Origin of the sequence: Shewanella sp. SW1, from assembly GCF_025653545.1 — a bacterium.
GTDB classification, from domain to species: domain Bacteria; phylum Pseudomonadota; class Gammaproteobacteria; order Enterobacterales; family Shewanellaceae; genus Shewanella; species Shewanella oncorhynchi.
In genome coordinates this window covers 1-57,671 of the sequence record NZ_JAKKSG010000016.1, presented here as the reverse complement: position 1 = coordinate 57,671, position 57,671 = coordinate 1, and the positions used below count along the sequence as shown (strand labels likewise).

Here is a 57,671-nt window from a genome sequence, read left to right as displayed (position 1 = left end):
TTTGGCCCTTCAACAATTGGTTGAATGAGTCGGCATCAAAACCATTGATAATAAAGGTTTCGATCCCGTGGGAAATCGCCTTCTTGGCGGCTTGTATCTTAGTCCGCATTCCCCCTGTACCGACGGCACTGCTGGCGCCGCCCGCCATGGCGTAGATCTCGGCATTAATCTCGGTCACCTGCTTGATAAGCTGTGCATCGGGATATTCATGGGGGTTTTGCGTGTAAAGCCCATTCACATCCGAACAGATAATCAGCGTATCGGCATCGGCCGCAGCGGCGACCATGGCCGAGAGATTATCGTTATCGCCAACTTTGAGCTTGTCGGCGGTAACGGCATCGTTCTCGTTGATGATAGGCAATAGCCCATGTTCGAGTAGGCTGAAAATCGTGTCTTTAATACTGATGTAACGATCTCGATTGCGTAAATCACCGTGGGTTAACAGTAGCTGTGCGGTTGGGAAATCAAATAACTTGTTCCATGTGGCCATCATATCGGCCTGACCTGCTGCTGCCATGGCTTTCTTCACTGTGACGCTCGGTTTATCAACCTCGCCAAAGTGATGCCATCCTGCGGCGACTGAGCCCGAAGAGACCAAGACAACTTGGATCCCTTGGGCACGACAATAAGTAATAAATTGGGCAATGCCGAGTAAGTAGTGGCTGCTGCAACCTTGTTTGTGGGGTGCAATCAGGGCACTACCTACCTTAACGACAATGCGTTTCCAGGGTAAGTCAGTCATACCTGCGCGCCTCATCTGTCTTCGGCTAAAACACGGCCAGCCTTATGGAATAATTTAGTGGTTTTGGCACAGGGATCAGTATCGAGTAACGAGACTATCCAAATCACCACACTGCTCATGGCAAAGCCGGGGATCATCTCATACACCACTGTGGTTAAAGCTTTACCGTCAGCAAGTACTGGTGCATAAATCCAAAACAGCACTGTAGCTGCGCCTGACACTATGCCGGCAATCGCGGCTTTGTGGGTTAGGTTAGCTTTATACAAGCTAAACAAGACTAACGGACCGAAGGCGGCACCGAATCCTGCCCATGCATTACTCACCAGTGACAGCACACTGCTAGAGCGGTCAAGCGCCAGTAGACTTGCGACAATTGCCACGCCTGCTACGCCAAAACGTCCCATTTTCACCATGTCTTTTTCGCTAGATTCTTTCTTCGACATCACGCGATAGATATCTTCCGTTAGCGAGCTTGATGACACTAATAGTTGCGATGAAATGGTGCTCATGATCGCGGCCAGAATTGCGGCTAATAAGAAGCCACTAATGATCGGATGGAACAACAACTCAGAAAACACGATAAAGATGGTTTCAGGATCGGTCAGCTTCATGCCAAATTTATTGGCGTAAGCGATACCGACAAGACCTGTTGCCAGTGCACCCACAATGGTCACTGTCATCCAGCCCATACCTATGTGTCTGGCGGTTTTAATGTCAGCGACTGAACGAATTGCCATAAAGCGCACAATAATATGCGGTTGGCCAAAGTAACCGAGTCCCCAAGATAAGCTTGAGATAAGCCCTAACATAGTGACGTTTTGCATGGCATCGGTGAAGTGTGGAATCGATTGATACGCAAAGTTCAGCATAGTGTCAGCGCTGGTAAACTCTTGATATGCCACCACAGGCACTAAGATTAAAGCGACAAACATGATACAGCCTTGGACAAAGTCAGTGAGGCTCACTGCTAAGAATCCGCCCAACAAGGTATAAGAAACCACTACGCCGAGGGTGACGACTAAACCTATGTCGTAGTTCAGGCCGAATGCTGACTCAAATAACTTACCGCCAGCCACTAAACCCGCTGAGGTATACAAGGTAAAGAAGATCACAATGATCACGGCCGAGATAATTCGGATACTGCTGTTGGCATTGCCGAAGCGTTTAGCAAAAAACTCCGGGATAGTGAGGGCGTTATCCGCGACTTCGGTATAGACCCTTAATTTGGGTGCAACGACCAAGTAATTAATTAGAGCACCAATTAATAGTCCAAGTGCGATGTAAATGGTTTCGAAACCAACCAAAAACATTGCGCCGGGAAGACCCATTAGCATCCAGCCACTCATGTCAGATGCACCCGCTGAGAGTGCGGTGACCTGTGGGCTCACCTTGCGGCCGCCCAAAATATAGCCGGATACATCGCTGGTGGATTTTTTATAGGCGAATAAGCCAATAGCAAGCATGGCGATAAAGTAAATCGCTAAGGAAACGTAAGCCAGGTAATTCATGGGTTATTTGTCTCCTAACGCTTTGTTATTTTGAATAATACTCGGTTTCAAAATGACAAAGAGATAGGTGCTTAATATTGCGCATAAACACATAAACTGCATGGTTTCCTTGGCGTGTAATCGGGTAAAGCTTGCTACTTGCGAGATAAGATTTTCCTCTGGTGGGTTCTCCGTAGACATAATTGCTCCTTGGTTGATAATTGAATTTATATCACCAATATAGTTAGTGATCTAATTATATTAAGGCATTTTATCGGCCAAATATCAAGCTTCTATTGGATTTAAATGGTTGTGGCGGCGGTACGAGAGTAGCTTTTGGGGCGGAAAATAGTTTGAGAACTGACTATTTTGCTGAGGTGTTTTTCTGCTCGGCGATACTGTGGGCAGTGCGTTCGAAGGTTAATGTGATGCGTTCAAACATCCCAGTAATCAGAGTGAATTGTTCGTGGGGTAACGGGCATTGCGCCATCGCTTGTAATAAGGCTTCGCTGCTGGTGTTAAACTCTTTTGCGACTTGGCCGTGGGCGCAGGCGATAAATGCCTGACCTAAATTGTGTTGCCAGAGGTTGAGTGCATTTTCTAAGCCTAAGTCTGAGTGCGTATCTGAAATCCCCTGCAACATGCGCCGCATTCGAATCGACACATGGCCTAGATTCAGTGCAGTGAACACCAGATCGGTAAATACCCTCGAACTCTTGCCCGAGCCTTTTTCGTAACTGGCTATCCGCAGCAGTCGATCGCCCATGCGGGCGTTAAACCAAGGCTCAGGATCGTCATGCTGCGCGATATGCACCAGATCTTTTTGGATAGATTGCAGCAGACGATATTGCATCAGCCGCTGGCTAGGTTCGGTGATCAATTTAAATAGCCAATACAGCACAGTAACGCCAACAAAAATTGCTAAGGCATTGCTGACGGTGTTTTCTATCGCAAATGAAATGGTATTACTGGGCTGTACTAATACCGCAAACGGCACGCAAATCCCGAGACCATAGGGCAAGGTCGGTCGATTCGCTAAGGCGAGTAGCCCAATAAAAAAGGGGCCTGCGAGCACTAAAATGAGTATTTCGAAATCGCCGCTACTCTCTGCCAGCAAAGGTAAAGCGTAAAACACTGTGAGGGGCACTGCGATAGTGATGCCGACAAGAATACGGCGCAAAATCGTGGTTAGCATTGGCAGTGGCTGGCGCGCCATCATGATGGAAAAGACCACTGGCATCAGGATCATCATGAGTACCGCACTCGACCCTGTGCCGATCCACAGCGAAGCCCCAATGACAAATACCGCCATGCTGCGTAGACCGGTCGTAAACCCTATCAGTGGATCTAGGTGAAATTCCATTGGCGGCGCGTTGAGTTGTACCGCAGAATTGCTTGTCAGTACGTTATAACTCTTGAGCACCATGATCAGATCGGCGCTTAACTCCATCGCAACTTTGAGTAAGCGAGTCTCTAATGGGGTTCGGTCGCGGTATTGCATCAGGTTTTGTTGGAGTTGATACCTTAAAGTACGCGCCATTTTGTAGCATTCTTGGTCATCAGTGGATTGCGCCATCAGGGTAAAACTGCTGCGCATATTGGCTAAGGTTTTCGCGAGCGGTTCGCTGACCAGATGGGAATGATTACGTTGTAGTCGGCCAAATATTTGGATTGCCGCCAACAGCGAAAGGGTTTTATTGCAGAGAAAGTTCGCCGCATGGCTCTGCCCGCGTCCTTCGGGGCCTTCATAAATCACTGCGCTGGAGTCGTCACTCAGCGCCGATACTGATTCCATAATAGTGTCGATATGTTCATGGCGACTCGCATGTTCCCCCTGTAAATCGAGTTCTAATGCAAGATAGTTAAGTGTTTGATTAATTGTGTTTTTAGCATGCAGTTGCAGACCATGTTTTACCTTAGTCGGCCACAGTAGCGAACTGACCAAGACGGCACAAATTGCGCCGACGATAATTTCGCTGATCCTCGACTGTGCCACATCGAATATTTTTGCACTATCGGCCGTGCTTGGGCTCGCCATCACAATGAGCACTATCAAGCAGGCTGTCATGCCCGCCATGGCAAAGGCATAGACAAAGTTTTGCTGGCGAACCATGGCCGACAACCCAGAATTTAGCCCTATCCAGCAGGCGAGTAATCCTAAGGCGAGTTCGGGATAGGGCGTAAACCCGTTGAGTATGGCAATCCCCGCGAGCGCGCCGACTAAGGTGCCGCCGATTTGGCATAAGCCCTTTTCGATCACGAGCCCGCTTTCGGGGCGGATTTGCAGAAATACCGCCGACACCAGCGCCCAATATGGCCGTTCTAAATTTAAGAACATGGCCACATATAAGGCGAGCGCCATCGAGATCACGCCTTTAATCGCGAAGATGATGGTTCGTCGGTCAGGAAAAAATAAACTCTTAAGTAACAGCGTCATAATGACTATTTGTCAGTCTGTAGCTGGATGGAAACTGTCATGCCGACGCTCAGCTCTATGTCCTTAGGAATGCTGTCTAGCTGGATATCGACCGGAATACGTTGTGACAATCTCACCCAATTAAAGGTTTGGCCGATTTGCGGCAATAACTGCCCATTAGTGGTGACATTGGTATTGGCAATCGCCTTACCTATGCTGACCACTTTGCCGTGCAAGAAATGGCCGCCACTCATTAGGCTGACATCGGCGTTTTGACCTATGTGAACCAAGGGGATTTTGGTTTCTTCAAAATAGCCTGTGATATAGAGAGAGTCTTGTTTGACCAGCGAAAATACTGAGTTGCCTTTGCTGACATAGTTGCCATTACGCAGGCTTAAATTGATCAGGGTGCCATTTTCGGGAGCGTGAATTTGCGTCCGCGCTAAGTCAATTTTGGCGGTATTTAATTGTGCCTGTGCGAGTTCATAACTGGTTCTTGCCAGTTCGGTATTGATAAAGGCTTCGTCGAAGGTTTCTTTGCTGACTAAGTTGGCGTTGGTCAAACCGATACGGCGTTTGTATTTATGTTTTGCCAGTTCCCATGCCAATTTTTGGCTTTCTGCTTTGGCATTCAATTCGGCAATGGTGGCTTTGTAGCGGGTATCGTCCACTGTGAACAATACATCACCTTTATTAACGACTTGATTGTCTTTTACATTCAGTTGGTTTACCCAACCTGATACATCTGGCGCTATGGTAATGATTTCGGCGCGAACTCGGCCGTCGCGGGTCCAAGGAGAATAAAGGTAGTGCGACCATATCCAATGTCCGGCGATACCTGCAACCGCGACCACAATGAGGGTGAGGCTGATACGAAAGATTTTTCCCATGAACAATCAACTCCCAAGCAAGTAAATGACCAAAGCCAGATAGCAGATAAACAGCCCAACTTCGAACCAAGCTGCGCGCCACAGCTTGTGATAGAGCCCAGTTTGATAGAGTACCAAGCGAGTGATGCAGGAAAGCAGAAAAGCTAAGGGGATAAAGATAATTAATGGACTAAATAACAAACCATCGAACGCGAGTTCTTTAAGCATTACGCTATTCATCCCGATGACAGTAGCGCAGCGATAACCGCGCTAGGTGTTTAAAATGCAAAGTACTCAGTCGAGATTATAGGAAAGTCGCGTGAGAGTTAATGGTTTTATGTTATCTGTGATCAATTAGGGCCAGCATTAGCTGGCCCTAAATATGATGAAATCAAAGCGAAAATCGCTTCTACCTCATAGTAACAAACTCTTCCGCGCCCGTTGGGTGGATAGCCACCACAGCATCGAAATCGGCCTTAGTCGCGCCCATTTTCATGGCGACGCCGAAACCTTGAAGGATTTCGTCCATACCAAAACCAATACCATGAATACCGACGACTTTTTCGTCCTTGCCAGCGCAGACTAACTTCATCTTACAGGCTTGGCGATGGGCCGTAACGGCTGTGTACATGGAGGTAAACGTCGAGGTATACACTTTGACGTTATCGTCGCCGTATTGAGTACGGGCTTCTGGTTCGGTCAAGCCCATAGTGCCGATAGGTGGATGGCTGAATACAACGGTTGGGATCAGGTTGTAATCCATTTTGGCATCTGTCATACCGTTAAATAAACGCTCGGACAACAAACGGCCCGCTTTAACCGCAACAGGAGTGAGCTCTACGCCCCCCGCCATAATGTCGCCGACACAGTAAATCCCTTTGTGAGTCGTATTTTGCTGCTCATCAGTGATGACATAGCCTTTGCTATCTAATTGCACTTCGGTATTTTCTAGGCCGATATTGCCTGTTGCAGGTGAGCGGCCAATTGCCCAAATCAAGCAATCGACTGTAATGCTTTCACCGTTTTCTAAGTTTAATGTCAGGCTGTCATCGGCATTTTTAACCACGGCTTTTGGCACGCTATGGGTGTGCAATGTTGGGCCTTCGGTTGCCATCGCATCGACGAGAGCATCGACTAATATAGGGTCAAAGTTACGCAGCGGCGCATGTTTACGCACTAATAAGTGAGTTTCACTGCCCAGAGCGTGTAACACGCCAGCGACTTCAACAGCGATATAACCCGCGCCAACAACGGCAACGCGCTTAGGTTGCTCGCGTAGGGCGAAGAAACCATCGGAGTCGATACCGTATTGCGCGCCAGGAATGTTCGGAATCGTCGGTGCGCCGCCAGTGGCGATAAGGATATGATCGGCGGTGTAATGTTCGCCGTCCACTTCGATGGTGTTGCCATCCACAAAACGGCCGTAGCCATTTAACAGCGTCACTTTGTTGTTGGCAAAACCACGGCCATAGGCATCGTGAATACGACCAATGTAGGCTTCGCGGTTTTCGACCAAAGTGTTCCAATCGAATTTATTAACAGTGACGTCGAAACCATAATCTTTGGCGTAAAGGTTCATCGCTTCGGCAACATGGGCGCCATACCACATGACTTTTTTGGGCACACAACCTACGTTTACACAGGTGCCACCCACGTGTTTGGCTTCGATGAGTAGAACCTTAGCACCACGCATTGCCGCTCGGTTTGCTGAGGCGATACCGCCGCTGCCTGCGCCTAGGCAGATATAGTCAAAATGTTGAGCCATGAGTTTCTCCGTCTTACTTCAAGGATGAGATGCTTTACAGCAGAATGTCATTGTAGGGGGCTTTGCGGTAACAGACCAGCCTATTGCATCATTAACGTATAAGGCATTGCTTTTAATGAAAATACTCCTAAAGTTGCTTTCAGTTGTTATCGCGTGGCTGTTTCGCGGCGATATTGGCATTTAGAGTGATCGTTATGAGCTGGGCCTTCTGCACCACATTTCAAACATTGCCACTCCTTTTGGCGGGCGCTGAGTTCATCGGCTTGATGCTTAGCTGCGTTATCTTGTTTGTCGCCGAGTAGGGACTCTAGCTGATCCATACGTTTATCGAGCCAACGGCAGTTAGGATCATTGGCGACATGTGCACGACTGGCGAGCTGTTGCTTGCGACTGAGTTTTTTACTCTTAGCGGCTTTGTTCGATTGAGTGGCTTTAGTTGATTTAGTGGTTTTGGATGGCTCTGCGGGTGTGACAGTGGGGGGCGAATACTCGAATGCACTTTGCACTTGGTTAGGCACATTAATCGGCTTGCCCTCATTGTCGAGCAAAGTGCCTAGGGGCAAAGGCGCCGTTTGTGCCGGTTGAGCTAAGGATTCTAGACTCGGTTCAGGCTCAGATACCTGCTGCGCATTAGTCGAGCTTGTCACTGGGATAAAAAGCAGGAGCAAGGTAATGACAGCGGTTCGGATAAGATAGAAATGATGCGTTAACATTCCCTGTTCCTCGGCAAAATCGATGTGAATAGTGAGTCGCTCCGTCGACATTTTGAGTTTAGTTAGTGAGCTTTGTTTTTGCCAAATGTCGCGGGATAAATTGACAGAGGAAGGTTGCAATACGGCGCTAGAAACACAGAGCTAAAACGACGTTAAAACGTTATCGCAAAGTGAATGCCGGCATAGGTTTGATCCTGTGAACTCATATCGCCATTGGCTGAGGCTTCTTGCTCAATATCACTCTGGGCAATGCTGTGGCTAATGTGTCCGCTAATACTCATGCTTGGGGTCAGTTGATAATTCGCTTCGAGGCCAAACTGCAGGTTATTACTGCCATCGTGTTCTTCTGTGCGGTATTTAAAATCAAACCCTTGAGTGATATAGGGCGTGAGGCTGAACTGGTCTGTGATATTCCAATAACTGTGCAAACTCACTTCAACAAAGTAGCCTGCCGCCTCTGTGGAATAGACATAACTCACCGATGGTACCAACCAAGCTGTGGCGTTGTAGGCGAGTTCTGCAAATAGCTCGTTATCTTGGCAGCGGCTATTGCTATAGCCTTCAATGCGCTGATATCCCAGATTAGCCTCTAGGTTTTCGGCTAAGTTGAACCCATATTCAAGGCTGATATTCCACTCTGTATAGGCTTGGCTATCACCGCGTCCGACTAAGGCATAAGTGGTTAAGTTGCCGTGTTGAACGGCCGCATTGAGCCAATAAATACCCCCATTTTGCAAGTTATTGCGACCCTGTGAGACATATTTGCTGTCCCAACCTAAATCCAGCGTCACCGCCAAAGGTTCTGTCATCTGGCGGGGTAATATGGTGTTTGAAATACTATCGACTTGTTCTAGGCCCTCATTAGCAACTGCGTTGTGACTAAGGCAGTTGATCCCTAATGTGCAGAGGACGCTGGCGATAAGTTTCACTGAGTGTGTTGCCATATTTTTGCTGATTTTGGTCGAGGTACGTTAGTTATGCAGATAATACCTTGCCCACATACAAACATTAATGCGAATTGATTCGATTTGCGATCGAGATTGCAACAATGTGTAGGTAAATAAAACGTAAATCCTAAATGCGAACTAGTTCACTTTTTTTCAGGGGAAATAGGGTTAAGTAAGGCGTTCGAAGGGGACAATCGGTTTTCTCGCCTTGATAAATAGGCCATTAGCCCTTATTTATAACAGATACAGATTGTTGAGGAGTCAATATGAGCAACCCTTTGCTTAGCGGCGCAAAATTACCGCTTTTTTCACAGATTAAACCGGAACATATTCAAGTCGCCGTTGAGCATGCCATTGCTCAGTGCCGCACTAAGATTGATGAAGTGCTGCAGAACCAAGGTCCTTTTACGTGGGACAACTTGGTCGCGCCATTAGAACAGGTTGACGATGAGCTAAGCCAAATTTGGTCGCCCGTTTCTCATATGAATTCAGTGACTAGCACAGATGAGTGGCGTGCCGCCCATGATGCTTGTTTACCTCTTTTATCGGAATACGGTACTTACGTTGGCCAACACCAAGGTTTGTATCAAGCCTATAAAGCGCTGCGAGCATCCAATGAATTTGCACAATTGAGCCAAGCCCAGCAGATGGTGATAGAGCACAGCCTGCGCGACTTTGAACTATCGGGTATTGGTTTAGATGACGCGCAAAAAGTGCGTTATGGCGAGATTGTAAAACGTCTTTCTGAACTCACCAGTGGTTTTTCGAATCAATTACTGGATGCGACGCAAGCTTGGACTAAGTTGATCACTGATGAAGCTGAGCTTGCTGGTTTGCCCGAGTCTGCCAAAGCCGCCGCTAAAGCGATGGCGCAGTCGCGTGAGCTAGAAGGTTGGTTATTTACCTTAGATTTCCCCTCTTATCTACCCGTCATGACCTACAGCGAAAACCGCAGTCTTCGGGAAGAATGCTACCGTGCGTTTGTCACTCGCGCTTCAGATCAAGGTCCCAATGCCGGAGAGTTTGATAACAGCCCGCTGATGGACGAAATTCTTGCTTTGCGCCACGAACTCGCATTGTTACTCGGTTTTGACAGTTTTGCTGACAAATCTCTGGCGACGAAAATGGCTGAAACGCCGGCGCAGGTGATGGCATTTTTAAATGAGTTAGCGCTGCGCTCAAAGGATCAAGCTAAGGCAGAACTGGCTGAGCTGAGAGCGTTTGCCGAGGCCGAATATGGCGTGACTGAAATGGCCTCTTGGGACTTAAGTTTCTATGCTGAGAAGTTGCAGCAGCATAAGTATGAGATTTCACAGGAAATCCTGCGTCCGTATTTCCCCGAAGATAAAGTGCTCTCGGGGTTGTTCTACACAGTATCACGTTTGTTCGGCCTTAAAATCCTTGAGCAAAAGGATTTTGACCGATGGCATAAGGACGTACGTTTCTTCGATATTTTCGACGAAACTGACGAACACAGAGGTAGTTTCTACCTCGATTTATATGCCCGCACAGGTAAACGTGGTGGTGCTTGGATGGATGACTGCCGTGTGCGCCGTCAAACCGCCAATGGATTACAAAAGCCAGTGGCTTATTTGACCTGTAACTTTAATGGTCCGGTCGATGGCAAACCTGCGCTGTTTACCCATGATGAAGTGACAACCTTGTTCCACGAATTTGGCCATGGTATCCACCACATGCTGACCAAAATCGATGTTGCAGGCGTGTCGGGTATCAATGGCGTGCCTTGGGATGCGGTCGAGTTACCAAGTCAATTTATGGAAAATTGGTGCTGGCAGGAAGAAGCCTTAGCCGAAATTTCTGGCCATTTCGAAACCGGCGAACCATTACCTAAAGCCTTGTTAGATAAAATGTTGGCGGCGAAAAACTTCCAGTCTGGCATGATGATGCTGCGCCAACTCGAGTTCTCATTGTTCGATTTTAGAATGCACCACGAATACGACCCAGCTAAAGGCGCGCGCATTCAAGAAACCTTAGACGAAGTGCGTCGTCAGGTGGCCGTATTAACGCCGCCGGATTTTAACCGTTTCCAACATGGATTTGCCCATATTTTTGCGGGCGGTTATGCCGCAGGTTATTACAGCTATAAATGGGCTGAAGTGCTCTCGGCGGATGCGTTTTCCCGCTTCGAAGAGGAAGGTATTTTCAACCCTGAAACGGGTCGTCGTTTCCTGCACAATATCCTCGAAATGGGTGGTTCAGCCGAGCCGATGGACTTGTTCAAACAGTTTATGGGACGCGAGCCGAATATCGATGCCCTGTTAAGACATTCAGGCATTGCTGCATAAGCAATTGTGCGTTTTGATAAATCAGCCCCTTTTAATGGACTGATTATCTGAGGGTATTTAGCTTAATCGAACGATAAAAAGACGCCTTAGGGCGTCTTTTTTGTGAGCTATATCCCGCTTGCCCTGTGGTATGACCTCTGTTAGCCTGTGGCTCTTATTTCAAGGGCGGCGCGTTATGAATCTGTATTTTCGTTTGTTTTGGTTGTTATTCTGGCGCACGCGCCATTGTCGTAAGATCGATTTTCTAGGGACAAGCCGTATCACTTATCGTGCTTTACCGAGCGATTGCGACATCAATTTCCATCTCACTAATTCTCGCTATCCCGCGTTTATGGATCTGGCGCGGACTTATATGTTGGCTGAGATGGGTCTACTGAAACGTTTCTTAAAGTTGAAGTGGATGCCGATAGTTAACGCCGCCGAATTTACCTATATTCGCGATATTAAGCCGCTGAAAACTTTTGAGATTGAAACCAAAGTCGTCGGTTGGGATGAAAAATATTTCTATATTGAACAACGCTTTGTGAGCGAACGTGGCCTACATTGTATCGTGCATGTGCGCGGTGTGTTTGTGTGCAAAGGTAAGCAAGTGCCGCTAGATGTCCTCGTGAAAGAAGCGGGTTATACCGATCCTGCACCTGAGTTGCCGCCAGAAGTCGTGAAGTGGAAAGCGTTTTTGCAGTTGAAGAAAGAACGTAATATGTGATTGTGTTGAGGCATGACTTACTCGCTAAGGTATGCCTCTTATTCCCGTCGTTTCCTCCATCTCAGCCAGTAACACCTCTTCTTGTACTAACATCCAAGCGCCACGCAGTTGTGCCTGTTGCCAATAGCGCACGATTTCATCTAAATCCAACAGGTTTAGATGTTGGAAGCTATAGCTTAAACAAGGGATTAGTGCACAGTCGGCTAAGGTAAAACTGTCGCCACAGACCCAATGATGTTGTGTGAGTTGCGCGTCTAAGCGTTGAAACTGTGTCAGTAGTTGCTTCTCTAATTGTTTGATTTCGAATTCATTGCTGTTTTCTATATGCTTTAACTTTTCTAATTGAAATAATGGGTTGTTAATATCATTGTCTATGATGCGATCGAACAAACGTACCTGTAAGTTGCGTTGTGGTTCTTGTGGCAGCAGCTGGGTACTGTTTTCAAAATGCCTATCTAAGTACTCGATAATAATGCTGGATTCGGGTATCAGCTGTTCATTTTGGGCTTTAAGCAGAGGGATTCGCGCTTGCGGATAACGTTGGTGAAATTCCTTGCGGGACAAAGGGTCGCGTAGATCTATGATTCTGGGGTAGAAGTTGGCCTGCTTTTCATAAAGTGCGATGAGCACTTTCTGTGAATAGCGTGATAACGGGTGATAAAAAAGCTCCATAGGCACTCACTCCAAACCCAGTCTTTTACGGACTTTACGTTTTAACTTTAGTCGTAATTGAAGCGCTTGCTGTAAGAGTTTTCTTAAAAAATGCTGGAATAAACACAATTTTTCTTGGCAAAGCCAAGTGATCCATCAGGGATAAAAATCGGTATTATGAGTCCATATAGGAAGTGTCGGGATTTAATCATTTTAAAGGTAATAATATGAGCCAGTTAGAGCGTTTTTCATCTATTTATGCCAGAGCCAGTGAGCGCAAAGGCGGACCTGCTGGACTCGAAGCCTTATTGTCTGGTTGCCTGTCTGATGATGAAATTCGCCAATATCGGGATGCTGAATTATTGTCGGCGATGAGCCGTCAGGTGTTTCAAAGTGGTTTTGTATGGCGGGTGGTTGTGAACAAATGGCCCGAGTATGAGAAGTCTTTCTTTGGGTTCGAACCGCATAAAGTATTAATGTTATCGCCTGAGCAAATTCAAGCGCGGGCAAGTGATGCGACCTTGATTCGCCATCTTAAAAAGACTCAAGCCATTTATGATAATGCTCTGATGATCCACGATGTTGCTCGCGAACATGGCAGCTTGGCGCAGCTGATCGCCGCTTGGCCGACGCAGGATATTATCGGGTTGTGGGCATTTTTAAAGAAACGAGGTACTCGATTGGGCGGGAATACGGGTCCCTATTTTCTGCGCGGTATTGGCAAAGATACTTTTTTGTTAACCGATGATGTACAAGGTTATTTTAAAGCACATAAGTTAGTCGATGCGGGCTTTTCATCACAAACGGCGCTTAAGCAAGTGCAAGCCGTATTTAATCAGTGGCAACAGGAGTCGGGTCGTTGTTTGGCTGATATCAGCCGTATTTTGGCTTGCAGCGTGGGCGATAATCGAATTTAGTCCTGTTAAGTTGTGATTGAAGATGAACAAATTAGTTTTAATAGACAAATATTGCTTTGCTAGCAATATTTGTCATTACAGAAGCATTATTTGTGGGAGTCTGAGTTTCATTTAATGGGGTATTAATCTGAATTTCGGGTTTGCTCCGTTTTGGGGTAACCACTAAAATAGCCCGCTAGCTATTATTTGTGACTGTTTAATTGTGTGGCGTTACCTCATAACGCTGGCGCTGCCTTTTAGCCGTGCACAAATAGTAGATGTAATAAACTGCACAGCAATCCGCTATCGGATGTATTCATGTTTTTACGCACAAGCAGTCTGAAGCCAGCTCTTTGCTTACTCTCTTTCGGTATTGTCAGTCTTGATAGGGTCGTTTTTAACGACTTGATGCTGAGAGTGGCCTGAGTAAAAACAAGCGCGCTGCGTTTTCGTCTCTATGTACAAATTATTGCAACAAGTGACGGTTAAGCTAACGTCATTGAGCTGTGGGCCTTGGCCTGCCGCAAGTCTAGAATATGAACAGATTTGCAACATATTCAATATGGAGTAGGCTTATTGGGTGTTTTACGGCATATCTCCCTAACAATGCCACTCAAAGTTAACCGATTTTTTAAATCGAATAACAATTCGATGAATATAGTAATGCTAAATGAGTGAAAATTTTCATTAGTTTACAATTTAGTTTCGTTATCTTCCTTGTTGATTCATATAGGCTATGAGATAAATAACGGATTTGATTTTAGTTACAATTACGGCTCGTGTCAGCGCAATAAGTGTACTGGTATGTGGGCAGTTAATATTTGAAGGAGTTCTCATGCGGCAGACAATTAAACTTGCCTCAGTTATAAGCGTGGCGTTATGGATGGCAGCTTGCAGCCCTCAAGAAGAGAAAGCTCAGGCGGGCGCTGGCCCACGTAGTATGGAAGTGGGAATCCTTAATGTTGTTGCCCAGCCACAAGTGATTCAGGTGGAATTACCTGGACGCAGTAAAGCTTTCCTCGAGGCCGAAGTTCGTCCACAGGTGAGCGGTATTATCACTAAGCGTAGTTTTGTTGAAGGTGGCAATGTGAAACAGGGTGAATCCTTGTATCAAATTGACTCTGCAACTTATAAAGCCGCGTTAGTGAGTGCCAATGCCGATTTAGCCAGAGCCAATGCGGGTTTAGCCTCAGCAAAAGCTAAGGCTGCACGTTATCAGCAACTGGTGAAAACCAACGCCATCAGTAAGCAAGAATTTGATGAAGCTGAAGCGGCATATAAAGAAGCATTAGCGAATGTCACCGTGGCAGAAGCTGCGATTAACACAGCTAAAATCAACCTGCAATACACTGAAGTATTAGCGCCTATCTCTGGTCGTATCGGTAAATCGAGTGTGACTGCGGGTGCGTTAGTGACAGCGAACCAAAGCCAAACGCTGGCGACGATTCAACAACTTGATCCTATCAATGTGGATATCGCGCAATCGAGTGCGCAGTTGTTACGTCTTAAAGCTAAGTTGCAGCAAGGTAAGCTACAAGCTTCAGAAAATGCTGATGTGCAGCTGTTGCTCGAAGATGGCACACAATACAGCCATCCAGGTAAGTTGCAGTTCGCCGAAGTGAGTGTGGACCCAAACACGGGTTCAGTCATTCTGCGCGCCGAGTTCCCGAACCCTGAAGGTATCTTGTTACCTGGTATGTATGTTCGCGCTATGTTGAATGCGGGTACTGATCCACAGGCTATCTTGGTTCCACAAAAAGCCATCACGCGTAACTCTAAGGGTCAAGCAGTGGCTATGGTGGTGAATGACCAAGGTGTCGTTGAATCGAAAACTGTAACGACCGCTGAAGTGATTAACAACCAATGGCGAGTTACTTCTGGTTTAGCTGTGGGCGATAAATTAATTGTGGAAGGATTACAGAAAATTCGTCCAGGCGCTCCAGTAACCACCAAAGTTATTTCTGAAACGCAAGCACAATAGGGCATAGCTATGGCACGTTTTTTTATTGATCGCCCCATCTTTGCGTGGGTGATCGCCTTGATTATCATGCTGGCAGGGGTCCTCTCGCTCCGCTCGCTGCCAGTGTCCCAATATCCTAACATTGCACCACCGACCGTGGTGATCAGTGCTAACTATCCTGGCGCTTCCGCTAAGATTGTTGAAGATTCTGTGACTCAGGTGATTGAGCAACGTATGACGGGTATCGATCATCTCCGTTATATCTCCTCAACCAGTGACAGTTTTGGTAATGCGTCTATTACTTTAACCTTCAACGCCGAAGCCGATCCGGATATTGCACAGGTTCAAGTTCAGAACAAGTTACAGGGCGCTATGACCCTGTTACCGCAAGAAGTGCAGTCGCAAGGGGTTAACGTTAACAAGTCGAGTTCAGGCTTCTTAATGGTATTAGGCTTCGTATCGACCGACGGTTCGTTAGATAAAGGCGATATCGCCGACTACGTTGGTGCGAACATTCAAGATCCTATGAGCCGTGTTCCGGGTGTAGGTGAAATTCAGCTGTTCGGTGCCCAATATGCGATGCGTATATGGCTAGACCCGTTGAAGTTGACTCAATATAACTTAACTAGCTTAGATGTTATTGCGGCGATTCGTTCTCAAAACGCTCAAGTATCCGCTGGACAGTTAGGTGGCGCGCCATCTGTGGCTGGCCAAGAGCTGAACGCGACTGTATCGGCGCAAAGCCGCTTACAAACGGCGGAAGAGTTTCGCAAGATTATCCTTAAATCGGATATTTCAGGCGCAAACGTCTTCCTAAGCGATGTGGCACGGGTTGAATTAGGTTCTGAAAGTTATGCTGTGGTGTCACTGTATAACGGTCAACCTGCGACAGGGTTAGCGATTAAGCTGGCAACGGGTGCTAACGCGCTTGATACTGCTGAAGCTGTTCGTGAAAAAATTGCTGAGATGAAACCTTTCTTCCCGCAAGGGCTAGAAGTTGTTTATCCATACGATACAACGCCTTTCGTTGAAAAATCGATAGAAGGTGTAGTGCATACCCTGCTTGAAGCTATTGTACTAGTGTTCATCATCATGTACCTCTTCTTGCAAAATTTCCGTGCAACTTTGATCCCGACTATTGCGGTACCAGTGGTATTGCTGGGAACCTTTGCGATTCTGTCGTTAGCGGGTTTCTCGATTAACACTTTAACCATGTTTGCTATGGTGCTCGCCATTGGTTTGCTGGTGGACGATGCGATTGTGGTGGTGGAAAACGTCGAGCGGGTAATGGCCGAGGAGGGCTTAAGTCCACTGGAAGCGACGCGTAAGTCGATGGATCAAATTACCGGTGCTTTAGTCGGTATCGGTCTGACCCTCTCTGCAGTGTTTGTCCCTATGGCATTTATGTCAGGTTCAACGGGGGTTATTTATCGTCAGTTCTCTATCACTATCGTATCTGCGATGGCGTTGTCTGTTCTAGTTGCTTTGATTTTAACACCTGCACTTTGTGCGACTATGCTCAAACCGATTAAGAAGGGCCATGCTCATATCGAAACTGGCTTCTTTGGTTGGTTTAACCGTAGTTTCGATAAACTGACTAATCGTTATGAGTCGAGCGTTGCTGGGATCATCAAGCGCGGCTTTAGAGTGATGGCGATTTACGTTGTGCTGGTTATTGCAGTGGGTTGGATCTTTATCCGTATGCCTACGGCGTTCTTACCAGATGAAGACCAAGGTATTTTGTTCACGCAAGCCATTTTGCCGACTAACTCAACTCAAGAAAGTACCTTAAAAGTATTGGAGAAAGTGTCTGATCACTTTATGGCTGAGGAGGGCGTGAGGTCGGTGTTTAGCGTGGCGGGCTTCAGTTTTGCGGGTCAAGGGCAAAACATGGGTATCGCCTTCGTTGGTTTGAAGGATTGGTCTGAACGTGAAGCGCCTGGTATGGATGTGAAGTCTATTGCTGGTCGCGCTATGGGTGTGTTCGGTCAGATGAAAGATGCCTTAGTATTCGCCTTCGTACCGCCTGCGGTAATCGAGTTGGGGACGGCGAACGGTTTCGACATGTACCTGCAGGATAAGAACGGCCAAGGCCACGAGAAGTTAGTGGCGGCACGTAATCAACTGCTTGGTATGGCGGCACAGAATCCAAATCTGGTGGGTGTGCGTCCAAACGGTCAAGAAGATGCGCCAATTTATCAATTACATGTAGATCACGCTAAGTTGAGCGCGTTAGGCATTGAAATCACTAATGTAAACAATGTGCTTGCAACGGCTTGGGGTGGTTCTTATGTGAATGACTTTATTGACCGCGGCCGCGTGAAGAAAGTATATGTGCAAGGTGATGCCCAGTATCGTATGCAACCGGGAGATTTAGATTCTTGGTACGTGCGCAATAACAAGGGTGACATGGTGCCATTCTCTGCGTTTGCCACTGGTGCATGGGAATACGGTTCTCCACGTTTAGAACGCTTTAACGGCTTACCATCGATGAACATTCAGGGTGCCACGGCTCCTGGTTTCAGTACCGGTGCAGCTATGACAATTATGGAAGACTTAGCCAAGCAGCTTCCTCCTGGTTTTGGTGTCGCGTGGAACGGTCTATCGTATGAAGAACGTTTATCGGGTAACCAAGCGCCAGCGCTGTATGCTCTGTCGATCTTAGTGGTCTTCTTAGTATTGGCAGCACTCTATGAAAGCTGGTCGGTACCCTTTGCAGTTGTGCTCGTGGTTCCGCTCGGGATCATCGGTGCTTTGATTGCAATGAATGGTCGCGGCTTGCCAAACGACGTGTTCTTCCAAGTGGGGCTGTTAACCACAGTAGGGTTAGCGACTAAGAACGCCATCTTGATTGTGGAATTCGCCAAAGAGTTCTATGAGAAAGGTTCAGGCTTAGTCGAGGCGACCTTGCATGCGGTGCGTGTGCGTCTTCGCCCCATCTTAATGACGTCTCTAGCCTTTGGTCTGGGTGTTGTGCCGTTAGCTATCAGTACCGGTGTCGGCTCTGGTAGTCAAAACGCCATTGGTACAGGTGTACTCGGCGGTATGATGAGCTCGACTTTCCTAGGGATCTTCTTCGTACCATTATTCTTCGTGATAGTGGAGCGTCTCTTCAGTAAGCGCGAGAAGAAAGGTAAAGAACAGAAGCCAAACTCAGCTGAATAAGCTCGATCGTTTCTAAACTTCTAAACTTCTAAACTAAAGCCCTGCAATTGCAGGGCTTTTTGTTATTTTAATGCTGTTAGTTATAAAGATGGATAGGCACTGTGCGCGAGTTCTGGCATATTGCGCTGAGGCAGTTAAGAGGACGAAACATGGATGATGCTGCGTTGGAATTGCAAAAACTAGATGCACTCATTGCTAAAGGTAAGATGTACGTCATTTTGGTCTTTGGCGTATTTTTCTGGGGTATGCTGACGTCCCTCGTGGTCGCCTTAATACATTATTTTATCTCGGGCGATCCATTCTGGGCGGAACTGCAAAGAGCGCTCTATATTTATCCCATTGGCGGTATTTTATTTGGTTGGTTTGTGTGGGTGCAGATTAATCGTAAGCGAGATAAACTTCGCTCCCAATAGTATCAATAGTTCTGGTTAAGCTGAGTGTAGGAGTGACATGGTGTTTTCGTGGGGTAATCTTGCCACTAAGCAACTTATCGTGGGAATGATATGCCATGGCATAGCGCTGGCATTTTTGGCCTATGGCGTTTATGCATTTTACTTGCAGGAGCTTGTACTACCAGAGTTAACTCGCTGTGTCGGTGCTGCTGTGTTATTTGTGGGCATGGGGCTAGCCCCTCAATTATTTTTTATGTCAGTGAGCCAGATAGTATCGCAAGCTGAGGACACGACATTAAAATCTACCCTACAGACCTATGTGTTTAATCTAGGTATTTTTTTGATGATCTGCAGTCTGTTAATGGAATGGCTATACGACTAAAGCTATTGAATAAAGAAAGGGCGTCGACTTCATCATCGACGCCCTTTTTATTGCGGTTAAGGCGTGTAGTAAGTCGCGGCTCCCGGCCCAACGGGCAGACCAAAGCCAAATACCCACAGGAAGAAGAACGCTGTCCAACCCACGAAAAACACGAGCGAGTACGGCAGCATAGTGGCGATCAGCGTACCTATCCCTAGGTTTTTCTGGTAACGACAGGCAACCGCTAAAATCAAACCAAAGTAGCTCATCATAGGTGTGATTAAGTTAGTCACCGAATCCCCAATACGGTACGCCGCTTGAATCGTTTCGGGCGCATAACCAACCAGCATCAGCATAGGCACAAAAATAGGAGCGGTAATGGCCCACTGGGCCGAGGCACTGCCAAGCATCAAGTTGATAATGCCGCAGAGCATAATAAAGAACAAAAATACGATCGGGCCCGTCAAGCCAATGGATTGCAGAGCATCGGCACCTAACACCGCCAATACTGCACCTAAATTACTCCAGTTGAAGAAGGCGACAAACTGCGCGGCGAAAAAGACGAGGACGATATACATGCCCATAGTGCTCATGCTGTGGGACATGGCATTGATGACATCTTTATCATTTTTGATGCTGCCCACGACTTTGCCGTAAATAAAGCCAGGTATGGCAAAACAGATAAAGATAAAGGCGACTATGCCCTTGAGGAATGGCGAACCTGAGATGAGACCGGTTTCAGTATGGCGCAGCGGTGCGCCTTCTGGTACGACTGAAATCGCTAAAATAACCGCGAGCACTAACATAGATAACCCAGCCCATTTTAAGCCGCGTTTCTCAATAGCACTGATGCTCTCCATTGATTGCAGTACGGTTTCGTCTGCATCATCATCTTGGTATTGACCTAACTTAGGTTCGACGATTTTTTCGGTGACAAAGGCGCCAAGGAAAGTGATCACAAAGGTGGAGACAAACATGAAGTACCAGTTTACTTCTGGGCCGACGTTGTATTGAGGATCTATCATGCGCGCCGCAGCTTCGGTAATGCCCGATAGCAAGGGATCGACAGTACCAAGCAATAAGTTAGCGCTATAACCTCCTGAAACCCCGGCAAAAGCGGCAGCTAAACCTGCAAGTGGATGGCGGCCAAGGGAGTGGAAAATCATCGCCGCCATAGGGATAAGTACCACATAGCCAAGCTCGGCAGCGGTGTTGGACATTATGCCGGCAAATACTATGGTCACAGTGACTAATCGTTTAGAGGCACCCATGACTAAGGCGCGCATAGCCGCAGATAATAAGCCAGAGCGTTCGGCAATCCCGACGCCGAGTAGCGCCACGAGCACAGTGCCGAGCGGTGTAAAGCCAGTAAAGTTGGTCACCAGATGCGAGACTATCATCCGCAAACCTTCGGCGTTCATTAGGCTCACCACATGGATTAAACCGTCTGCACTGCGGCCGTGTGAGCCAATAGGTCTAGGATCGACCACGGTTAACCCAAAGTAGCCCGCAATACCTGAAATAATGACCACGGCAACACAGAACAGTGCGAATAAGGTGATTGGATGGGGCAGCAGATTGCCTAAGCGTTCAACAATATTGAGAAAACGTACAAACCAACCACTAGAGCTGATATCGCCCTGTTGTGGATTGGGTTCAGAAGCTTTTTTTGGAGGAATATCGCCGGAATTAAAACTCATCGTCCTTCCTTTATGTCGACCTTTACGCAGCGCAATATTTGGACCCTATAACAGACTCGAGACATTGCCGACGGCCGATTGTGGATGATGTGGCTGAGGGGATAACTCTAGGTGCAAGACTCGGAGTGAAAGCTAAGGTAAAAGTTAAAAAATTAGCGGCAAAGTATGATTGTTAAGTTTTAATTGAAACTTAAATGTTGCTATTGACTGTGTTGAAGTGAGGAGGGCGAAAATTAGGATAAAAAAATGGACTCTCGAGGAGTCCAGTATTCACGAGCAAAATTGGATGCTCTAATGTTGTGCCATATCACTATAGACGTTGTTTGCTGTATCGGAGCTGAATATCGATAAATTTATAGGTTAAATGCTGTTTTTTATGCAGATGATCACTTTTCATCGCTGAATATGGCCAGTTTCGTTGATGATTGCTCGTTAGATAACATCGCCAGCTCTGACCAGCGAGTAATTTCATTGTCTTAATCAGCCCGTAGGTGAAATTTTCACTCATTTATGGTTAGCTGTATCCTATTAACAAGAATAAGAAACCTAAGGATGGAAGATGGAAAAATTGTTATTGGGATTAACGCTGATTTTTATCGTGACCTATCTTTGGTACGTCAGCCTAGTCAAAAAGCGCAATACCGCGCTCGAAGCCTTGTCGGGTATCGATGTACAGCTGACCAAGCGTGCCGACCTTGTGCCTAATATTCTAAAAATTGCTAAACGATTTATGGAGCATGAAAAGTCATTGCTCACTGAAATCACCGAATTACGCACTCAGCTCAGCAATAATTACAACAAGGCCGATCCGAGTGCCGTTAAAGAGCATTTAGTTCAGGCCGAGCGGTTGAACGACAAAATGAGCACCTTGATGGTGAATGTGGAGAACTATCCCGAGCTCAAATCTGACAACACTATGTTGCAGGCGATGCAGACCTATAACGAGGTCGAAGCGCATATCTCAGCTGCGAGGCGTTTTTACAACTCGGCAGTTTCCGAGCTTAATACTGCGGTAGAAATCTTCCCCGGCTCGATTATCGCTTCTATGGCGAGTATTAAAGTGATGCCATTCTATGAGGTAAGCGAAGCGGCAAAAGCGCCCGTAGATGCGGCCGAATACTTGTAAGCTTAGCAGTGCAGGGTGAGTTATTACCCTGCAATACTATGACATCAATATGAATATCATCACTTTTATTTTAGGTAGCCCGATTCGGACTTATCGGGGGCCTGTTGGTTTGTCTGCGGATTTTGACGAACTACCTCAACTCGAAGCGTATTACGAAGAACATATCGCGCCCATCAGTCGCAAATATGAAACTAAGCGTGTGGCTTGCCTTAAGGCGGCGCGTAAACGTTTGTATTTGAGTTTGATGATAGTGCTTGGGCTGAGCTTGCTCACCGTTATTGGCTACTACAGCGGTGGCGCTTATTTCCCGCCTTTGCCATTGCTTGCTTTAGTCGGATTAAGCTGGTGGAGCTTTGCTCCGACTCGTGAGTTTAAGCATTTGGTTCAAAATGATATTTATCCGCTGATGTTTAAATATTTCGGCGATGATTTTATTTATAGCCGCGAAATGCGCCTCGACATGAATCGACTCGTTGCGGCTAAAGTATTACCGCGATACGACAAAGTCAGCTTCGGTGACTATATACAAGGCTGCTATAAGGGCGTTGAGTTGGCGGTCAATGAGCTTACCCTGACCAAGAATGTGCAAGTCGAAGAGCTGGATGTCAGTACCAGCAGGCGCAGAACTGTGACCCGCACGGAAACCCAGTTTCGTGGCTTAGTGGTTGAGCTGAGTAGCCATAAAGCTTTTATGGGTCATACTGTTGTGCTGAGGGATCGCGGTGGTTTAGCGAATTTCCTGTCCGACAGCCATGCGGGACTGGTACGAGTCAAACTTGAAGATCCGCAATTTGAAAAAGAGTTCGACGTGTTTTCAACGGATCAAATCGAGTCACGTTATTTGCTCAATACGGCATTTATGGAGCGCTTACAGGAGCTTGCCAAACATTTTGATGGCAATATTCAATGTGCATTTTTCCGCAATAAATTGACTTTGTTCCTGCCGAATCGCAGAACGCATTTTCAAATGCAGTCCATTTTTTATGGCGCAACCTTTTCAGTAGAATTTAGTCAGATAAACCGAGAAATGAAGCAACTCTTTGCTATTATTGAAGTACTTAAACTTAATCAGTACACGGGACTTTGATGTTGCTTACTCGCTTAGCGCTTGCTCGTACACTGACTTTTGCAGCCTTTTCATTGCCCTGCAGATTTGAGGCGCTAGGCCTGTGCTTATTATTGATATCGAGTTTGATGATAAATGCAAATGCTGAGGAGGCGCGCGAAAAAGCTAAGCCGCGTATTGTGGCGCGGTACTCACAGAGCGGCATAGTGAGTAGTGAAGGTCTAGAAAAGCTCAAAATTTATCAATACCAACAAGCTAATGGTGTCACCGTATTTACCGACAAAGCCCCCGCAAATAACCAGTATCAAATTTTGTTATATGACTGTTTTGCCTGTCGTCCCGATTCGACCATAGACTGGAATGGTATTCGGTTATTTACCGCTAATTATGATGCCTTGATCTCCCATGCAGCCCATAAGCATCAACTTGATCCCGCCTTAATCCGCGCTGTGATCCACGCGGAATCAGCCTTTAATGCGCGTGCACTTTCGCGAACTGGCGCCATGGGATTAATGCAATTGATGCCAGAAACAGCAAAAGAAATGGGTGTGGCAAATGCATTTTTACCCGAAGAGAATATCTTAGGTGGCAGTAAGTATTTGGCACAAATGCTAAAACAGTTCAATGGTGATATCGCATTGGCCTGCGCGGCTTACAATGCGGGGCCGACGACCGTGGTTCAGTACAATGGCATTCCGCCCTATCCTGAAACCCAAGCCTATGTTGAGCGTGTGAAAATTTTATTGAAGCGTTACCGCGAGCAGAAGGACGTTTAGTTGCCGCATTGATAAGCTAAAATGAAGTGGCGAAAATCCGGAGATCATCGCCGCCATTTGAATCGAAGGTTACTCGCCGACTTCCCATTTTACGGTAATGTCACCGTCCACTTGTCCAAGTGTTTTACCCAAGTAATCCATTAATTCAGTTGCGATTTCGTCTAACTGCCAAGGTGGATTGATGATCCATAATCCTGCCGCTGTCATGCCAAATTCATCTGAATCGGGCTTAATGGCTTGTTCAATTCTCAGCTGACGTTTAATGCCACTGCTGGCTAGGCGCGATAACATACCTTCGGTCTGAGCACGATTTACGACTGGATACCACAGGATAAACACACCCGTAGCAAAACGCTTGTGCGCTTTTATCAGGGTTTCGGCCACATCTTGGTAGTCGGTTTTCATCTCGTAGCTAGGATCGACTAGCACCAGAGCACGACGCTCTAATGGTGGTACTGCGGCGATAAGGCCTTTTAAGCCATCACCTTTGATCACTTTAACTTGTCTGTCTTCGCAGAAATAATCATCCAATAACACATAATCAGTGCTGTGCAGCTCGTGCAAGACCATGCGATCTTTAGGCCCTAGCTCCATGTCGATAATGGCGGGTGAACCTGGGTAGAAGTTGAGTTCGTCTGGATTTTCTTCATTAAAATGGCGCACGGCGGCGACATAGTCCTGCAGCGACTGCGGCAGATCAGTTTTATCCCAAAGCTTAGCTACACCTTCGAGGTATTCACCTGTTTTCTGTGCAAATTCATCGCTTAAAGCATAACCACCCGCACCTGCGTGGGTATCGATATACACGAGTGGTTTGTCTTTTTTGTGCATCAGCTGCAAGGTTTGTAGCAAGATGGCGTGTTTCAACACATCGGCATAATTGCCAGCGTGATAACCATGGCGGTAACTTAACATGGGGGATCCTAGTAATTTGCAAACATAGCAAAGAGAGGCAAATGCCAGTCGGCAATTATACCTGCGATGCTTCTAGGCGTAAATTTAATGCCTCAGTTGGCGCTCTTTTTATTGGCAAACCAATGTGTGGGGGTTTGCATTTGAAAGGTTTTCAGCCAGAGATTCGCTGGTGCGGGTTTACCGAATAAATAACCTTGAAATTGTTCGCATCCTAGCGCAGTGAGTTGCAATAACTGGGCTTCGGTTTCGATACCTTCGGCAATGACGTTGAGTTTTAAGCTCTTGGCTAACAGGATGGCGGCGTTAACAATTTGGGTATGGCGTTCACTAATGCCCATTTGACTGACAAAGTAACGGTCGATTTTAATTGTGTCGGCACTGATATCAATGAGCTGGCTTAATGAGGCATGGCCAGTACCAAAATCGTCAATGGCGATAGACACTCCCATACGAGCCAAGGTGTTTAAGCGTCGGCCTGTTTCTTTATGGGTTGAAAATACAGAGGTTTCAGTAATTTCAATTTCCAACAATGGGATGAGTTCAGGATGATTCATATAGGTTTGGATTAACACTTTAAAGAAGCGATCCGACAGAATATCTTGCCCAGATAAATTAAAGGCAATCCTGACCAGAGGTACATTTTTAGGCCAAGAACGGATCAGTTGTAGTAATTGCCTGAAGACTTTTATCGCAAAAATCGCCTGCAATTGAGATGACTCTATAATGGGGATAAAAGTGTTCGGCATGATCATAGTGCCGTCTTCGTCAAACATTCTGGCTAGCGCTTCAAAGCTAGTAATGTGGCCATTGGCCATCACTTTAGGTTGCAGCCACATTTCAAGGCGGTTGTGTTTCAGCGCGTCACGGATTCTGGCTTTTTGCGATGAAGCTTCGAGCAGATTGTTAATCAAACCAATGTAATACACCATCACTGGGCTAGCTTGGGTGGTTTGTTTTATGGCAATTAAACATTGCTCCGCGGCTTGCTGCGGTGAGGCTTTATTACCTGAGCTGCAACCGACTCTGCACTCGAGATGATATTCAGTCTGTTGTTCTTGCTTAAGTTGTAGGTTTGTTGGAATACGCTCGCGCAATTGTAGCGCTAGGTTTTCAGGGGAGATAAGCGGCAGGCTAGTAAACTCGAGTGCAAACGATGCTCCTCTAAATCGGTATATTTTTGTGATATGACCAAAGCGATTTTTGAGTTCAATAGCAAAGGCTTTTAGGATGGCATCTCCGACGCTGATACCGAAAGCAGCATTAATTTGGCTAAGATTATCAATTTTGATTAAGGCTACGGTCATTTCCTGATGGATCAAGCTTGGCGCTGGGTTATACCAGTGATTTTCGTTGGGTAATCCTGTCACTAAATCATAGAAATGTGTGCTGATGTGGTGTTTTTTAAGGCGACTCAGCTCAATCGCATGGTTTGCCTGTTCTGTGACATCGTGGCAGTGAAATAACAAAGTATCATGGTGCTGTAATGAGGCTTTTTGCAGCAGATATTTAGTGCTGTTATTGTTTTTTAAATGGGTTGGAAACGAGGCCGCCAGTAAATTTGTGCTGGTATCTTCGGTAAGTTCAAAAATGCCACATAGGCGAGTGCTGTTTAGTGTGACTTTTCCAGCGATTTCCCTCGCGGCATTATTCAGGTTGAGAATGACTCCATCCTCATTGCAGAAGAAAGAGGCTGTACCATTATTTTCAAAGATTTCAGCATATTGATCTAATGTATGTTGCAGTGCATTTTGATGCTGGATCATTTGCTGCGCATGGATTTTCTGGGTTTTTAGCAGGCGCATTGCCGACAACGGGATACAGATATTAAAAAACATAAACAGCAAACCGTTTAGATAAGCGTGGGTCGCAGGTAGGCTGATATCAATATCGATAATGGGAGGCAGGTTTTGGTTACGCAGTAGCAGTAAAAAAGGCAATACGTTGAAACACATCATAATAAAAGCGACTTTTCTGCCAAACAGGAAAAGCGCCATCAAGGGCAAGGTATATAAGAAAGTAATACCTACCTGCGATAAGTTGAAGTCAGGGATAAACAACAGCATAGATAAACAGGCTGCAATAACCATCGCCAGCAGGCTGATAGAGCTGACGAGTAAATATTTGCGCGTAAACCATAAAGACAGGAATAGTACGGTTAAAAAACTGACCGTAATGCTGATAATGAAAGTGAGGTTTAACTCATACGCAATTAAAGAGCTATGCAGCACTATGCTAGTGGTCAAGATGGCGCCACTAAGCAGAATAATCCGCAATAAGCTGGTTTTTAATATCGTTTTGTCAGGATTTAAAAAATCTTGCTCCCTGATAAACAAAAAACCTTTTAGCCATTGAAGCAAAAAAAGTCCTTATCCCGTACGGAAGTCACGCAGGTTGGCTGGGGACATAACATATAACATAAATCACTAAACTGTTATACAAATAGATTGCTGCCTTTATAAATCAGTATATTACAGTGTGATGCTTGTTTGAATTTTTAAGGGCGTACTGAGACAAATTGGCTAAGACAGTGATGAGCTTGGTGATGTGTTTTGCTTACTAGCATGTTCATAAACGAGATTTTTAGGCATAATGGCCATCATTTTCGTTGGTTAGAAGACAGCCTGTGACCCCGATTTTTTTCAATCAGCAATACCCAACACTTGTGGATATTTGTGCACGTTGGCAACTCGTCTACGATGCGAATGCGACCTTCGAATTGCGTTTTGAATCAGATACTTTATCACTGCATAAACGCGATGAGCCTAAGCTCGATGGCATAGTGGTGGATTTTGTGACTGGCGCCGTCGCCCATAGACGTAAGTTCGGTGGCGGTCGTGGTCAATCTATCGCTAAAGCGGTGGGATTAAAGCAAGGGGTAACACCGAGTGTTGTCGATGGCACTGCGGGTTTAGGGCGCGATGCATTTGTGCTCGCAAGCCTTGGTTGTACAGTAACTATGGTTGAACGTCATCCTGTGGTTGCCGCATTGCTTGAAGACGGCCTGCGCCGCGCCTATCAAGATGCTGAAATCGGCGATTGGATGCGTGAGCGGATGCGCCTATTTCATGGTTCTAGCCTAGAAGCATTATCGAAATTGGCACAAGAGGTGGATGTGGTTTACCTCGATCCTATGTACCCCCACCGTGATAAATCGGCCCTTGTTAAAAAAGAAATGCGTGTATTCCAATCCTTAGTCGGTGCCGATTTAGATGCCGATGGCTTACTCGCCCCAGCTTTAGCTTTAGCAACTAAACGTGTCGTCGTTAAGCGCCCAGACTATGCCGAAGATTTGGATGGGGTTAAGCCTAATACGGTTATTGAAACCAAGAAAAACCGTTTCGATGTCTATGTAAAAGCCGCGATGAAATAGGGAATATTTTTCTCATCGCGAACATAGTATGCTTTTGTCGCTGAACCCATACATTGACATAATGCACCCATAGTTTGACAAATTTAACCCATTCAATGACATAAAAATAGCTTTTGTAATTATAGTACAGAAGCCATTTTATTTAATATCAGTATCTTAAACGAAAAATAACTCATACATTGACAAAATTACGTATCTCAGTACACTAAATGTACATTATTCGTGCGAGTTTAACTCATGTATATAAGAAGCTTACGCAAACCATCACCGAACAAAAACGTATTTAAATTCGCTAGTGCAAAAGTTAGCGAAACGATAATGTGTGAAAGTTCATTGGAATTTGATGCGTGCTTTCATCATGAATACAATGATCGTATAGAGGTGTTTGGTAGCCAGCCTGAAGGGTTTTATTACGATTTTGAGGGCAAAAGATTGCCCTATACACCAGATATGATAGTTCACTTTATCGATGGGACGGTAAAATTCCACGAATACAAACCTTATCGCAAAACATTCGATCCAATCTTTAGAGCTAAATTTGTAGCCAAGAAAGCGGCTGCTCACTCTTTGGGAGCAGATCTTATCTTGATAACAGAACGACAAATCCGCGTAAATCCTATTCTAAATAACCTTAAAATTTTGCATCGATATTCAGGAATATATGGCTTGAATGAAATTCAAATTGAATTGCTTAAACTAATAAAAAAAACGGGGAAAATTAGTGTTAACGATGTTTCAGCAAAACAATCATTAACACTAGGGGAAACCCGCTCACATCTGTATTCCCTTATACATAAAGGATTGATTAAGGTTAATTTAAAACGAGATGATCTCGATTGTAACCCCGCGGTATGGTGCATTGAATGATGGACTTCGAGGATGAGTTCAGTGAGTCTGAATTTGTCAAGAAGCCCGACACCCCCATTCAATATGTTAAGTTAGAGGATACAGCATTAGTCAAAAGAGACTTAGATACCTTTCCTGACTTTTTAAAAAACAAAGCGCTTGATAAATACCAGCTCATTGCCTTCATCGAAAAAACAATCACTGGTGGATGGACTCAAAAAAATCTAGACCCAATTCTTGATTCTCTTTTTACTACCACCACGGACAGGCGGCCGAATTGGCGAACGTTAGTGCGTTGGCGTAAAAGCTACATTGACAGTAACGGCGATCTTGCGTCATTAGTCACTAAGCGGCATAAAATGGGCAACAGAAAGAGTCGAGTTAAGGGAGATGAAGCATTTTTTGAGCAAGCCCTAACTCGTTTTTTAGATGCTAAAAGGCCTAAAGTATCTACAGCATATCAGTACTATAGAGATGCCATCATAATTGAAAATGAGAGCATTGTTGATGGACAAATTTCTATCATTTCTTATAAAAGCTTTAACCAAAGAATAAAGTCATTACCTCCTTATCCTGTTGCAGTGGCGCGGCATGGTAAATTTAAAGCAGATCAATGGTTTGCTTATTGCTCTTCCCATATTCCCCCAACACGAATATTAGAGCGGGTAGAAATCGATCACACCCCGCTTGATCTAATCTTGCTTGATGATGAATTATCTATCCCACTTGGCAGGCCATATTTAACCTTAATCGTCGATGTTTTTAGTGGTTGTGTTTTGGGGTTTCACTTAAGCTATCGGTCGCCTTCATATGTTTCAGCTGCCAAGGCAATCGTACATGCAATAAAACCTAAATCATTTGAAGGTCTTGATATAGAGCTTCAAAATGAGTGGCCTTGCTATGGTAAATTTGAAAACCTAGTTGTGGATAATGGAGCTGAATTTTGGTCGAAAAGTTTAGAGCATGCCTGTAAAGAGGCAGGAATAAACATTCAATATAACCCAGTTCGTAAACCTTGGTTAAAGCCTTTTGTAGAACGGTTTTTCGGGATGATTAACGAATGCTTTTTAGCCGAAATGCCAGGTAAAACCTTCTCGAATATCCTAGAAAAAGAAGACTATAAACCGGGAAAAGACGCCATTATGCGCTTCTCTACTTTTGTTGAAGAATTCAATCGTTGGATTGTTGATATTTATCATCAAGATTCAAACTCACGTGAAACACGAATTCCCATAAAACAGTGGCAGCGTGGCTTTGATATTTACCCGCCACTAAAAATGAGTACAGAGAACGAACAACGGTTTACTGTGCTGATGGGTATTTCAGATGAGCGAACATTAACCAGAAATGGTTTCAAATTTGAAGAGCTAATGTATGACTCTACTGCTTTAGCCGATTACAGAAAGCATTACCCACAAACCAAAGAAACCATCAAAAAAATCATTAAAGTCGACCCTGATGATCTATCAAATATCCATGTTTATCTCGAGGAATTAGGCGGTTATCTTAAAGTCCCCTGTACTGATAATAGTGATTATACCCACGGATTGAGCCTTCATGAGCATAAAGTGATTAAGAAAATTAATCGTGAAATTATTCGGGAAGGGAAGGATGATTTGGGATTAGCTAAAGCGCGTATGGCAATTCATGCGCGAGTTAAACAAGAGCAAGAAGCATTTATAGCATCCAAAACCAAAGCAAAAATTACAGCGGTTAAGAAACTGGCTCAGTTGGCTGATATTAGTAATACTGGGCAAGGTACAATTAAGCTTGAAAAAAGTGAACGCTTGCCTTTAATCTCCAACGAACCAGAACAGAATATCAAAGATATTCTCGATAACTGGGATGATGATTTAGAGGCTTTTGAATGACGGCATTAAGTCTTACTCAGATTGAGCAATTACAAAAATTTAGTGACTGTATTGTGCTTCATCCACAAATTAAAACCATTTTTAACGATTTTGATGAATTACGATTAAATCGTAATTTTCAATCAGATCAACAATGTATGTTATTAACTGGAGATACCGGAGTAGGCAAAAGCCATCTGATAAATCACTATAAAAAACGCACATTAGCTAGCCAGAATTACGGTCGTGAATCTATGCCTATCCTAGTGAGTCGTATATCTAGTGGTAAAGGGTTGGATGCAACATTAACTCAGATGTTGATGGATCTTGAATTGTTTGGTAGCCATCAAAGAAAAAGTCGTGGTTATGCAACGGATTTGAGGAAAAAACTAGTCGACAATCTGATAAAGGCCAACGTTGAACTGATCATCATTAATGAGTTTCAAGAGTTAATCGAGTTCAAAACAATTCAAAAGCGACAATTAATTGCTAATGCATTGAAGTATATAAGCGAAGAAGCCAAGGTTCCTATTGTGTTAGTTGGGATGCCATGGGCCGAGCAGATTGCTGAAGAACCACAATGGTCTTCTCGCTTAGTGAGAAGAAGAAAGCTAGAGTATTTTAGCCTTAAAAATGACAGGAAGTACTTTCAAAATTATTTGGGTGGGTTGGCCAAACACATGCCTTTCAGTGAGCCGCCAAAACTCGAGAGCCAACAAATTTCTATACCATTGTTTGCGGCGAGCCGAGGTGAAAATAGGATTCTAAAGCATTTACTCTTAGAAGCACTGAAAATAGCTCTTAGCAATGATTTCGACACTTTAAATCGTGAACACTTTTCTGAAGCGTATAGCCAGGTTTTCAACATTGACGTTGATGATAAAAACTCTCTAAATCCTTTCAAGCAACCAGTGAATGAAATAGAAATATCTGAAGTTATCAAGCCTTCTAGATATAACTCGAATGCAATGTCAGCAGAAGACATGCTGATTGCTAGAGTATTTTCTAAACCACAAACCTTGGCTCAGCTACTGAGTAAATAATTGTCAAACATCCTGACGATTTGCTCTTTATATGAACCTAGCAATGCCAAATTGTAAGAGTTCTCTTCGTCAATGGCTGACTTATGTGAAGTGCTAGCATGCCCATTAGTATTGGATAATGAAAAACCTGACAGATCCACATGTAACTCATGACCTATATTCCCTTGAGTAGCCTCACTCGATGTTAATTGCGGTAACTCTAGGTTTAAATCCTGTGAGCCAGTCTGCTCGATAACCACAGATTGTTCTGGTAAATCTTGGTCAATTCTATAAGCAAACTCTGTCAAGCTTGATTCTGCTAACGTGAATAACCAAGCTTGTTGAGCATTATCTGAATTAACCCTTAATATTCGACCTAGCACTTGTCGGTAATGCATTTCAGTTTTTATTCGGCTCAAATGACAACATACTTGCAGCCGAGGGATATCAGTACCTTCAGAAATCATCCCTACACTAACAATCCACTGGGTGTGACTTTGTCGAAATCCATCAATAATACAGGAAGGATGCTTTGAGTTAGATGTCACGATACACGCACTTTGTTTAAGATCAGAGACAAGTATTTGGAGTAATCGTTTAGCATGCTTAATTGATGCCGCGACAACTAAACCGCCGGCATTCGGGTTACTCAGGCGTATTTCAGCTAATTTTTTAACGCTTTGATTCAACATATAATGCATTATTTGATGATGATTTATTAACGCTTGATAACTGTATCTTGGGCCTAACAAGAGCTCAGCTATAGATGCAAATATCTCAATCTCTTGATCAATTTCTAGTTTGATTTTGTTGTTATCAATTAAAACGATATTAGGCTGACGACAGACGTTATCCGCAATTGCCTGCTTTAATCCATAGCTAAAATCACAGTAGATTGTATTATCTGGTTCAGTGAATCGTGAAAGCACAATAGGGGCCTTATCTGAGCGCCAAGGTGTACCAGAAAGCGCTAACGTATATGCCGCATGATATTGAATATTTAGTAGTACCTCTTCTCCCCATGCATTGGCATTACTAAGAAGATTGCCCTTTAGATGATGAACTTCATCCATGATCACAAACACTTTATGGGTACGCAGAAGCTGCCAAAATGCTTCTGTTAATGAGGGCATAAACTGATAGGTATAGACACTACCAATTGCTCCCATAAGTCCATCAAAGCGCTTCTCTAAGCGTTTAGAGAAGGTACTTCTAATGCTATCGTTAACTTCAGACGATGGAGAAAAACACAGCACAAAATCAATTTTCCCCATAGCAATCAGTCTTGCAGCTAGTTCTGCAGCCATAATAGTTTTACCAGCACCTGGCGTGGCTAAACACATAAAGTGACTTTGAGTTTGATATCGTGCCAACGCCGCATCAACGCATTGGCTTTGCCATTGTCTTAACTTCACAGTCATAGGCCTTTGAGGTCGTTAAGGCATGACTCTACAGCTTTAATCTTCCCCATCAATGTTGAACTTTGATTACGAGCATTCATGTATCTCGGATAAAGCCTGGGTTTCGAATTGGGGATCTCTTCAATGAGACGTTTAAACTCTTCCGCTTCCCCAATGTATCCAAGTAAATCAACTTGATATTGGTTGAGTGTGGCCTTAAGTCGCGTTAGTTCTTGTGAGTTTAAAGATGTGATAACTATTGCTTTTACCCGCGCGTTGCTGGGTACTAGCTGTGATTTATCGAACAGTGCTGTTTTATAATAAACGTGCTTATTCCCCTGATTTCTTTTCTCCAAAAATCTAACATTGACCAGCTTTGCACAAGCACGACGCACCAGCTGATCTATATCTTTTGGCGATACTGAAGAATTTGCCTCTATTATCAAGTTTTTTATCTGAGTAATAGTGAATTTTTCAAGCTCTACGGCAATGATAATACTAAACAAAATTTCATTTATACGGATTAATTTTATAGCCACGGTTTTACCAATAGTTTTTAATTTCAATGCTTAACGAGCCACTCCATGACATTTTGTTACGCTTAAATCAACAGAGCCTTCATTGATAGGTAACTTGATATTACTTAGCTCAGATTAAATCTTGACAACAAGCGCTAAAAAGCTAAGGATTCCTTAGTATACCTTAAGTGAAAAAACTAAGACAATCTGAGTTATCAAAGGACAAATCATGTTGACGCTGTGGCTGATAAAATCACCAATCCATTACCTCTTAGGCTTAAACAAGCTCGAACCGCCAAAGGCATTAGCCAAAAGCAGTTGGGCATCCAGCTAGGCATGGAAATTGGCACCGCGAGTGCGCGTATGAATCAGTATGAAAAAGGCAAGCATACACCTGACTACAAGACCTTAAAGGCCATGGCCGATGAGCTAGGTGTACCTGTGGCTTATTTTTTTTGTGAGTCAGAAAGCACAGCTGAGCTGCTGTGCTTACTTGAAAAGATGAGTGAAGAAGAGAAAGCTGATTTGGTAAAGCGGTTAAAAACATAACTCAGTGCCATTCATAAACAAATGGCATGACCTGTTACAGGGGTTATTTATACTGGCATATAGTTATCTTCACCTAGCATCTCATTTGTCATTTCAACAACTTTTAATTCATAATCACCATAACAATCTAATGGTTGTGTGTCTAAGTGCTCCTCATCAATTATTTTGTATTCAATTACTTTACCATGAGCTTTTTTCTTTTTAGAGTATGCAAAAAACTTAGAGTAACGGTTAGGAGAAGCACCTTCAAAATTTTCAAAAATGACTTTATTTGGTTTTTGATCATCAACTAAGCAGATTGCATCGTCGTGTAAGTCTAAGGCGAGACTTTTTTCATAAGGTTCTATATAGACAACTTTTTTTATTCCTGCAGCAACAATATGCCTTGCGCAACTATGGCAAGGGTAGGTTGTACAATAGAGGATTTTACCAGTTGTTGATGTTGTAGTATCTCGGGCAAGTGATACGATTGCATCCATCTCAGCATGAATAGCTCGTGAGTATTCAATCAAACTTTTCGCTTTAGAATTAGACATTATTTGCATGGCTAAATTAGCACTGTTAGGGACTTTGTTTTCTTTTAAAATCTCTTCTATCTGAGTTTTTAATAAATTTTTATGCTTGTCATTATGACAATCCCCAGATTTATAACCAAAGCACCTTTTATCATCGTCGTCATCAGTATCATAAAGTCCCCCACCAAATTTAGGCACATCATTACAACCAGTGGCAAGAATTCTACCTTCGGTATCGGAGATTGCTGCGCCTACTTGTCTAGACATACATGCAGAACGTAAGGAGGCTGAATAAGCTGAAAACATTCCACTTTCATTTCTTGTCGGTGTAATATTTTCAACGCCATGAACTAATTTAATAAAGCGTACAACGGATGCTTTTAACTTATCTTGATTATCAATGTTTCTAATAAAGTAATCCGATAAAAATGCGGTACTTTCAACTTGTTGACCAAAATCATCTCGCCCTTTTCTGTCTCTCTCTACTAACTTATATGCATTTTCCCTACTAATACCTTCATCAATTATATTTTTAACTCTTTCATTTTCGGTTCTTAAAAGACCTAGTAAATAAAAGTTATTTCGGTATATTTCTTGGAAAATTTTAACTTCTGCAGGGTTTTTAAGCTGATCGATGATGTACGCGACTCTTTTATCAATTTTTAAAGCAGTCGTTTGAGGTTGTGAAGGATCACCAAATAAAGCTGTACGAATAATTGATATCCGACGTATTGCCATATCTGCGATGATTGAAATAGATTTGCTCTTCCTTAAATTATCACCTAAATCTTGCAGTTTTTCGTAGCGCGGATAACCTTTAAGGGCGAGTGTTTCCTCTGGATTATCGAACTGAGCAGCAATCAACTCACTTAATCTGATATGCTCAACTTGATAACCAGAAAGCTCTAACTCTTCTGTAAGTTGTTGATGTAAGCGTCTTACACCTGCGCCAACAGCACCACATAGACCAATTACCAATTCCTTGGAGTGTCTTGCTCGTATGGTATCTAAAGTACTCTTGGATTTTTTACCGATTTGGGTAACGAGTTGCGGCTGCGCCATTTTGATATCCTATCATTGAAAAATTAGAGGATATCAGAGGATAAGAATTAAAACACTTACCAGCCTAATTTTGATGCAGCCTCAGATACTTGGCGTTTAGCGTTATCAAATTTATCGGATGCCTTTTTTTGTTCAAAAGATCGAACATTTGATCCATTATTGGTTGTATTTTTGTTGTTAGTTGGCGCTGGTTTCGCTGGCCGATAATCACTTAATTTAGCAATCATGTTCATATCCTTCCTAGAAGAAGCGCGTATTATACACAGAGCCTTCCATGTTTCAATGAAAACGCACTCAATAAAACTTATAGCCGATTGGTCGATAAATCAACATAAATTATCGTTTTTTAAAGCCTCATTCATACAAATGCTTCTGAAATCCAATGAAGGTGTCTCGAATGACTAAAGGTGTACCTAGCTCGGCGATGGCGTCATTGATGTTGTTGTACTTCAGGTCTAGCAAGCTACGCATTTTTTTGGGTGAAAGTTCATCCTCACCATCTTCGACGTATTTACTCAAGATGAAGTTGATAAACTCTTGTTGTTTATAATCCCCAAACGACTGCACGATGGCGGGTTTAGCGTTGTTAGCTCGCTCCTGTCTTGTGTGGACCTCAGTGGCAAAAGCGACATACTTCAGTACATCGTATACATCGCTTTGTTTGGCATCGATGAGGTCTTTCATCCCTTCAAGCTTTTCGTGGTCGTAACCGGCTTCTGCGAGGTTTAACAGTAGTTGTTCGCGAGTATCTGGATTACTCCATATTGCGCGTAAATGATCTTCATCTTTGAAGAATTGCGGCATATCGGCAAATAAGCTTTCAACTAATTCTTTACCGGTAACAGGTTTACCACCATGCCAATACATCACCGATGAAATATGTAATATCTGCCGCGCTTTGCCGTCAGACAGCTTAATCACTATTTTCTCTTTACCGCCGCAGGTACATGGTTGATTACCACAAACACTACAGGGCTCTGGTTGGCAGATGCAAGGGCTTAAGCAGCATTTGGTACATGGTGGTTGCTCGCAAGTACAGGGCTCGTTGCCGCACTCATCACATGGTTCGTCAGGGCAGTTGCAAGGTGTAAAGCCACAAACTGAACAAGGTTCAGGTTGGCAGACGCAAGGGCTTTCATTGCATGTTTCACAAAGCGGTGTTGGTTCAGGTTCGCCATCCCAGTCAGGATCGGCAAAATTATGATGAGCTTTTACAAAGTCGTAGATGGTAAAGAAGTCCTTACCATCATACAGCCGAGTACCACGACCAATAATCTGCTTAAACTCAATCATGTTATTACAAGGGCGCATTAACACAATATTACGCACATTACGGGCATCAACACCGGTAGACAGCTTGCGCGATGTGGTTAAAACTGTCGGGATGGTTTTCTCATTATCTTTGAATATTTCTAAATCTTTCTCGCCGTCTTTACCGTCATTAGCCGTGATGCGAACACAATAATTTGTATTGGTCGTCCAGCCTTTTTGCCTAGCGTATTGATTAATTTCATCGCGCACTTTGCCTGCGTGTTCTTGCGTGGCACAAAACACTATGGTCTTTTCTTTTGGATTAAATTTATCCATCCAGTAATGCACACGTTTTTGTTCGCGCACTGGAATGGTAATAATACGGTTAAAGTCGCCTTCTCTATAAAGCTTACCTGGCTCTGGATCACCTTGTATAACAACACCATCCCCAGGGGTATAAACGTATTCATCCATAGTGCCGACAATGGGGTAAACCTTAAACGGGGTTAAAAAGCCATCGTTAATACCTTGTTTGAGGGTGTAGCTGTAAACCGGGTCGCCAAAGTAGGTGTACGTGTTGGTGTTGTCGGTGCGCTTAGGCGTGGCCGTTAATCCTAGTTGAACAGCAAGTGAGAAATGCTTAAGAATGTCGCGCCATGAGCTTTCATCATTTGCACCGCCGCGATGACACTCATCAATGATAACTAGGTCAAAAAAGTCAGCGGGATAGTGCTTGTAATAAGCATCGTCGTCTTGGGTTATTTCGCCGTCTTCTTTTTCTTCAATATCTTTGTTTGGGCCACTCATAAATGTGTGGAAGATGGTAAAAAAGATAGAGGCATTTTTAGGCACACCGCCACGCTTACGAATATCTGCAGGTGTCATGCGCACAAGCGCATCGTCACCAAAAGCGCCAAAATCGTTAAAGGCTTGATTGGCCAACACATTGCGGTCGGCTAAAAATAATATCCGTGGACGTTTCTTTGCTGCGCTAGGGTGCTTTTGCGCTGGTAAGCTCCAGCGGCTTTGAAATAGCTTCCATGCAATTTGAAAGGCAATACAGGTTTTACCTGTGCCTGTTGCTAAGGTTAATAATACCTTAGGTTTACCTTGGGCAATGGCTTCTAAGGCATTGTTGATGGCGTTTTCTTGATAATAACGAGGCTGCCAATCACCTTTACATTCAAAAGGAATTTGCGCAAAACGTTCGCGCCAAATGGGAGTGTAGTTTGGCTCAGTTGCATTCGCTTCGGTACTAAATGCAGGATCGAAGGCCAGTGCCCATAGCTCATCAGGGCTTAAAAAGCGCTCTACTAGTTCTTCTATACCACTGGCCATATCGATTTGATATATTTCACGGCCATTGGTGGCATAAGCAATACGGCATTGTAATCGCTCGGCATAGTCTTTTGCTTGGCGCACGCCTTCGGTATAGCTTAACTCTTCTTTTTTCGCTTCAACAGCTGCCAGTTTGCGGCCACGGTATTCCAACACATAGTCGCTGCTTAAACTTGCTGCACGTTTGCCGCCACCAATAATGCGCCCTTGGGTGATGCTTACTTCACGGCGAATGAAGCTCGTATCTACTTCACCCCAGCCAGCCTTTACTAGCTTGGGGTCAATCAGATTAGCTCGGGTATCGGCTTCATTCATCGGCATAGCTATACATCCTTATTGGCTAATTTCTATTATTAATAATTTAATTGTTAAGTATTGCTCTTGCTCAATTTTCCAGTAAAGGCTTTTTGCAGAATTGATTTTTTGAGTTCATCTAGATAGAGCAATTTCTGACTATAGAAACCTTCTAACTCCAGCGACTTTTCTTTAAGGCAGAATAATTTCTGTGCAATAATACTTTGCTCGTTTATATCGTTTGGTAACGAGACTGTTATCACCTGCATTTTTTTGGGTGAAGTATGTCTAACTTTTGCTCCACTAGCCGTTTCTTGTACTTTAGATCTAAAGTGCTTGGTATTAAAAAGGTGAAACAAGAACTCCATACTAACTTTGCCTTCAAACTCTGAAGTTAGCTCAACAAGCCCTAAACGTTGATTGTGTAAGAAAATATCATCATCAGGTACCAAGGCTGGAGACCCGAGTAAACCAACTGCTTGCTCGGTCATTGCAACTAAAAGCGAATTTTTAGTTAGCAAAAAATCTTTAGGAAATGGACCATCGTAATATTTTTGCTTATTACCACGATCTCTATACCCCCCCTCTTCAAAAAAATTACCAGGTGTCAGCAGCACCAAGTCTGAGTTCTCGGTGAAATATTCACTTTTAAAAGCAAAGCCATGTTTAAAATTACAGATACTTCCAAGTGGGCATTCTATCCATCCATCTCCACGCTGACTAAATATCTGCTGTAAATAGCTTTCAAATAGTTCTCGGGCATTTTTAAGGTTTTGTTCTGTCTTATCGCGAGCTTGTTCAATATCAGCAAAGGCTTGCTCAAGAATTGTAACAATCCGTTTTTGTTCAGGGATATCAGGAAGTGGAATTTTAATAGATTTAATTTGCTCAGTACTTAAATTTGGTTGTGCCGATCCTGCAGATATATCTAAATGCTCCTGAATCTTAGTGTTGAGGTAATAATATAGGTACTTCTTGTCTAAATGTTTACTAGGTAAAAACTTACCAACACGCTGATTTAGCAAGAATTCTAAACCAGTTTGGTTTATACCTATTTTTCCTGTCGTTGCTCCAGACATGGCTATTAATAAATCACCATCAACAACTCGATATTTGTCTAAATTTTCTTTATATGAGCTTAAATTCGTATAAACCATTTGTTTTAAATCAATTGAGCCACTTTGAATATTTGAAATTCGAAGAATTGGTGTGCCATCGTTACTAAATAGTTTGCTTTTAAAGGCAAATCCATTTTGAAATTCACAAATATCCTGCAATCTACAAACTGGCCATATCATCACAATAACTCCTGGATTTTGGTCAGAATCGCTTCACTTTCTTTATCCAGAGCAATGATTTCTTCAATAATCGCTTTCGGTGAGCGCAGTGTGACTTCTTCTTCGACATTGGGGTTTTTAACCGACAGATCCCAGGTTGTTGAATCGAGTGTGGACGTATCTAATGACCAAGACTTATTCGAGTCTTTAAATGAAGCTTGCAGCTCGACAAATTCTTTTAAGTCATTGTCGTTAAGTGGGTTAGTTTTGCCTAAGCTGCGACCTGGATCGAGTTGGTAAAACCAAGTGCTTTGAGTCGGCTCGCCTTTGGTAAAAAACAACACGACGGTTTTAACCCCTGCACCTAAAAAAGTTTTAGCTGGGCAGTCTAGTACTGTATGTAGGTTGCAGTTTTCTAACAGCTCTTTACGCAGGGCGATGGCGGCATTGTCTGTATTACTTAAAAACGTATTTTTGATAACAATAGCTGCGCGGCCACCTGGTTTTAGGGTTTTAATAAAGTGCTGTAAAAATAAGAAGGCAGTTTCACCGGTTTTAATCGGAAAGTTTTGTTGTACTTCTGGGCGCTCTTTACCGCCAAAAGGCGGGTTAGCTAAGATAATATCGTGCTGGTTGCTAGGTTGTATGTCTGCCAAGTTTTCGCCCAAGGTATTAGTGTGCAGTACGTTGGGGGCCTCGATACCATGCAAAATCATATTCATGATGGCAATAACATAGGCCAGTGACTTTTTCTCTTTGGCGTAGAAGGTGCTTTCTTGCAGTATTTTTAAGTCACTGGTTGAAAGTTGCTTTTTCTCGCGGCCGCCTTGGCGTAAATAATCAAAGGCTTCACATAAAAAGCCTGCCGAACCCGCTGCGCCATCGTAAATAGTCTCACCTATTTGTGGCTTTACTACGTCAATCATGGCGCGAATAAGTGGTCTTGGGGTGTAATATTCGCCGCCATTTCGGCCAGCATTACCCATATTTTTAATTTTTGTTTCATATAGGTGAGACAGCTCGTGAGTGGCATCTTGCGAGCGGAAACTTAATTGGTCGACCTTTTCTAAAGCATCACGTAATGAGTAACCGCTCTGAATTTTGTTTTTAATCTCGCCAAAAATTTCACCAATTTTATATTCAATAGTGTTAGGGCTTTCTGCGCGTTGTTTAAAGCCTTTTAGATAAGGGAATAGCTCACCGTCGACGTAATCCATGAGATCATCACCGGTTAGGGCATTGTTGTGGTCAAAATTGCCGTCAGCGTCTTTTGGCGCAGCCCATTTACTCCAGCGATAGTCCTCATCGATGATGTATTGATATTCCTGGCCCATTAGCTGTGCTTGAAGTGATTTTGCATACTCTAAGTCATCAAGGTATTTAAGAAACAACATCCATGATGATTGCTCGGTGTAATCTAGCTCGCTAGAACAACCCGCGTCTTTGTGAAAAATGTCATCGATGTTCTTAAATGTTTGTTCAAACATATGTAATTTATACCTATTGCAATATGGTACTAGCAGCAAGATTTGACTTTGATGTTAGTGAAATATGGTTTGCCCTGACGCTTTTTAAAAGAGACTAAAAACTGGTTGGTAAGCGGTCGATTAGGCCTTGCAGTGCTTAGAAGCACTACTTAAAAATATTGGTGCTCATCTTACCAACTAATTTGCAGTAAGTGATGGTTTTCGGTCAAGTTTTTGGTTTGATTATGCATACTATTTCATCGGTATATAAACATACCAGAAGAGTTTCTTGTAATTTCAGATAAAGGCTTATAAGTTAAGCTAAGACTTCCTTAGTTTTGGTGTGGTATGGCATTTTTATTTTCCCCTAGAGCGCGTGCATTTATTGATGAATCGCTTGAAAGTTATTTGCTTCGAATCGTATCGGAGAACTTTTTTGATTCTTATCAGCAGCTCAGTCTGGCTATCAGAGAAGAGCTTCATGAGCTAGACTTCGAGGCCCATGGAGCTTTCCCTATCGAGCTAAAACGCCTCAATATTTATCATGCCAAGCACAATAGCCATTTTAGGATGAGGGCACTGAGTTTGCTTGAGTCCCTTCTTGGTTTACCTCCTCATGAACTGGAGAAAATAGCCATATTTAGATCGAACAGAGTCTTTATTGGGTCTAGCGTTGCAGTGCATCGTAATGGTATCGATATTCCTTTAAGTTTTATCCGTTATGCCAATGAGGATGATGTTGAGAGTGTGCCCGTTTGCCCTGAGTGCTTAAAGGATGAGCTTTATATTCGGCAAGTTTGGCATTTAAAACCATATGCTGCCTGTGCCAAGCATGAGTGTGCGTTGATCCATCATTGCCCCGAATGCAAAGCGCCGCTCAACTATATTGAGAATGAATCAATTGGCTATTGCTCCTGTGGATTTGAGCTTTCAAAAGCGGAAATTGTTCGCGCTAAACAGCCAGAACTCATGTTAGCGAGGAGCCTTATTGGTGGTGATGTTACCTCTACAAATCCGCTTCTTCATGAAGTATCTGCGACTCATCGGCTTGCGGCTCTACTTTGGTATCAAAAGCGTTATTGCAAAAGTAAAGAAGCTTCTTTTAACGATGCGGTGGAGTATTTTGATAACTGGCCTGAAAACCTTTATCAAGAACTGGATAAACTGATGCAAGGCGCTGAACTAAGGCTGATAGAGCTATTTAATCGTACTGCTTTTCGGTTTATTTTTGGTGAGTTGATTTTGCATTCACGATGTCTTTATCCAGAGGATAAAGATCCACATTTTATCTATGTTGCATTAATGCGTTATTTGCAAAGATTGGTTGAGCTACATCCAAAATCGAAAAAGCCTAATGTGGCTGATACGCTAGTGTCAGTTGCAGAAACAGCGGTTTTACTGTCAACAACCCAAGAGCAAGTTTATCGGCTTCATCAAGATGGGATATTAACGTCGGCGTTTAGGCAAAAAATGAAGCAGAGGATTGACCCACATATTGGTGTTTTTTATTTAAGGCAAGTGATCGAGTATAAAAGCAGCTTCGGCAGTGATAGACAGGGGGTGTACTTATCGGCATGGTAAAGAATTTACATTTGCGAGAACTGCTAGATATTGAAGATGTTCAAGCACGTTCGGCAGCGTTGAGGCGTGCATTTGCTGCTTATACAGAACCGTTAGATGTGACTGGCGAGGAAAGCTCTGCCCTAATTATTTTGCTTAATCTTACCTATCCGAAAAAGTTGGTGAATGACTTACTCGATAAAAGGTTAGCTAGAACAACTGTTAACAACCAAACCCATATTGATGTTTGCATTGACGAAGTACAATGGCTGCATACCCATAATCTCAAGTATCCAGATATTCGGGTCAGTAAACAAAGGCTCGTTGCCCCCAGTCCTCAATTACATCCCAGCATATTGAGTAGCGTTAATTGCCAGCGTACTTTAGGGTGGTCTCATGACAGTGCTAAAGTCAATTTCACCAAACTGTTTGGTTGTCATTTTATTTGGCAAGGTAAAGTAACTTGCCTTGCAAAGTTAATGTGTGAAGCACCAAAATACTGGAAAGAGGCTTTTCAAGAACTTGGCATGCCTGTTAAAGATTTTATGAATGTTTGCGGTAGGGTGAAGCATTTTTTACCTGAGCAGTTAAGCCCAGATAAAGTCGATAAATACTCCGTACAGGTTCGAATGCCATACCGTGATGGATATATAGCGGTTACCCCCGTTGTAAGCCATGCACTCCAGTCTGAACTCCAGCAAGCAGCAATCAAAAAACAGGGCCGATATACTAGTCTTGAGTTTATTCGTTCCGCGGCAGTCAGTGAGCTAGTCGCATCTCTTGGCGGTAATGTTAAAGCTCTGAATTATCCGCCTCGTATTAATAAAAAAACTCACGGATTAGGCGATAATTTACTGGCTAGGGTTTTATCTGGTCAGGATGTATTGAATCAAAATGTATTGTCACAGCCTCGATTTGTGAGGGTATTGGATGAACTGTTATCGAGTGAATCAGCGTTGGCGTTAAAGCAACGCAGGCAACAAAAAGTCGCTAACCTTAGACAGATAAGAGCGATGTTATCTGAGTGGCTTGCGCCAATGTTGGAATGGCGATTAGAGGTTAAAGAGGGGCCGATTCTTCTTCGCGAGCTTGAGCCTATTAATGGCTCATTAGAGTATCAGTTTTTAACGTTTGAGAATGAGCTATTACCTGAATTGCTGGCGCCTCTGTTCGGCAGATTAAATTCGGTGATGTCGCATTCTACAATGATAAGTCAGTATGCATTTCACCAGAGACTGATGCCCCTTCTTCGAAATAGCTTGAAATGGTTGTTAACTCATTTGGCTTATAAAGAACCTTTGCTACAAAAAGATGCTGAGGATGAGCATTTCCAGCGATATTTACATTTGAAAGGTATTCGGGTGTTTGATGCCCAAGCTTTATCTAATCCCTATTGTGTTGGCATTCCTTCTCTCACAGCTGTTTGGGGAATGATGCATAACTACCAGCGGCGATTAAATGAAGGATTGGGTACTCAGCTTAGATGGACCTCCTTTTCGTGGTTTATTCGTCAGTACTCATCTGTCTCGGGCAAAAAACTGCCTGAGTTCGGCATGCAAGGAGCGAAAGAGAATCAATTTAGGCGAGCTGGAATAATTGATAATCGACATTGTGATTTAGTGTTTGATCTTGTCATTCACATTGATGGTTATGAAGACGATTTAGCTATCTTAGATAACCAAACTGAAATGTTGAAAGCAAGTTTTCCGGCGAACTTTGCCGGTGGAGTAATGCATCCTCCCGAGTTAGATGCTGTTGATGCGTGGTGCCAGCTTTATCAATCCGAAGCTGAACTTTTTTCAATATTGAAAAGACTGCCTATGTCAGGGAAATGGATTATGCCGACTAGATATTCAATGGGTAATGTTAGTGATCTTCTGTTTCTGCTGGATAAAAATTCTTCGCTGTGTCCCACTATGGTTGGCTATTTACCATTGACTGAACCCGTTAACCGAGTCGGTAGCCTAGAGCCTTTGCATTGCTATGCTGAACCAGCGCTTAGCGTAGTTGAGTGTGCATCGGCAATTGAGATAAGGTTACAGGGGCAGAAAAACTATTTTAAGAGAGCGTTTTGGATGTTAGAGGCAAAAGAGCATTCAATGCTGATGAAACGGATTTAAGGAAGGTTTATGGAGCTATGCAATGTTTTAAAGTATGACCGATCCCTCTACCCAAGTAAGGCGGTATTTTTCTATAAAACGACCGATTCTGATTTTGTTCCTCTTGAAGCTGAAATCACTCGTATACGTGGTCAAAAAGCTGGATTCACTGAAGCATTTACTCCCCAATTTAAATCGAAAAACTTAGCACCCCAGGACCTTACACACTGTAATCCTCTAACTATTGAAGAATGCTATGTCCCGCCAAATGTAGAACACATCTATTGCCGCTTCTCGCTAAGAGTACAAGCTAACTCGCTCAAACCCTCTGGCTGCAGCGCTCCTGAAGTTTTTACTTTGCTTGAAAAGTTATCTGCAGCATTTAAGGAATGCGATGGTTACCAAGAGCTGGCGACCCGTTTTTGTAAAAATCTGCTGTTAGGAACTTGGCTCTGGCGTAATCAAAACTCTGGTAACACTCAAATAGATGTTAAAACCAGTACGGGAAAGTGTTATCAAATCAGTAATACGAGGCAGTTAGCTTGGAATATTTGGTCTGATGAAGCCCTGACTGTTCTTGATGAATTAAGTAAAGAGATGCACTTAGCTTTGACTGATCCGAATGTATTTTGGAACGCCGATATTACAGCAAAAATTGAGACTGTCTTTTGCCAAGAGATCTACCCAAGCCAAACCTTTGGTGAAAAGTCCGCAGAAGGTGAAACTTCAAAACAGTTTACTAAGGTTAAATGTACTGATGGTCGTTATGCGGTGAGCTTTAATTCGGTCAAGATAGGTGCGGCTATTCAATCAATTGATAATTGGTGGGATCAGGACGATGTTAAACGATTACGAGTACATGAGTACGGTGCAGACAAAGAGCTGGGTATTGCACGGCGTTCACCTGAATCTGCACTGAGTTTTTATACCTTATTTGTAAATACAGAGCTGTATTTAGCTGAGCTCAATCAACAGGCTGCAGAGTCAGGGCATTCAATTCATCCTAATATTTACTATCTTTTTGCTGTCCTGATAAAGGGTGGTATGTTCCAGAAGAAAGCCGAAACGAAGAAGGCATAATATGCAGCGCTACTATTTTATGGTGCGTTTCTTACCAAAAGAAGCAAACTTGGCCCTGCTAATGGGGCGTTGTATCTCAGTAATGCATGGGTACATCTGCAAACATGAAATTAAAGGTCTTGGGATAACGTTTCCTGCTTGGTCGGACGGCTCTATCGGTAATGTCATTGCTTTTGTTCATTCTGATGAAATTGTATTGAGTGAGCTGAAGCAGCAATCCTATTTTCAAGATATGAAAGAATGTGGCTTTTTTAGTCTTGGTAACGTCGACGTTGTACCTAATGATTGTGCTGAAGTGATGTTCAAACGTAATCAGGCAATTGCAAAGATTTTTGTTGGTGAGGCCCGCAGACGCTTAAAACGTTTGGAAAAACGAGCATTAGCTCGAGGTGAGACATTTAATCCTATAAAAAATACTCAGCCAAGAGAGTTTAACATTTTCCATCGTATAGCAATGAGCAGTGGTAGTAATAAGCAAGATTACCTTCTTCATATACAGAAAATGGTAGCAAAGGAGCAAACTGAACAATTGTTTAGTAGCTATGGGTTTGCTAGCAATTTACAACAAAATGGAACAGTACCGGAGCTATCTCGTCTTGTAGATAAGATTTGACCTTTTGGTTTCGTGGTTACTGTAACGTTTTAATTTTAAAACTAATTATCTGTTTGAGAAATTATATGGTTATTTCCTTGATTTTGGCTCTAGTAATTGATTTTATATAGGTTTATTTTATAAGTGTATAGTGACCTGCCGTATAGGCAGCTGAAAATTAAGAGAGGTGCAGATGACATGGCGCATATATGTGACCTGCCGTATAGGCAGCTGAAAATATCGTCGGAAGTTGTTTTTGTGGGATCAATAAGTGACCTGCCGTATAGGCAGCTGAAAATAAAAACAATCGTTTCGACGTTTATGTTAATACAGCAAACTGCCGGATAGGCAGTAAAAGCCTCTTCTTACCCAATGTGGGAAGAGGCTTTTTATTGGCAATGCCCCAATTTTCGGTGGATGATTGTTTGAGTGGAAATGTGCCTTTTTAGGCTATTCATAGCCATTAAAAAGCTAAAGTTTTATCAATTTTGAGGAAAATCACTACCAACCAGACGGTAGAAGTGACAATAAAAATTGATCAATCTCTAGCAAGCTTTTGGGGGAAATGATGCTCAGAAAAGATTAGGTTGGCTAATGTTAATCAGTTCATCTAATCACGTAATTTTAAATGTTTGTACATTTTATTGAATTTTAGTTGGATGAGTTATCTATGAGTCAATTTGAAATTGATAAAATTAGAAGTTGGACTAACAAAGAGATAGGCTCCCCTTACTTGTTAATTTCCCAGGAAGATAGCTCCTTACACTTAGGTTACTATGCTGGAATGGGAACCGCTGATAGCACGCCAATAGAACAATTGCCCCCAATTTATAAAGAAATCATTGGTGCATGGTTAGAATCTGGAGTGTTAAGGCAAGCAGGTGAATCGTTCCCACTTTACCCAGGAAGTCACTTGTTCAAAAGACTGATCCTAGATTATTCGGATTGAGTCGATATTTATCCAAGAGCACTGCACCAACAATCTGTGCGTAGGTTATGACCTATGATCAAAGTTTGTTGGCTTATTAGCACATAGGCTGATGGCTTTTGGCACGCTTATGGACAGAAGTGTTTCAGTGGCCTTTCTAAATTAGCAAAATATGGATTAGTTTATATATCGATGATGCTCACTACAAAAGTGGGAATAGTGTCGTAAAAGGGTGCTAATGAAATTTTATAGCCCTCCCTTTGGCAAATTAGTTAGTTAAACACAAAAAGCCCAAGAGTATTTTAACAAGTGGGCTTTTTAAAAAACGAATCACTAGGCTTTATAAACCAAGCGATTAACTAAACTCGGGTCATCGAAGTCTTGTATGAGCTTTTCATATTTCTGTTCGTTTTCGGAATCATCGTTCAGTCTCCAAACAATGGTTCCTCTGATATAGATCATTGTGATGATATCCCTCAGTTGGCGGTAGGCTGCAATATCCCAGAGGAGTTTGTGACACTGAACAAACAAGGTATCAAACTTTTGTCTGAATAGATAATTGTAGATGTATGACAAATCTTGAATATCTTGCTCTTTAATACGTTGAAACAGATTACTTTCTACTAGCGCTTGATTCTTATAAATTGTTGCTCGGCAGTAGTTATAACTGCTTTTTTCTGACTCAAGTGCAGTATTCAGATTCTTGATCTTATCAACGTTACTTCTCTCCTTGTTGAGCGTAAATACAATATTGTTCGCTAAGGTGAAGTGTTTTAGTTTTCTAGCTTTTTTCTCTAGCCTGACTAAAGTTCTGAATCGGTCGTCAGGGTCTTTTTCCTCAGCAATAACCACCTCTGACACAATGTATTCAGTTGACTTTTTATGGTATTGGTTTTTGTTAGCTTTTGCTAAAGCAATTGCAGCGGGTTTGTCAACGTGTTCAAGTAAATGTATACGTTCGAGGTAAATTTCTTCAAGTGTTCCTTTGTCACTTTCAGGGCAAAGAGCCATACAACGATCAAGATATTTTTTTGCCTCAGAATAGTCAGACCTTATGCGATATGATGAAGCGATATAAAGGTAGTATTTATAAAGTGAATCTGGATCAATTTTTTCAATGGTATTGTGTAAAAGAGCAACTGCGGATATCGTTTCCGCATAGCGACTAGAGTTGCGAAGTATGTAAACGTAGGAGCTGCAATAATGGCGCAACTTCGTTAGCCTCCTTTCATTCATCTCATTACTCTCACCCTGTTCGGTGTTGATTTTTATGTTATCCAAAACAGACTCAATTGAGTTGAGGAGCAATGTGCCTGTATTATCTTCTTCGGCACCATAGCCTTTTTGATATACCTTGCGATTGAGTGAACTCAGCCGGATTCCATTCTTTGTCGGAGTCATTGTTACGTTGAGATAAGCATTAGATATTTCGTACACTTGTACTTTGGACATCTTACTAAGAACGTAACCTTTGATGATTGGGTTAATCTTGATAATCTTTGTAGATACATCGATCTGCATCGTCGTAGCCAATTCGAATCTAACCAATTCTTTTACATGCTTAGGGTTCAGATCCCGCCCCATGAGATCAGCTCTAAGATTTGACAATGTTTCACCATTTTTTAATATCGATAGAATATTAAGCATCTTAAGCGTCAATCTTTTTGATGCATCTGTGAACAACAAATCTAGTTGGCTTAATGTCGTTGTAGGAATGTGCTCAAGATGAAATTCATCATCAAATATTTCGTCGTGCTCTAATACCTCATCAACGGAACTATCTTCCATAAAATCCATGATTTGTTCGAGCTTATCAACAACGCCTTCAGACCTTTCATGAATCAACGCGACTTGAGATTGTGTATACTCTGACAAGTCAACTCTGCCATTAAGAATCAACTCTGTTTCATGTAAAGTTAAGGCTTCTAGCTCAACATGAAATCTTCTGAACTGTTTAATACTCACTCTTGACGTAAATATTATGAAAATATTTTTACCAAAGGTGGGGAGTGAGTCTGGCAATCCTGCTAAATAATTCAGAGCTTCCGCATTCATGCTACTTTTTATGTTATCAAAGATAATGAAATACAGTACTTTTTCTGCATTGGCGCAACAGAGTAAGATGAGCTGAGCAAGTGACTGATAGGTATCACTTTTTATCTGGCTTTCGATTTGTGCCTTTGTTAGTACCTCAGAGCAATCGATACGAAAATATTTGGACTTATGCTGTTCAGAATCGTGTTTGAAAGAAGAAATAAAATCATACACGCCATACCCTAGAGGAGCTAGTATCGACAATGCATTATGATTATTTAAATGCTTTATCGCATCTAGAGATGTCTTGTTTCTGACTTTTCGGTTATACCCTCTGTTCTCTATATCATAAAAACTGAGCTCTTCAAAAAGTTGACGGTCTAACTCGTGCTTAGCATTTCTTTTTTTTTTACTTCATTTACCTCAGAAAGTTTTTCAAACGTTGAATTGCAATCAATGCCCATATAAAAATGCACACGGGCACGAGCAATCGCATCGCCTAGCTCCTCAAATAATCCCTGACGTGTTGAATGAATCTTTGTTTCTTCAGGCTCGTAAAAAGTCCAAAGGATTTGGTAATCAAGCGCTGGGTTAGTTACGACTTTTGCAAGAGAACGTGTAAAACTGTCTTCCCATCCCCCATAAGCTATGACAACGACAAGGTCATCTTTTACAAGGTTTTGTAGCGAAATTTCAATGCGTTCGCGAATTACCTGCAATTGATTAACCGTATGCATGGTGTCCTGATCCCACTTACCATGTAAATGAAAAATATTAACTAGGTTATTCACATTGGATTGGAAATGAGTGTCATTAACAAGACTATAAGAATTGCATCCAATCCCTTGATTCTGAAATTCTTCTTCCAATAAAGTATCGAAGTTCGTGGTTACAATATTGGTGACATTGATATTTTTTTGTCTAATGGCCGCTACGAAATCACTGACTGCCTTGGGTATCCTTTGCTTACCGTTTTCATCCTCATTACTTTTTATCACTTCGGCAATGATTTCATTGACTGCATCTTGGCCATAAATGCTTGATACGACATCAAACGCCGTTTGGTAACGTTCTTGGTGTATGCTATCGCTTAATTGGCCTCTAAAATACTCTAAATCTTCTGGGTCTTCACGCTTGATGTAATCTTCGATGAAGTCAATAACACCATCTACGTTGTGGATACCAAATCCATTCTTGTCTTTTTGACTAAATGCAGATCCAATAACGAACGTAATACCGCCTTTATGTTTCATTATGCGCTTGGTAAGGGCGTATTCTGTATAGATTTTTAATGACATAGTTTTTTCATAGCTCAAATAATCTAATAACTCTCTGGACAGTACAGTACACTACATAGAATTAAACTATTGAAAGAGTGTACTGTTAGTCAAACTGAACTCAGATTACATTATTATGAACCCAAGCGCACTGTGAAAAGTTGTTAATGAGGGGAAATGCGAGTGCCGTCATATCAATAGATATCAACTTCAAACGCGTTTTGGGGCATAAACGTGCCAGAACTGATCGGCCTGACACGAGTTTGCACAAAATCTCGTTAGAATATCAGTTCTCCTTGATTATTTTCAGATAAGGCTTTGTAATGAAAACTTTTAAGAATGTGGTTAGTTTCACTACGCCTTTATACATTATTTAATCAGGGGGATGAATATATCAGCTGAGCGGATAAGCCTTTTCTAGCTTTTTAGATGAAAGTGAGTACAATTTTTCAGTAGAAACCCCTAGACTCAGCAATCTACAATGTGTATCTGATACCCCATCATTTACATCACCTTTATGATTCCAATTCCTCCACACTGCATTTGGATAAGCATTTAAAATACATTTAAAATATGGGACATCGATCTTATTAATCGAGTGACCAAGTACAATGATCTTTGTAACATCACCATATTTTTCTAGTTGTTCTTTATGCACTTCGAGAATTTCATTGACTGGTTTATGAAATTTTTCAGTTACAGATGCTAAGGTTTGATATGACTCCTCAAACCAAGGAGTATTATCATTTGTTACCATAGTCGAGGATTGGTTGCCATTACCCTTACCATGTCCAAATATAACATTACATCTAGCTTTACCATGAATATGCAGCACATCTTCATCTAGCACTAAATATACATCTTGAAGAGTAGATGTATAATTGAAGTTTATAAATTTATACTCTTTCGGGAACTCCATAAACTTCTTGGCTTGGTTTACATCTATTCCTCTAATCCAAGCTGTAAATGCGCTTTTTATATCACCTACTAACTCATCCACTTTTTGAGATATTTCGTCATTATAGCCGTTCACGTGTTGAGATGACTCTATCATGTCATCCATACTCGGTTCACATGCTGCACTCTCTCTGAAGTTATCCTCGTCAAAGATGCCTAAATTTTCTTCAAAATTTGACCACTCTTGATCATCATAAAAGCTAGGGAAATGCACAAAGTGCTCATCGAGTTGATTATTATATTGATTGAAAAAAGAGCAATAACTTGTAGGTAGACCGTTTTGTATATCAAATCCATTACCGACGATAACTAAAGTTGTCAATCTAGGCTCTCCAATATTAAATAATTATTTCAAAGCTGCCAAGTTTACTCTACATTGTCACTTTATTTAGTAATAAGAGCTGATTTAGGGGTTAGTGGCGCATTGTCAGAGATGTACTCCCACTCAATCCTCAATAGCTTTAGCTTACTTTGAACATCTACAGGAGTCATATCCGCTCTTTTTGAATTTAAATGCTCAAGCTGTCTTCTGATTTTTCCATAACTTCCAGCTGCGGAACGGTGCTTCTCAGCATTCTCTGCAAACCTAGCAAAAGAAACAACACCAGATAGCCCTGCTGAAAGAATGCTCATAAATACAAGAATTGCTTTTAAACAATCTTTAGCATCCAAAAAAAGCATTGCTGTAACTACTGTCGTAGCAGTAATTAGTAAATATCCTGACAAATTTGCTCTACAATAAAGAGTCTCTGAACGTTTGTAGTGCCCTTGTTGCGCATTACATAGCCTTACATGCCATTCATTCATCAGTTTACTTAAGTCCGAATAATCAGTAAAAACCATTTGCAACTCATTATTACTCATTTAAATTATCACCTGAATTAAAACAATCATTTAAGTCTGTGAGTCATTGTATCTCACACAAAAAAATTGCACACTCTGCTATACGCATATTTTGATGTAAAAAAATAAAATGAGTGAGTTTATCTACCAAGGCGCTACTAATATTTCTGAAAATGACTTTAAAAGTCACTTAGGCTCTTTATGCCAGCTAGAAAACATAGGTGTCCTTCTTGGTGCTGGTGCATCTGTAGGGTGTGGTGGTATGACAATGAAAGATGTGTGGCTTGATGCTATCACCAACTCTCAAAACATACTTACTGAATTACTCAGCTTTAAACTCATTACTCAAGAAAATATCACGAACAAAGATGTAAATGTGGAGCAACTTTTAGATCAAGTAACTCAATATTTATCGGTATACAAAAAAATGTCACCATTAAACATCGAGACAGATGTTGAGTCCCAACCAGTAGGCAAGCTTCAGAAAATTCTACTTTGCTTATATCAATCCGTAACCAAAGCGGCACTACTGGTAAAACAAGAAGCTTTTGGTGATGAGAATTTAGGATCTCAAGAGCAATTCAAATATCACCGAGAGTTACTTGAAAAATTAATTTCGAATCGCCAACCTGGTCAAGCTGCTCCGATGCTATTTACCACCAACTATGATCTCTCTTTAGAGTGGGCAGCCGAAGAAATAGGCATTCAACTTGTGAATGGGTTTTCAGGACTTCATACAAGAACTTTTCAGCCTCAAAATTTTGACTTGAGCTTTAGAAACGTTAATGCGAAAGGTGAAGCTAGATTTGGCCACTATCATGCCTATTTGCATAAATTACATGGCTCACTGTCTTGGGTTCAAGAAAATGACAGCGATATTAAGGAGATCCCTTCCGCTTTAGCAAAAAGCCGCTATATTGAGCCATTACTAAATGGTGAATCTGTATATGATAAGCAATTCTTAATTTACCCTGGTGCTAATAAGTACCACCACACAATCGGTTTTGTGTACGGTGAGATGTTTCGCCGGTTTAGTGAGTTCTTATCAAAACCACAAACAGCCATTTTCGTCAACGGATATGGGTTCGGTGACTATCATATAAATCGGATAATTCTTGGTGCACTATTAAACCCATCCCTACATATTGTTATTTTTTACCCTGAACTCGATACAATATCGTCAAATACAGCTAATTTGAACGAAGCTCAGAAATGCATCAAAAAACTTAAATCACTGTCATTAAATCAAATTACGATTGTTGGCGGAAACTCTAAGGCTTACTTCGACTCATTTGTTAAATACCTTCCAAAACCAGTATTATTTCCCAGAGATACTTCCACACAAGAGCTTATCTCCGCTATAAATGATTTAGTTCAAAGTGGTAATCAGATATGAGCATAGAAAGCGTCGATTCTATTGGGTATGTTGTTGCGCTTGAAGGTACAAAAATTCGCGTTAACTTACTTGAGGGTCACAAAGGTCAATTAGCATCTCACCGACGAGGGGTAAGCTCGGTCTCTCAACCTGGCGATTTAATTGGATTGGATGCTGGTACTAACCTTGTTATTGCTAGAATCACTGATATGGCATTTGTTGATCCAGACAAGGCTCATTCTTCTAATGTGGGCACAATGAATGTAACAGATACCCCTCTAAGGCAACTCATTGCATATTCCGTTGGCTATGTATTTCAGGAGGGTGACACTCGAAAATTTATTTCAGAGAACTGGAAATTACCAACATTAGGTGCAAAAGCGATTCCCCTTTCGAGCGACTATCTAGAAACTATCTATGGCGTAAATGAAGATGAAAAAGACTCAACTATTGAACTAGGGAGAGACTCAAGAACTAAAACGACGAGGATCAATGCTGGTCTCAATTCTCTACTTTCAAGACATTTGGCTGTTCTTGGTAGTACAGGTTATGGGAAATCAAATTTTAATGCACTGTTATCACAAAGAATACGTGAAAAATTCACAAAATCCAGAATCGTTATTTTCGATATAAATGGTGAATATGCTGATGCATTTATTGGTCAAAAACGAGTGAAAGAGACCATTTTGGGTAGTATCCCACCCTCTACAACTAGCTCAGTTATATTTGAACCTGTGCAGGCACCTCCTATTTTTGTTGGTAAATACCCTACCTATCATCAAATACCTTATCAAGCATTTGGCTATGCCGGCTTAATCAAATTATTAAGGCCAAGCGATAAAACACAATTACCTGCTCTACGCAATGCATTGAAGTCACTTCATATGGTTTGTACGTGTCAGAACGGATTGATATGGACCGCTGAAACAATACCACCTTCGACAACTGCAAATTGGTTCGAGTTAGTTGATGACTGTCGACAAGATGGACAAGATCATTTAAGTCAGTGGTTGAAAAAGTTAAGAAGCAATGCGCTTGGACATTTCCAAACTTGGCCTCCTTTTAAAGCGCTAGCTAACCTTGTTGCTGAGTTCGGATGTCAAGCATTCACACCTCAAGGCGCAAGCAAAAGAGATGCTTTTAGTTATGGTAATGTATTGCCATTAGTTAAGATTATCCAGCAACTGGTAGATGACCCTAGATTCAACAATGTAGTTAACTTATCTGGAGGACAAGCAATTTCGAACCCAGCGACTATGTGGAATAAAGAAGTTGAAGATGAAGTTGATTATATTTTTGGTAAAAAATCTGGGGGGCAACAAGATTGGGATGTTCATATCATTAACTTAAAAAACATAGCAGATGATCATGCACCAATGATTTTAGGTTCACTTTTAGAGATGTACTCTGATGTATTATTTAAAAGAGGCCAAGATCAGAATTATCCAACCATGCTTCTTTTAGAGGAAGCCCATCACTACCTTAGAGATCCCTTCGCAGAAGAAGGAACTCAACTTAAAGCATACGAAAGGCTTGCAAAAGAAGGGCGTAAATTTAATTGCTCTTTACTTGTTAGTACTCAACGCCCATCAGAGCTATCTTCGACAGTGCTGGCTATGTGTTCAAATTGGATCTCTCTTCGCTTAACTAATGAGCGAGACATCAATGCATTAAGACACGCTATAGAAAACGGTAATGAACATACTCTAAGTGAAATTTCTGGTTTACCTAGGGGGGATGCTATTGGTTTCGGTTCAGCTTTCAACATCCCGATACGCTTTTCCATTGATGAAGCTAAGCCAAAACCAAAGTCTTCTGATGCAGCATTTGCATCTATATGGTCATAATGAAGTATCTTAATTGGGATATTAGCTGTAATTGCCGGACCTAATAACAAGTGAAAATTGATTAGCTTTTGTATGGCAAATTAAAACTGAAAACTCCTGAGTGGTTATATTACTCTAAAACGTTTTGGGGCATAAACGTGCCAGAACTGCTCGGCCTGACACGAGTTTGGACCAAAGCGCGTGAGCCAGAAGCTTGCGTAAAATAACAGCGTGATGCGCATGAACCAGACTAGGCAAGTCTGATTCACTGTAATCGTTTTTTAATCCCTCATGGTCAAGCCTTACGTTTTAGTATCCATTACTTTTTTGTATCTCAAATTATCAAACAACAAAGTACTGTTATTCGAACCGTGGCAAGCTGTGAGGCAAAAGTTATCTGCCAATAAAAGTAGCGTCTACAGCAAATCAAATTGAAAACTAACTAAATCAACAGTTTCACAACCCCTTTAATGAACTAGCCGACTATTAGACAAAGTAACAATTTGAGTAAAAGGCCAGCGATGGTAACAATAGCTAGCCTTAGATAACAAACACAGTCTTCCTTACGTTATAGCTTGCATTCTAGTTTATCCGCGAGGTAGTCAGCTAATTCAAAAAGAGGGATGTGTGTCATAACACCGTCTTTGCGGCACTTAACTGACACACACTTCTCGGCCTCTTCTTTATCCCCAACCGTTAAGATGTAAGGCACTTTTTGCTTGTGAAAGCGTTTCATTTTGCGGGCAACTGAGTGTTGACTGATATCAACCAACACTCGCATGTCTCGCGCTAAACATAGTGCGGCTAACTGACGGACAAATTGGCTGTTTGACTCATTCACTGAAGCGATAGCAACAGGCACGGGATGCAACCAATCCGGCAGGTTACCCTGTGAGACTTCCAAGAGAATCCCCAACCAACGCTCGATAGAGCCATACATAGCTTGATGCATAATCACTGGCCGTTCGAATTCACCTTGCTCATTTGTGTACTGAACATCGAATCTTTCAGGCAAATTAAAATCAAACTGGATAGTGCCACACTGCCAGCGTCTTCCCATAGAATCTGTCAGTGACAGTTCAATTTTGGGACCATAGAAAGCCCCTTCACCAGCTTGATACTCGGCATCAAAGCCCTCGCTATGGCAGGCTGAATCCAATAGCTTTTGTGCTCGGCACCATTGCTCATCGCTGCCTAATGCCTTCTCAGGTTTAGTCGATATTTTTACGTCTAAATTATGGTAGCCGTAATCACCATAAACCTGCTTTGCACGCTGGAGAAAACCACGTATCTCCTCCTCTGCCTGAGACCAACAGCAAAAAACATGGGCATCATCCTGAGTGAACTGGCGTGCGCGCAGGCAACCATTTAACGAGCCTGAGG

Annotated in this window: 47 protein-coding genes (1 of these 47 running past the window's edge); 22 read left to right on the top strand and 25 right to left on the bottom strand. The window is 42.8% G+C overall.

Annotated elements, in window-relative coordinates:
- From proB to L5M71_RS15060, 9 genes are all read right to left on the bottom strand, one after another.
- A protein-coding gene (proB, locus tag L5M71_RS15100; RefSeq protein ID WP_105250714.1) for a glutamate 5-kinase crosses the window boundary here: on the bottom strand, window positions 1-742 show its 5' portion. Its footprint begins 359 nt before the window's first position; 742 of the gene's 1,101 nt are visible here — the first part of the coding sequence; its start codon is at window positions 740-742; the stop codon falls past the left edge of the window.
- Between the two features lie 11 nt (window positions 743-753).
- The gene (gene putP, locus L5M71_RS15095) at window positions 754-2,250 is read right to left on the bottom strand and encodes a sodium/proline symporter PutP (RefSeq protein ID WP_219251434.1); all 1,497 of its coding nucleotides are present in this window, start codon (window positions 2,248-2,250) and stop codon (window positions 754-756) included.
- A gap of 3 nt (window positions 2,251-2,253) precedes the next feature.
- On the bottom strand, window positions 2,254-2,430 hold the full coding sequence (locus tag L5M71_RS15090) for a hypothetical protein (protein WP_168826181.1): 177 nt from the start codon (window positions 2,428-2,430) through the stop codon (window positions 2,254-2,256).
- A 163-nt stretch (window positions 2,431-2,593) separates the two neighbouring features.
- Window positions 2,594-4,666 carry an FUSC family protein gene (locus L5M71_RS15085; protein ID WP_263208495.1) on the bottom strand — a complete coding sequence of 691 codons (2,073 nt, stop codon included), beginning with the start codon at window positions 4,664-4,666 and terminating at the stop codon, window positions 2,594-2,596.
- Window positions 4,667-4,671: 5 nt separating this feature from the next.
- Window positions 4,672-5,535, bottom strand: coding sequence for an HlyD family secretion protein (locus L5M71_RS15080; RefSeq protein WP_263208493.1), 864 nt, complete (start codon window positions 5,533-5,535; stop codon window positions 4,672-4,674).
- A gap of 6 nt (window positions 5,536-5,541) precedes the next feature.
- Entirely contained in the window at window positions 5,542-5,742 is a 201-nt protein-coding gene (locus L5M71_RS15075; protein ID WP_263208491.1) for a DUF1656 domain-containing protein, read from the bottom strand.
- 181 nt (window positions 5,743-5,923) lie between these two features.
- Window positions 5,924-7,279, bottom strand: a complete 1,356-nt coding sequence (gene gorA / locus L5M71_RS15070) for a glutathione-disulfide reductase (RefSeq protein ID WP_113940197.1) — start codon at window positions 7,277-7,279, stop codon at window positions 5,924-5,926.
- Between the two features lie 146 nt (window positions 7,280-7,425).
- A complete protein-coding gene (locus tag L5M71_RS15065) occupies window positions 7,426-7,992 on the bottom strand; it encodes a hypothetical protein (RefSeq protein ID WP_263208489.1) in 567 nt (188 codons plus the stop codon).
- Window positions 7,993-8,144: 152 nt separating this feature from the next.
- A complete protein-coding gene (locus tag L5M71_RS15060) occupies window positions 8,145-8,936 on the bottom strand; it encodes a hypothetical protein (protein ID WP_263208487.1) in 792 nt (263 codons plus the stop codon).
- 269 nt (window positions 8,937-9,205) lie between these two features.
- On the opposite strand from L5M71_RS15060, the gene prlC reads away from it, so the two are divergent.
- Window positions 9,206-11,245, top strand: a complete 2,040-nt coding sequence (gene prlC, locus L5M71_RS15055; RefSeq protein WP_105250706.1) for an oligopeptidase A — start codon at window positions 9,206-9,208, stop codon at window positions 11,243-11,245.
- A 175-nt stretch (window positions 11,246-11,420) separates the two neighbouring features.
- Window positions 11,421-11,951 carry a thioesterase family protein gene (locus L5M71_RS15050; protein WP_011791203.1) on the top strand — a complete coding sequence of 177 codons (531 nt, stop codon included), beginning with the start codon at window positions 11,421-11,423 and terminating at the stop codon, window positions 11,949-11,951.
- 24 nt (window positions 11,952-11,975) lie between these two features.
- Here L5M71_RS15050 and L5M71_RS15045 read toward each other — a convergent pair whose 3' ends face one another.
- Window positions 11,976-12,623 (bottom strand): glutathione S-transferase family protein, encoded by a 648-nt coding sequence (locus L5M71_RS15045; RefSeq protein ID WP_263162550.1) that lies wholly within the window; start codon window positions 12,621-12,623, stop codon window positions 11,976-11,978.
- 206 nt (window positions 12,624-12,829) lie between these two features.
- On the opposite strand from L5M71_RS15045, the gene L5M71_RS15040 reads away from it, so the two are divergent.
- The 5 genes from L5M71_RS15040 (at window position 12,830) to L5M71_RS15020 (ending at window position 19,397) form a co-directional block, all read left to right on the top strand.
- Window positions 12,830-13,519 carry a DNA-3-methyladenine glycosylase I gene (locus L5M71_RS15040; RefSeq protein ID WP_173497830.1) on the top strand — a complete coding sequence of 230 codons (690 nt, stop codon included), beginning with the start codon at window positions 12,830-12,832 and terminating at the stop codon, window positions 13,517-13,519.
- A gap of 814 nt (window positions 13,520-14,333) precedes the next feature.
- Window positions 14,334-15,479, top strand: coding sequence for an efflux RND transporter periplasmic adaptor subunit (locus tag L5M71_RS15035; RefSeq protein ID WP_006084665.1), 1,146 nt, complete (start codon window positions 14,334-14,336; stop codon window positions 15,477-15,479).
- A gap of 9 nt (window positions 15,480-15,488) precedes the next feature.
- Window positions 15,489-18,623 (top strand): efflux RND transporter permease subunit, encoded by a 3,135-nt coding sequence (locus L5M71_RS15030; RefSeq protein WP_263208483.1) that lies wholly within the window; start codon window positions 15,489-15,491, stop codon window positions 18,621-18,623.
- 149 nt (window positions 18,624-18,772) lie between these two features.
- Window positions 18,773-19,036, top strand: a complete 264-nt coding sequence (locus L5M71_RS15025) for a hypothetical protein (RefSeq protein ID WP_198572451.1) — start codon at window positions 18,773-18,775, stop codon at window positions 19,034-19,036.
- Between the two features lie 37 nt (window positions 19,037-19,073).
- Window positions 19,074-19,397, top strand: coding sequence for a hypothetical protein (locus tag L5M71_RS15020; RefSeq protein ID WP_198572450.1), 324 nt, complete (start codon window positions 19,074-19,076; stop codon window positions 19,395-19,397).
- 56 nt (window positions 19,398-19,453) lie between these two features.
- Here L5M71_RS15020 and L5M71_RS15015 read toward each other — a convergent pair whose 3' ends face one another.
- Window positions 19,454-21,076, bottom strand: coding sequence for an AbgT family transporter (locus L5M71_RS15015; protein WP_263208480.1), 1,623 nt, complete (start codon window positions 21,074-21,076; stop codon window positions 19,454-19,456).
- Between the two features lie 559 nt (window positions 21,077-21,635).
- On the opposite strand from L5M71_RS15015, the gene L5M71_RS15010 reads away from it, so the two are divergent.
- From L5M71_RS15010 to L5M71_RS15000, 3 genes are read left to right on the top strand one after another with little or no spacing between them, the layout of a single operon-like run.
- A complete protein-coding gene (locus L5M71_RS15010; RefSeq protein WP_173497831.1) occupies window positions 21,636-22,202 on the top strand; it encodes a LemA family protein in 567 nt (188 codons plus the stop codon).
- 49 nt (window positions 22,203-22,251) lie between these two features.
- On the top strand, window positions 22,252-23,289 hold the full coding sequence (locus L5M71_RS15005) for a DUF3137 domain-containing protein (protein ID WP_263208478.1): 1,038 nt from the start codon (window positions 22,252-22,254) through the stop codon (window positions 23,287-23,289).
- Window positions 23,289-24,044, top strand: a complete 756-nt coding sequence (locus L5M71_RS15000) for a lytic transglycosylase domain-containing protein (RefSeq protein ID WP_168826208.1) — start codon at window positions 23,289-23,291, stop codon at window positions 24,042-24,044. The genes L5M71_RS15005 and L5M71_RS15000 overlap by 1 nt, the downstream gene beginning before the upstream one ends.
- Before the next feature lie 69 nt (window positions 24,045-24,113).
- On the opposite strand, the gene L5M71_RS14995 is transcribed toward L5M71_RS15000, so the two are convergent.
- Both L5M71_RS14995 and L5M71_RS14990 read right to left on the bottom strand, forming a co-directional pair.
- The gene (locus tag L5M71_RS14995; protein ID WP_105250694.1) at window positions 24,114-24,959 is read right to left on the bottom strand and encodes a 23S rRNA (adenine(2030)-N(6))-methyltransferase RlmJ; all 846 of its coding nucleotides are present in this window, start codon (window positions 24,957-24,959) and stop codon (window positions 24,114-24,116) included.
- A 92-nt stretch (window positions 24,960-25,051) separates the two neighbouring features.
- Window positions 25,052-27,316 carry a GGDEF domain-containing phosphodiesterase gene (locus tag L5M71_RS14990; protein ID WP_263208475.1) on the bottom strand — a complete coding sequence of 755 codons (2,265 nt, stop codon included), beginning with the start codon at window positions 27,314-27,316 and terminating at the stop codon, window positions 25,052-25,054.
- A 266-nt stretch (window positions 27,317-27,582) separates the two neighbouring features.
- Between L5M71_RS14990 and L5M71_RS14985 the strand changes: the two genes are divergently transcribed.
- The 4 genes from L5M71_RS14985 to L5M71_RS14970 all read left to right on the top strand — a co-directional run bounded on the left by L5M71_RS14985 (window position 27,583) and on the right by L5M71_RS14970 (window position 32,068).
- Complete coding sequence (locus L5M71_RS14985; RefSeq protein WP_107949945.1) at window positions 27,583-28,329, top strand: class I SAM-dependent methyltransferase; 747 nt, start codon at window positions 27,583-27,585, stop codon at window positions 28,327-28,329.
- Between the two features lie 237 nt (window positions 28,330-28,566).
- Window positions 28,567-29,196 carry a TnsA endonuclease N-terminal domain-containing protein gene (locus tag L5M71_RS14980; protein WP_263208473.1) on the top strand — a complete coding sequence of 210 codons (630 nt, stop codon included), beginning with the start codon at window positions 28,567-28,569 and terminating at the stop codon, window positions 29,194-29,196.
- On the top strand, window positions 29,193-31,046 hold the full coding sequence (locus tag L5M71_RS14975) for a Mu transposase C-terminal domain-containing protein (RefSeq protein WP_263208471.1): 1,854 nt from the start codon (window positions 29,193-29,195) through the stop codon (window positions 31,044-31,046). The genes L5M71_RS14980 and L5M71_RS14975 overlap by 4 nt, the downstream gene beginning before the upstream one ends.
- Entirely contained in the window at window positions 31,043-32,068 is a 1,026-nt protein-coding gene (locus L5M71_RS14970; protein WP_131524455.1) for a TniB family NTP-binding protein, read from the top strand. The genes L5M71_RS14975 and L5M71_RS14970 overlap by 4 nt, the downstream gene beginning before the upstream one ends.
- On the opposite strand, the gene L5M71_RS14965 is transcribed toward L5M71_RS14970, so the two are convergent.
- Both L5M71_RS14965 and L5M71_RS14960 read right to left on the bottom strand, forming a co-directional pair.
- Entirely contained in the window at window positions 32,050-33,462 is a 1,413-nt protein-coding gene (locus L5M71_RS14965) for a DEAD/DEAH box helicase (protein WP_263208469.1), read from the bottom strand. The genes L5M71_RS14970 and L5M71_RS14965 overlap by 19 nt on opposite strands.
- A 2-nt stretch (window positions 33,463-33,464) precedes the next feature.
- The gene (locus L5M71_RS14960; RefSeq protein WP_263208466.1) at window positions 33,465-34,013 is read right to left on the bottom strand and encodes a hypothetical protein; all 549 of its coding nucleotides are present in this window, start codon (window positions 34,011-34,013) and stop codon (window positions 33,465-33,467) included.
- 192 nt (window positions 34,014-34,205) lie between these two features.
- Between L5M71_RS14960 and L5M71_RS14955 the strand changes: the two genes are divergently transcribed.
- Window positions 34,206-34,514, top strand: a complete 309-nt coding sequence (locus L5M71_RS14955; protein WP_263208464.1) for a helix-turn-helix domain-containing protein — start codon at window positions 34,206-34,208, stop codon at window positions 34,512-34,514.
- A 47-nt stretch (window positions 34,515-34,561) separates the two neighbouring features.
- Here the strand turns inward: L5M71_RS14955 and L5M71_RS14950 are convergent, their stop codons facing one another.
- The 5 genes from L5M71_RS14950 to L5M71_RS14930 all read right to left on the bottom strand — a co-directional run bounded on the left by L5M71_RS14950 (window position 34,562) and on the right by L5M71_RS14930 (window position 41,738).
- Window positions 34,562-36,091, bottom strand: a complete 1,530-nt coding sequence (locus L5M71_RS14950) for an anti-phage dCTP deaminase (protein ID WP_259529717.1) — start codon at window positions 36,089-36,091, stop codon at window positions 34,562-34,564.
- Between the two features lie 56 nt (window positions 36,092-36,147).
- Complete coding sequence (locus L5M71_RS14945) at window positions 36,148-36,318, bottom strand: hypothetical protein (RefSeq protein WP_259529719.1); 171 nt, start codon at window positions 36,316-36,318, stop codon at window positions 36,148-36,150.
- A gap of 127 nt (window positions 36,319-36,445) precedes the next feature.
- Window positions 36,446-39,001 (bottom strand): EcoAI/FtnUII family type I restriction enzme subunit R, encoded by a 2,556-nt coding sequence (gene hsdR / locus L5M71_RS14940; protein WP_263208460.1) that lies wholly within the window; start codon window positions 38,999-39,001, stop codon window positions 36,446-36,448.
- Between the two features lie 47 nt (window positions 39,002-39,048).
- Window positions 39,049-40,272: a restriction endonuclease subunit S gene (locus L5M71_RS14935; RefSeq protein WP_263208594.1), complete on the bottom strand. Its 1,224-nt coding sequence runs from the start codon at window positions 40,270-40,272 to the stop codon at window positions 39,049-39,051.
- Complete coding sequence (locus L5M71_RS14930; RefSeq protein WP_263208458.1) at window positions 40,272-41,738, bottom strand: type I restriction-modification system subunit M; 1,467 nt, start codon at window positions 41,736-41,738, stop codon at window positions 40,272-40,274. The genes L5M71_RS14935 and L5M71_RS14930 overlap by 1 nt, the downstream gene beginning before the upstream one ends.
- A 327-nt stretch (window positions 41,739-42,065) precedes the next feature.
- On the opposite strand from L5M71_RS14930, the gene L5M71_RS14925 reads away from it, so the two are divergent.
- The 5 genes from L5M71_RS14925 to L5M71_RS14905 all read left to right on the top strand — a co-directional run bounded on the left by L5M71_RS14925 (window position 42,066) and on the right by L5M71_RS14905 (window position 47,997).
- A complete protein-coding gene (locus tag L5M71_RS14925; RefSeq protein WP_263208456.1) occupies window positions 42,066-43,298 on the top strand; it encodes a TniQ family protein in 1,233 nt (410 codons plus the stop codon).
- Window positions 43,292-45,397, top strand: coding sequence for a type I-F CRISPR-associated protein Csy2 (locus L5M71_RS14920; protein WP_263208454.1), 2,106 nt, complete (start codon window positions 43,292-43,294; stop codon window positions 45,395-45,397). Before L5M71_RS14925 ends, L5M71_RS14920 begins: the two co-directional genes overlap by 7 nt.
- Window positions 45,398-45,406: 9 nt before the next feature.
- On the top strand, window positions 45,407-46,456 hold the full coding sequence (csy3, locus tag L5M71_RS14915) for a type I-F CRISPR-associated protein Csy3 (RefSeq protein WP_263208452.1): 1,050 nt from the start codon (window positions 45,407-45,409) through the stop codon (window positions 46,454-46,456).
- Window position 46,457: 1 nt separating this feature from the next.
- A complete protein-coding gene (gene cas6f / locus L5M71_RS14910) occupies window positions 46,458-47,069 on the top strand; it encodes a type I-F CRISPR-associated endoribonuclease Cas6/Csy4 (protein WP_263208450.1) in 612 nt (203 codons plus the stop codon).
- A gap of 649 nt (window positions 47,070-47,718) precedes the next feature.
- The gene (locus tag L5M71_RS14905; protein WP_263208447.1) at window positions 47,719-47,997 is read left to right on the top strand and encodes a hypothetical protein; all 279 of its coding nucleotides are present in this window, start codon (window positions 47,719-47,721) and stop codon (window positions 47,995-47,997) included.
- Between the two features lie 312 nt (window positions 47,998-48,309).
- Here L5M71_RS14905 and L5M71_RS14900 read toward each other — a convergent pair whose 3' ends face one another.
- From L5M71_RS14900 to L5M71_RS14885, 4 genes are all read right to left on the bottom strand, one after another.
- Window positions 48,310-50,244, bottom strand: a complete 1,935-nt coding sequence (locus tag L5M71_RS14900) for a tetratricopeptide repeat protein (protein WP_263208445.1) — start codon at window positions 50,242-50,244, stop codon at window positions 48,310-48,312.
- A gap of 146 nt (window positions 50,245-50,390) precedes the next feature.
- On the bottom strand, window positions 50,391-51,308 hold the full coding sequence (locus L5M71_RS14895) for an SIR2 family protein (RefSeq protein WP_263208443.1): 918 nt from the start codon (window positions 51,306-51,308) through the stop codon (window positions 50,391-50,393).
- Window positions 51,309-51,681: 373 nt separating this feature from the next.
- Window positions 51,682-52,566: a bacteriophage abortive infection AbiH family protein gene (locus tag L5M71_RS14890; protein ID WP_263208442.1), complete on the bottom strand. Its 885-nt coding sequence runs from the start codon at window positions 52,564-52,566 to the stop codon at window positions 51,682-51,684.
- Window positions 52,567-52,628: 62 nt separating this feature from the next.
- Window positions 52,629-53,108, bottom strand: a complete 480-nt coding sequence (locus L5M71_RS14885; protein WP_263208440.1) for an SLATT domain-containing protein — start codon at window positions 53,106-53,108, stop codon at window positions 52,629-52,631.
- Between the two features lie 109 nt (window positions 53,109-53,217).
- Between L5M71_RS14885 and L5M71_RS14880 the strand changes: the two genes are divergently transcribed.
- Both L5M71_RS14880 and herA read left to right on the top strand, forming a co-directional pair.
- Window positions 53,218-54,483, top strand: coding sequence for an SIR2 family anti-phage-associated protein (locus L5M71_RS14880; protein ID WP_259560019.1), 1,266 nt, complete (start codon window positions 53,218-53,220; stop codon window positions 54,481-54,483).
- Window positions 54,480-56,309, top strand: coding sequence for an anti-phage-associated helicase HerA (herA, locus tag L5M71_RS14875; RefSeq protein ID WP_259560018.1), 1,830 nt, complete (start codon window positions 54,480-54,482; stop codon window positions 56,307-56,309). Before L5M71_RS14880 ends, herA begins: the two co-directional genes overlap by 4 nt.
- 547 nt (window positions 56,310-56,856) lie before the next feature.
- On the opposite strand, the gene L5M71_RS14870 is transcribed toward herA, so the two are convergent.
- Window positions 56,857-57,671 (bottom strand): threonine--tRNA ligase (locus L5M71_RS14870; RefSeq protein ID WP_263220666.1); only part of this gene is annotated, 815 nt, incomplete at its 5' end.

Excerpts from the sequence above, each read along its gene's own strand:
- L5M71_RS14970 (WP_131524455.1), top strand. The coding sequence starts at position 31,043 with ATGACGGCATTAAGTCTTACTCAGATTGAGCAATTACAAAAATTTAGT.
- L5M71_RS14920 (WP_263208454.1), top strand. The coding sequence starts at position 43,292 with ATGGTAAAGAATTTACATTTGCGAGAACTGCTAGATATTGAAGATGTT.
- L5M71_RS15025 (WP_198572451.1), top strand. The coding sequence starts at position 18,773 with ATGGATGATGCTGCGTTGGAATTGCAAAAACTAGATGCACTCATTGCT.
- L5M71_RS14935 (WP_263208594.1), bottom strand. The coding sequence starts at position 40,272 with ATGATATGGCCAGTTTGTAGATTGCAGGATATTTGTGAATTTCAAAAT.
- L5M71_RS15015 (WP_263208480.1), bottom strand. The coding sequence starts at position 21,076 with ATGAGTTTTAATTCCGGCGATATTCCTCCAAAAAAAGCTTCTGAACCC.
- hsdR (WP_263208460.1), bottom strand. The coding sequence starts at position 39,001 with ATGCCGATGAATGAAGCCGATACCCGAGCTAATCTGATTGACCCCAAG.
- L5M71_RS15035 (WP_006084665.1), top strand. The coding sequence starts at position 14,334 with ATGCGGCAGACAATTAAACTTGCCTCAGTTATAAGCGTGGCGTTATGG.
- L5M71_RS14995 (WP_105250694.1), bottom strand. The coding sequence starts at position 24,959 with ATGTTAAGTTACCGCCATGGTTATCACGCTGGCAATTATGCCGATGTG.
- L5M71_RS15040 (WP_173497830.1), top strand. The coding sequence starts at position 12,830 with ATGAGCCAGTTAGAGCGTTTTTCATCTATTTATGCCAGAGCCAGTGAG.
- L5M71_RS15065 (WP_263208489.1), bottom strand. The coding sequence starts at position 7,992 with ATGTTAACGCATCATTTCTATCTTATCCGAACCGCTGTCATTACCTTG.
- L5M71_RS15075 (WP_263208491.1), bottom strand. The coding sequence starts at position 5,742 with ATGCTTAAAGAACTCGCGTTCGATGGTTTGTTATTTAGTCCATTAATT.
- L5M71_RS15045 (WP_263162550.1), bottom strand. The coding sequence starts at position 12,623 with ATGGAGCTTTTTTATCACCCGTTATCACGCTATTCACAGAAAGTGCTC.
- L5M71_RS14885 (WP_263208440.1), bottom strand. The coding sequence starts at position 53,108 with ATGAGTAATAATGAGTTGCAAATGGTTTTTACTGATTATTCGGACTTA.
- herA (WP_259560018.1), top strand. The coding sequence starts at position 54,480 with ATGAGCATAGAAAGCGTCGATTCTATTGGGTATGTTGTTGCGCTTGAA.
- L5M71_RS15090 (WP_168826181.1), bottom strand. The coding sequence starts at position 2,430 with ATGTCTACGGAGAACCCACCAGAGGAAAATCTTATCTCGCAAGTAGCA.
- L5M71_RS14975 (WP_263208471.1), top strand. The coding sequence starts at position 29,193 with ATGATGGACTTCGAGGATGAGTTCAGTGAGTCTGAATTTGTCAAGAAG.
- L5M71_RS15085 (WP_263208495.1), bottom strand. The coding sequence starts at position 4,666 with ATGACGCTGTTACTTAAGAGTTTATTTTTTCCTGACCGACGAACCATC.
- cas6f (WP_263208450.1), top strand. The coding sequence starts at position 46,458 with ATGCAGCGCTACTATTTTATGGTGCGTTTCTTACCAAAAGAAGCAAAC.
- csy3 (WP_263208452.1), top strand. The coding sequence starts at position 45,407 with ATGGAGCTATGCAATGTTTTAAAGTATGACCGATCCCTCTACCCAAGT.
- putP (WP_219251434.1), bottom strand. The coding sequence starts at position 2,250 with ATGAATTACCTGGCTTACGTTTCCTTAGCGATTTACTTTATCGCCATG.
- L5M71_RS14930 (WP_263208458.1), bottom strand. The coding sequence starts at position 41,738 with ATGTTTGAACAAACATTTAAGAACATCGATGACATTTTTCACAAAGAC.
- prlC (WP_105250706.1), top strand. The coding sequence starts at position 9,206 with ATGAGCAACCCTTTGCTTAGCGGCGCAAAATTACCGCTTTTTTCACAG.
- L5M71_RS14905 (WP_263208447.1), top strand. The coding sequence starts at position 47,719 with ATGAGTCAATTTGAAATTGATAAAATTAGAAGTTGGACTAACAAAGAG.
- L5M71_RS14925 (WP_263208456.1), top strand. The coding sequence starts at position 42,066 with ATGGCATTTTTATTTTCCCCTAGAGCGCGTGCATTTATTGATGAATCG.
- L5M71_RS15030 (WP_263208483.1), top strand. The coding sequence starts at position 15,489 with ATGGCACGTTTTTTTATTGATCGCCCCATCTTTGCGTGGGTGATCGCC.
- L5M71_RS15060 (WP_263208487.1), bottom strand. The coding sequence starts at position 8,936 with ATGGCAACACACTCAGTGAAACTTATCGCCAGCGTCCTCTGCACATTA.
- L5M71_RS15005 (WP_263208478.1), top strand. The coding sequence starts at position 22,252 with ATGAATATCATCACTTTTATTTTAGGTAGCCCGATTCGGACTTATCGG.
- L5M71_RS15080 (WP_263208493.1), bottom strand. The coding sequence starts at position 5,535 with ATGGGAAAAATCTTTCGTATCAGCCTCACCCTCATTGTGGTCGCGGTT.
- L5M71_RS15050 (WP_011791203.1), top strand. The coding sequence starts at position 11,421 with ATGAATCTGTATTTTCGTTTGTTTTGGTTGTTATTCTGGCGCACGCGC.
- gorA (WP_113940197.1), bottom strand. The coding sequence starts at position 7,279 with ATGGCTCAACATTTTGACTATATCTGCCTAGGCGCAGGCAGCGGCGGT.
- L5M71_RS15010 (WP_173497831.1), top strand. The coding sequence starts at position 21,636 with ATGGAAAAATTGTTATTGGGATTAACGCTGATTTTTATCGTGACCTAT.
- L5M71_RS14945 (WP_259529719.1), bottom strand. The coding sequence starts at position 36,318 with ATGATTGCTAAATTAAGTGATTATCGGCCAGCGAAACCAGCGCCAACT.
- L5M71_RS14950 (WP_259529717.1), bottom strand. The coding sequence starts at position 36,091 with ATGGCGCAGCCGCAACTCGTTACCCAAATCGGTAAAAAATCCAAGAGT.
- L5M71_RS14880 (WP_259560019.1), top strand. The coding sequence starts at position 53,218 with ATGAGTGAGTTTATCTACCAAGGCGCTACTAATATTTCTGAAAATGAC.
- L5M71_RS15000 (WP_168826208.1), top strand. The coding sequence starts at position 23,289 with ATGTTGCTTACTCGCTTAGCGCTTGCTCGTACACTGACTTTTGCAGCC.
- L5M71_RS14895 (WP_263208443.1), bottom strand. The coding sequence starts at position 51,308 with ATGTCATTAAAAATCTATACAGAATACGCCCTTACCAAGCGCATAATG.
- L5M71_RS15020 (WP_198572450.1), top strand. The coding sequence starts at position 19,074 with ATGGTGTTTTCGTGGGGTAATCTTGCCACTAAGCAACTTATCGTGGGA.
- L5M71_RS14980 (WP_263208473.1), top strand. The coding sequence starts at position 28,567 with ATGTATATAAGAAGCTTACGCAAACCATCACCGAACAAAAACGTATTT.